54 protein-coding genes, 2 tRNA genes and 1 riboswitch (2 of these 57 cut by a window edge) are annotated in these 55867 nt (G+C 65.4%); of the genes, 32 read left to right on the top strand and 24 right to left on the bottom strand.

Translation table 11 applies throughout. The features are described 5' to 3' along the window. Positions 1 to 330, top strand: partial view of an MFS transporter gene (locus A3M7_RS0110340; protein ID WP_027543858.1) — the 3' end only. 1353 nt of this gene lie to the left of the window's left edge; the window shows 330 of its 1683 coding nt (coding positions 1354–1683); its start codon lies off the left edge, out of view; its stop codon occupies positions 328 to 330. 108 nt (positions 331 to 438) lie between these two features. On the opposite strand, the gene A3M7_RS0110335 is transcribed toward A3M7_RS0110340, so the two are convergent. Together A3M7_RS0110335 and A3M7_RS0110330 are read right to left on the bottom strand one after the other, a co-directional pair. Then, the gene (locus tag A3M7_RS0110335) at positions 439 to 654 is read right to left on the bottom strand and encodes a hypothetical protein (protein WP_027543857.1); all 216 of its coding nucleotides are present in this window, start codon (positions 652 to 654) and stop codon (positions 439 to 441) included. A gap of 167 nt (positions 655 to 821) precedes the next feature. After that, positions 822 to 1145 (bottom strand): hypothetical protein, encoded by a 324-nt coding sequence (locus A3M7_RS0110330; protein WP_027543856.1) that lies wholly within the window; start codon positions 1143 to 1145, stop codon positions 822 to 824. Positions 1146 to 1398: 253 nt separating this feature from the next. On the opposite strand from A3M7_RS0110330, the gene A3M7_RS0110325 reads away from it, so the two are divergent. Next, a complete protein-coding gene (locus tag A3M7_RS0110325; RefSeq protein WP_027543855.1) occupies positions 1399 to 2454 on the top strand; it encodes a polysaccharide deacetylase family protein in 1056 nt (351 codons plus the stop codon). An 84-nt stretch (positions 2455 to 2538) separates the two neighbouring features. Here the strand turns inward: A3M7_RS0110325 and A3M7_RS0110320 are convergent, their stop codons facing one another. The 5 genes from A3M7_RS0110320 to A3M7_RS0110300 form a co-directional block, all read right to left on the bottom strand. Further along, positions 2539 to 2925, bottom strand: a complete 387-nt coding sequence (locus tag A3M7_RS0110320) for a hypothetical protein (RefSeq protein WP_027543854.1) — start codon at positions 2923 to 2925, stop codon at positions 2539 to 2541. A 169-nt stretch (positions 2926 to 3094) separates the two neighbouring features. Then, a tRNA-Thr gene (locus tag A3M7_RS0110315) sits at positions 3095 to 3170 on the bottom strand. A 100-nt stretch (positions 3171 to 3270) separates the two neighbouring features. Continuing rightward, positions 3271 to 5025 (bottom strand): heme biosynthesis protein HemY, encoded by a 1755-nt coding sequence (locus tag A3M7_RS0110310; RefSeq protein ID WP_027543853.1) that lies wholly within the window; start codon positions 5023 to 5025, stop codon positions 3271 to 3273. Between the two features lie 36 nt (positions 5026 to 5061). Next, the gene (locus tag A3M7_RS0110305; RefSeq protein WP_027543852.1) at positions 5062 to 6273 is read right to left on the bottom strand and encodes a COG4223 family protein; all 1212 of its coding nucleotides are present in this window, start codon (positions 6271 to 6273) and stop codon (positions 5062 to 5064) included. A gap of 95 nt (positions 6274 to 6368) precedes the next feature. Continuing rightward, entirely contained in the window at positions 6369 to 7115 is a 747-nt protein-coding gene (locus A3M7_RS0110300; RefSeq protein WP_027543851.1) for a uroporphyrinogen-III synthase, read from the bottom strand. A 151-nt stretch (positions 7116 to 7266) separates the two neighbouring features. On the opposite strand from A3M7_RS0110300, the gene tsaD reads away from it, so the two are divergent. The 3 genes from tsaD to A3M7_RS0110285 all read left to right on the top strand — a co-directional run bounded on the left by tsaD (position 7267) and on the right by A3M7_RS0110285 (position 10073). Further along, entirely contained in the window at positions 7267 to 8340 is a 1074-nt protein-coding gene (tsaD, locus tag A3M7_RS0110295; RefSeq protein WP_027543850.1) for a tRNA (adenosine(37)-N6)-threonylcarbamoyltransferase complex transferase subunit TsaD, read from the top strand. Between the two features lie 187 nt (positions 8341 to 8527). After that, positions 8528 to 9508, top strand: coding sequence for an NAD(P)H-dependent glycerol-3-phosphate dehydrogenase (locus A3M7_RS0110290; RefSeq protein WP_027543849.1), 981 nt, complete (start codon positions 8528 to 8530; stop codon positions 9506 to 9508). Between the two features lie 151 nt (positions 9509 to 9659). Next, the gene (locus A3M7_RS0110285) at positions 9660 to 10073 is read left to right on the top strand and encodes an EVE domain-containing protein (RefSeq protein ID WP_027543848.1); all 414 of its coding nucleotides are present in this window, start codon (positions 9660 to 9662) and stop codon (positions 10071 to 10073) included. Positions 10074 to 10164: 91 nt separating this feature from the next. Here A3M7_RS0110285 and A3M7_RS0110280 read toward each other — a convergent pair whose 3' ends face one another. Continuing rightward, positions 10165 to 11244 (bottom strand): adenylate/guanylate cyclase domain-containing protein, encoded by a 1080-nt coding sequence (locus A3M7_RS0110280; protein WP_027543847.1) that lies wholly within the window; start codon positions 11242 to 11244, stop codon positions 10165 to 10167. Positions 11245 to 11346: 102 nt separating this feature from the next. On the opposite strand from A3M7_RS0110280, the gene A3M7_RS0110275 reads away from it, so the two are divergent. Further along, positions 11347 to 11802 carry an SRPBCC domain-containing protein gene (locus tag A3M7_RS0110275; RefSeq protein ID WP_027543846.1) on the top strand — a complete coding sequence of 152 codons (456 nt, stop codon included), beginning with the start codon at positions 11347 to 11349 and terminating at the stop codon, positions 11800 to 11802. Between the two features lie 115 nt (positions 11803 to 11917). Here the strand turns inward: A3M7_RS0110275 and A3M7_RS0110270 are convergent, their stop codons facing one another. Continuing rightward, positions 11918 to 13087 (bottom strand): DNA topoisomerase IB, encoded by a 1170-nt coding sequence (locus A3M7_RS0110270; RefSeq protein WP_027543845.1) that lies wholly within the window; start codon positions 13085 to 13087, stop codon positions 11918 to 11920. A 401-nt stretch (positions 13088 to 13488) separates the two neighbouring features. On the opposite strand from A3M7_RS0110270, the gene acs reads away from it, so the two are divergent. Both acs and A3M7_RS0110260 read left to right on the top strand, forming a co-directional pair. Continuing rightward, entirely contained in the window at positions 13489 to 15435 is a 1947-nt protein-coding gene (gene acs / locus A3M7_RS0110265; protein ID WP_027543844.1) for an acetate--CoA ligase, read from the top strand. A 439-nt stretch (positions 15436 to 15874) separates the two neighbouring features. Next, entirely contained in the window at positions 15875 to 16390 is a 516-nt protein-coding gene (locus A3M7_RS0110260) for a L,D-transpeptidase (RefSeq protein ID WP_027543843.1), read from the top strand. 55 nt (positions 16391 to 16445) lie between these two features. Here A3M7_RS0110260 and A3M7_RS0110255 read toward each other — a convergent pair whose 3' ends face one another. Then, positions 16446 to 17033, bottom strand: coding sequence for a thermonuclease family protein (locus tag A3M7_RS0110255; RefSeq protein ID WP_027543842.1), 588 nt, complete (start codon positions 17031 to 17033; stop codon positions 16446 to 16448). 56 nt (positions 17034 to 17089) lie between these two features. Beyond that, positions 17090 to 17287 carry a DUF1674 domain-containing protein gene (locus A3M7_RS0110250; protein WP_027543841.1) on the bottom strand — a complete coding sequence of 66 codons (198 nt, stop codon included), beginning with the start codon at positions 17285 to 17287 and terminating at the stop codon, positions 17090 to 17092. A 188-nt stretch (positions 17288 to 17475) separates the two neighbouring features. On the opposite strand from A3M7_RS0110250, the gene A3M7_RS0110245 reads away from it, so the two are divergent. The 3 genes from A3M7_RS0110245 to purH all read left to right on the top strand — a co-directional run bounded on the left by A3M7_RS0110245 (position 17476) and on the right by purH (position 22460). Further along, positions 17476 to 18822, top strand: coding sequence for an RsmB/NOP family class I SAM-dependent RNA methyltransferase (locus tag A3M7_RS0110245; RefSeq protein WP_027543840.1), 1347 nt, complete (start codon positions 17476 to 17478; stop codon positions 18820 to 18822). Between the two features lie 159 nt (positions 18823 to 18981). Then, positions 18982 to 20700, top strand: coding sequence for a heparinase II/III family protein (locus A3M7_RS0110240; protein WP_027543839.1), 1719 nt, complete (start codon positions 18982 to 18984; stop codon positions 20698 to 20700). A gap of 59 nt (positions 20701 to 20759) precedes the next feature. Next, a riboswitch (ZMP/ZTP riboswitch) is annotated at positions 20760 to 20842 on the top strand. A gap of 25 nt (positions 20843 to 20867) precedes the next feature. Further along, entirely contained in the window at positions 20868 to 22460 is a 1593-nt protein-coding gene (gene purH, locus A3M7_RS0110235; protein ID WP_027543838.1) for a bifunctional phosphoribosylaminoimidazolecarboxamide formyltransferase/IMP cyclohydrolase, read from the top strand. A 155-nt stretch (positions 22461 to 22615) separates the two neighbouring features. On the opposite strand, the gene A3M7_RS0110230 is transcribed toward purH, so the two are convergent. Continuing rightward, entirely contained in the window at positions 22616 to 24004 is a 1389-nt protein-coding gene (locus A3M7_RS0110230) for an MFS transporter (RefSeq protein ID WP_027543837.1), read from the bottom strand. Positions 24005 to 24103: 99 nt separating this feature from the next. On the opposite strand from A3M7_RS0110230, the gene ggt reads away from it, so the two are divergent. Together ggt and A3M7_RS0110220 are read left to right on the top strand one after the other, a co-directional pair. Next, complete coding sequence (ggt, locus tag A3M7_RS0110225) at positions 24104 to 25855, top strand: gamma-glutamyltransferase (protein WP_084301950.1); 1752 nt, start codon at positions 24104 to 24106, stop codon at positions 25853 to 25855. Between the two features lie 85 nt (positions 25856 to 25940). Beyond that, on the top strand, positions 25941 to 27236 hold the full coding sequence (locus A3M7_RS0110220) for an MFS transporter (RefSeq protein ID WP_027543835.1): 1296 nt from the start codon (positions 25941 to 25943) through the stop codon (positions 27234 to 27236). A 96-nt stretch (positions 27237 to 27332) separates the two neighbouring features. On the opposite strand, the gene A3M7_RS0110215 is transcribed toward A3M7_RS0110220, so the two are convergent. Beyond that, complete coding sequence (locus A3M7_RS0110215; RefSeq protein ID WP_027543834.1) at positions 27333 to 27998, bottom strand: glutathione S-transferase family protein; 666 nt, start codon at positions 27996 to 27998, stop codon at positions 27333 to 27335. 162 nt (positions 27999 to 28160) lie between these two features. Here A3M7_RS0110215 and A3M7_RS0110210 point away from each other — a divergent pair, with 162 nt between their 5' ends. The 4 genes from A3M7_RS0110210 (at position 28161) to panE (ending at position 32006) form a co-directional block, all read left to right on the top strand. Further along, positions 28161 to 28742, top strand: coding sequence for a DUF2239 family protein (locus A3M7_RS0110210; RefSeq protein WP_049823317.1), 582 nt, complete (start codon positions 28161 to 28163; stop codon positions 28740 to 28742). A 90-nt stretch (positions 28743 to 28832) separates the two neighbouring features. After that, positions 28833 to 30182 (top strand): MATE family efflux transporter, encoded by a 1350-nt coding sequence (locus A3M7_RS0110205; protein ID WP_027543832.1) that lies wholly within the window; start codon positions 28833 to 28835, stop codon positions 30180 to 30182. A 107-nt stretch (positions 30183 to 30289) separates the two neighbouring features. Further along, positions 30290 to 30898: a 2-hydroxychromene-2-carboxylate isomerase gene (locus A3M7_RS0110200; protein ID WP_027543831.1), complete on the top strand. Its 609-nt coding sequence runs from the start codon at positions 30290 to 30292 to the stop codon at positions 30896 to 30898. A 184-nt stretch (positions 30899 to 31082) separates the two neighbouring features. Continuing rightward, positions 31083 to 32006 carry a 2-dehydropantoate 2-reductase gene (panE, locus tag A3M7_RS0110195; protein WP_027543830.1) on the top strand — a complete coding sequence of 308 codons (924 nt, stop codon included), beginning with the start codon at positions 31083 to 31085 and terminating at the stop codon, positions 32004 to 32006. A gap of 178 nt (positions 32007 to 32184) precedes the next feature. Here panE and A3M7_RS0110190 read toward each other — a convergent pair whose 3' ends face one another. The 4 genes from A3M7_RS0110190 to A3M7_RS0110175 form a co-directional block, all read right to left on the bottom strand. Continuing rightward, a complete protein-coding gene (locus A3M7_RS0110190) occupies positions 32185 to 32778 on the bottom strand; it encodes a c-type cytochrome (protein ID WP_027543829.1) in 594 nt (197 codons plus the stop codon). Between the two features lie 198 nt (positions 32779 to 32976). Then, positions 32977 to 34251: a sorbosone dehydrogenase family protein gene (locus A3M7_RS0110185; protein ID WP_027543828.1), complete on the bottom strand. Its 1275-nt coding sequence runs from the start codon at positions 34249 to 34251 to the stop codon at positions 32977 to 32979. Positions 34252 to 34632: 381 nt separating this feature from the next. After that, positions 34633 to 35619 carry an NAD(P)-dependent oxidoreductase gene (locus A3M7_RS0110180; protein ID WP_027543827.1) on the bottom strand — a complete coding sequence of 329 codons (987 nt, stop codon included), beginning with the start codon at positions 35617 to 35619 and terminating at the stop codon, positions 34633 to 34635. 76 nt (positions 35620 to 35695) lie between these two features. Further along, positions 35696 to 35770 (bottom strand) — tRNA-Gly (locus tag A3M7_RS0110175). A 272-nt stretch (positions 35771 to 36042) separates the two neighbouring features. Between A3M7_RS0110175 and trxA the strand changes: the two genes are divergently transcribed. Both trxA and A3M7_RS0110160 read left to right on the top strand, forming a co-directional pair. Further along, entirely contained in the window at positions 36043 to 36966 is a 924-nt protein-coding gene (gene trxA, locus A3M7_RS0110165) for a thioredoxin (protein WP_027543826.1), read from the top strand. A gap of 113 nt (positions 36967 to 37079) precedes the next feature. Beyond that, complete coding sequence (locus A3M7_RS0110160; protein WP_027543825.1) at positions 37080 to 37757, top strand: LON peptidase substrate-binding domain-containing protein; 678 nt, start codon at positions 37080 to 37082, stop codon at positions 37755 to 37757. Between the two features lie 12 nt (positions 37758 to 37769). Here A3M7_RS0110160 and A3M7_RS0110155 read toward each other — a convergent pair whose 3' ends face one another. The 5 genes from A3M7_RS0110155 to A3M7_RS0110135 all read right to left on the bottom strand — a co-directional run bounded on the left by A3M7_RS0110155 (position 37770) and on the right by A3M7_RS0110135 (position 42846). Then, positions 37770 to 40271, bottom strand: a complete 2502-nt coding sequence (locus A3M7_RS0110155; RefSeq protein ID WP_027543824.1) for an EAL domain-containing protein — start codon at positions 40269 to 40271, stop codon at positions 37770 to 37772. Between the two features lie 189 nt (positions 40272 to 40460). Continuing rightward, positions 40461 to 41054 (bottom strand): cytochrome b/b6 domain-containing protein, encoded by a 594-nt coding sequence (locus A3M7_RS0110150; RefSeq protein ID WP_027543823.1) that lies wholly within the window; start codon positions 41052 to 41054, stop codon positions 40461 to 40463. A gap of 62 nt (positions 41055 to 41116) precedes the next feature. Further along, positions 41117 to 41395 carry a PepSY domain-containing protein gene (locus A3M7_RS0110145; RefSeq protein ID WP_027543822.1) on the bottom strand — a complete coding sequence of 93 codons (279 nt, stop codon included), beginning with the start codon at positions 41393 to 41395 and terminating at the stop codon, positions 41117 to 41119. Positions 41396 to 41612: 217 nt separating this feature from the next. Further along, positions 41613 to 42431, bottom strand: coding sequence for an SDR family oxidoreductase (locus A3M7_RS43950; RefSeq protein WP_049823315.1), 819 nt, complete (start codon positions 42429 to 42431; stop codon positions 41613 to 41615). Positions 42432 to 42495: 64 nt separating this feature from the next. Further along, positions 42496 to 42846 carry a hypothetical protein gene (locus A3M7_RS0110135; protein ID WP_027543821.1) on the bottom strand — a complete coding sequence of 117 codons (351 nt, stop codon included), beginning with the start codon at positions 42844 to 42846 and terminating at the stop codon, positions 42496 to 42498. A 90-nt stretch (positions 42847 to 42936) separates the two neighbouring features. On the opposite strand from A3M7_RS0110135, the gene A3M7_RS0110130 reads away from it, so the two are divergent. After that, positions 42937 to 43470, top strand: a complete 534-nt coding sequence (locus tag A3M7_RS0110130) for a TetR/AcrR family transcriptional regulator (protein ID WP_027543820.1) — start codon at positions 42937 to 42939, stop codon at positions 43468 to 43470. A 97-nt stretch (positions 43471 to 43567) separates the two neighbouring features. Next, on the top strand, positions 43568 to 43765 hold the full coding sequence (locus A3M7_RS0110125) for a Trm112 family protein (RefSeq protein ID WP_027543819.1): 198 nt from the start codon (positions 43568 to 43570) through the stop codon (positions 43763 to 43765). A 233-nt stretch (positions 43766 to 43998) separates the two neighbouring features. On the opposite strand, the gene A3M7_RS0110120 is transcribed toward A3M7_RS0110125, so the two are convergent. Next, positions 43999 to 45219 (bottom strand): ubiquinone biosynthesis hydroxylase, encoded by a 1221-nt coding sequence (locus A3M7_RS0110120; RefSeq protein WP_027543818.1) that lies wholly within the window; start codon positions 45217 to 45219, stop codon positions 43999 to 44001. A gap of 204 nt (positions 45220 to 45423) precedes the next feature. Here A3M7_RS0110120 and tesB point away from each other — a divergent pair, with 204 nt between their 5' ends. Then, positions 45424 to 46284: an acyl-CoA thioesterase II gene (gene tesB / locus A3M7_RS0110115; RefSeq protein ID WP_027543817.1), complete on the top strand. Its 861-nt coding sequence runs from the start codon at positions 45424 to 45426 to the stop codon at positions 46282 to 46284. Positions 46285 to 46287: 3 nt separating this feature from the next. Here tesB and A3M7_RS0110110 read toward each other — a convergent pair whose 3' ends face one another. Next, positions 46288 to 47151, bottom strand: a complete 864-nt coding sequence (locus A3M7_RS0110110; RefSeq protein WP_027543816.1) for a DUF4339 domain-containing protein — start codon at positions 47149 to 47151, stop codon at positions 46288 to 46290. Positions 47152 to 47389: 238 nt separating this feature from the next. Here A3M7_RS0110110 and A3M7_RS0110105 point away from each other — a divergent pair, with 238 nt between their 5' ends. The 10 genes from A3M7_RS0110105 to A3M7_RS0110055 all read left to right on the top strand — a co-directional run. After that, complete coding sequence (locus A3M7_RS0110105; protein ID WP_008142802.1) at positions 47390 to 47728, top strand: P-II family nitrogen regulator; 339 nt, start codon at positions 47390 to 47392, stop codon at positions 47726 to 47728. Between the two features lie 75 nt (positions 47729 to 47803). Beyond that, entirely contained in the window at positions 47804 to 49105 is a 1302-nt protein-coding gene (locus A3M7_RS0110100) for an ammonium transporter (RefSeq protein WP_027543815.1), read from the top strand. An 85-nt stretch (positions 49106 to 49190) separates the two neighbouring features. Continuing rightward, positions 49191 to 49505, top strand: a complete 315-nt coding sequence (locus tag A3M7_RS0110095; protein ID WP_027543814.1) for a helix-turn-helix transcriptional regulator — start codon at positions 49191 to 49193, stop codon at positions 49503 to 49505. A gap of 28 nt (positions 49506 to 49533) precedes the next feature. Then, on the top strand, positions 49534 to 49887 hold the full coding sequence (locus A3M7_RS0110090; RefSeq protein ID WP_027543813.1) for an SRPBCC domain-containing protein: 354 nt from the start codon (positions 49534 to 49536) through the stop codon (positions 49885 to 49887). A gap of 40 nt (positions 49888 to 49927) precedes the next feature. Further along, positions 49928 to 50530 carry an ATP-dependent Clp protease proteolytic subunit gene (locus A3M7_RS0110085; RefSeq protein WP_027543812.1) on the top strand — a complete coding sequence of 201 codons (603 nt, stop codon included), beginning with the start codon at positions 49928 to 49930 and terminating at the stop codon, positions 50528 to 50530. Between the two features lie 447 nt (positions 50531 to 50977). Continuing rightward, a complete protein-coding gene (locus A3M7_RS0110080; protein ID WP_008142813.1) occupies positions 50978 to 51316 on the top strand; it encodes a P-II family nitrogen regulator in 339 nt (112 codons plus the stop codon). A gap of 37 nt (positions 51317 to 51353) precedes the next feature. After that, positions 51354 to 52802, top strand: a complete 1449-nt coding sequence (locus A3M7_RS0110075) for an ammonium transporter (RefSeq protein WP_027543811.1) — start codon at positions 51354 to 51356, stop codon at positions 52800 to 52802. A gap of 208 nt (positions 52803 to 53010) precedes the next feature. Continuing rightward, on the top strand, positions 53011 to 53415 hold the full coding sequence (locus tag A3M7_RS0110065; RefSeq protein WP_027543809.1) for a GFA family protein: 405 nt from the start codon (positions 53011 to 53013) through the stop codon (positions 53413 to 53415). A 262-nt stretch (positions 53416 to 53677) separates the two neighbouring features. Then, positions 53678 to 54892: an aminotransferase class I/II-fold pyridoxal phosphate-dependent enzyme gene (locus tag A3M7_RS0110060; protein WP_027543808.1), complete on the top strand. Its 1215-nt coding sequence runs from the start codon at positions 53678 to 53680 to the stop codon at positions 54890 to 54892. Between the two features lie 9 nt (positions 54893 to 54901). Then, a protein-coding gene (locus tag A3M7_RS0110055; RefSeq protein ID WP_027543807.1) for a DNA translocase FtsK crosses the window boundary here: on the top strand, positions 54902 to 55867 show its 5' portion. The gene runs 1503 nt beyond the window's last position; 966 of the gene's 2469 nt are visible here — the first part of the coding sequence; it begins with the start codon at positions 54902 to 54904; the stop codon falls past the right edge of the window.

Raw genomic sequence — 55867 nt, 5'->3', positions numbered from 1 at the left:
TTCCACAATGTGATGCAGGACGTGCAGCTCTCGAGGCAGCGCAACGGCGCCTATGGCTGGTCGATCGCGCGCGACATCGCCGATCCCGAATTGTGGACCGAGCGCTATCACTGCCCGACCTGGTTCGACTATCTACGCCAGCGCAACCGCTCGACCCTATCCGAACGCGCGCTGCATCAGCAGGCGATCGATTTCCACGTCGGCCCCGAGCCGGTGCGCGTCCGCCGCATGCTGGAGCGTCCGTTCGGCTCGGTGCGCTGGAAGGAAGAGACGCCGGACCAGGGTGCAAGCGAGGTGCTGCCCGTGGTCGCGGCGGGGAGCAGCACGTAGGTTTTGTAAGTCCGTAGCCCGGATGGAGCGTAGCGTAATCCGGGACGGTCTTTCCGTATGCGCGAATCCCGGATTTCGCTTTGCTCCATCCGGGCTACGACGACGTCACTACTGCCCGTGATCCGTCAGCACCTTGTCGCAGCCTTTACTCAGCCGCGTGCGATTCTGCTTGAGGCAGGCGAGCACAGCCTGGTCGCCATTGTTCATCACGGCGCGGCAGAAGCGCGTGACGTCGCGCGCGCAGGCGTCGTGTCCGGGCTGCTGTTGCGCTGATGCGCCAGATGCGCACAGGAGAAAAGGAACGATCAAAAGAAATCTGGTCATCGCGTAATGCCTCTTACCCGGAAGAAAGTGCGGGCGAAGCTAGTGCGACGATCCCGGAGCCGCAACGGCTTTATTGGCAGGACCGTATTCGTCGTCGCGTGGCCCCGGCTTGACGCCGGGGCACTGCGCGAAGGGAGCTAACCGACGCAATGATCGTTGTGTTGCTCTTACTGCTTGTCCTGGGCGTCAGCGACCTTGCGTGAGGCGCCCTTGGCGAGGTCCTTGTCCATCACCGCGCGGCAGCCGGCGCTCAAGTCCGAGCGATGCTTCATCATGCATGCGGTGATCTTCGGGATGTTGGGGATTTCCGACGAGCACAGGCGGAAGGCATCGCCGGTGCACATCTGCTGCGCTTCGGACGAGAAGGCGAAGCTCGACGTCGTCGAAACGATCGAGACGATGGCGGCGAAGCCCAGAGCGAGGCTGGTGTCGCGGATCTTGCTACTCAAGGACTTGCTACTCAAGGACTTGGCGGTAAACGACGTGATCATTTGAAGCTCCCAATGGCACCGCAGGAAGCGGGCCTGTTGTTGATGGGAACTACGATGCTCCAGCAAAACAGTTTCCACTGTGATGATGGTCACGGGGCGGGCCCCAACTGTGACTTCGGTCACATTGGCGCACCTCACTGAAAATCCGGCGCAAACGCCGTCGTGTTGGTGTCACGTTAACTGTTCCTTCGCATTAATGGCTCGTCGCGCGGGAAATTCCGCAGGTTTGGTTGCGTAATTGGAAAGAGTAGCGATGCGTAATGCGTTGGGCCTGATGCTGGCCAGTGTAGTTGCGGCGGTCGTGATTGCCGCCGGAGGTTGGTTTTATTATTCCTCGCGCACCGATCAGGGCGCCCCCAAGACAGTTGCCGCCCGTGCCGCCGACCCGTTGCCGGCACAGGCGAAAATCGCCACCAAGGACGACGTCGCGACCACCGCGGCGATCGCGGCGAAGCCGACGGCCGTTGCCCAGGCATCGGCGCCTGCGCCCGCCCCGGTCGCGCCAGTTCAGCCGAAGCAGGCCTGCGCCAATCCGAACGCGCTGGGCGTCGCCCGCGTGGTCGAGATCGACACGACTGGCGGTCCCGGCTTCGGCTTCGAGCACTTCAAGCAGTTCGATTTCCTCACCGACAAGGAGGTCGTGCTGACCTTCGACGACGGTCCGTGGCCGGTCAACACGCCCGCGGTGCTGAAGGCGCTCGCGGATGAATGCACCAAGGGCCTGTTCTTCTCGGTCGGCAAGCACGCGACCTACCACCCGGAGATCCTGCGCCAGGTTCTGGCCCAGGGCCACACGGTCGGCACGCACACCTGGTCGCATGTCAACCTGAACAGCAAAAAGATGACGGAGCAACAGGTCAAGGACGAGGTCGAGAAGGGCTTTAGCGCAGTGAGGTTCGCGCTCGGCACCAACCCGGCGCCGTTCTTCCGCTTCCCGCAGCTTCAGCACAATCCGGCGATGGTGACCTATTTCGGCACCCGCAACGTCGCGATGTTCTCGACCGACATCGATTCCTTCGACTTCAGGAAGGGCGCCACGCCGGAGAAGATCGTCGAGACCGTGATGGGCAGGCTCGACAAGCTCGGCAAGGGCATCATCCTGATGCACGACTTCCAGAAGCACACCGGCGAAGCCATGCCGGCGCTGCTCGCGCGGCTCAAGGCCGGCGGCTACAAAATCGTGCAGATGAAGGCCAAGACGACCTTCCAGACGCTGCCGGAATATGACGAAGCGCTGCTGAAGGACCTGAAGGTGCCGACCTCGAGCGCGCGTCCGATCGGAAGCGTGGTGCAGACGGTTTCGCAGTAAGCTCGGATCAAATCGCTGTCTCAATACGCGTCATGGCCGGGCTCTTGCCCGGCCATTGGCGTTTCGGGGAAGGCAAGTCGCCGCTTACCAGTAGATGCCGTGGCGATGCAGCTCGCTGATGATACGGCGTTCGGTCCAGCTATGCTTGTGCTTCGGCATGTTGGCTTTCGCGGTGGTCTTCGGCGCAGGCTGAGTTGTGGTCGCGGCCGGTGCCGAAGTCGTCGTGGTTGCGGCGGGAGCCGGTGCCGCGGCAGGCGCAGGAGCCGGGATCGCCGGCGGACGGTCGACATATTTCGGAGCTTCAGTGACGGGTGCGACTTCGCTCACTTGTGTGGCCGTGGTTGTCGCTGTCGTCGTCAGCGGCGCCGAGGCCTGTTCGCTCGCCGTGGCCAGCGAGAGGCTGCGTGGGCCGTCCGCCTGGGCAGATGCGGAAGCCAGGACCATGGCGGCAACCAGAATGATCTTGCGCATGTGAAATCTCCCCGTGTTGGCGTGACGGGGACGCTACGCGAGAGACGCGCGACACGATGTGATCGCAATCACGCAAGCGACCGGACAATCTTGAACCCGCGCACGCTCACGCCAGCTGGATGCGTCGGTTAGGACGCTTGTCTGCGACGATCGGATGAATTCGGGGCGCTGGTGCCGCAAGAGGGATTCGAACCCCCGACCCCGTCATTACGAATGACGTGCTCTACCGACTGAGCTATTGCGGCGAACCCTGCCGGGGCCCGGGCGATGCCGGCCCCGATACGCGCGCTCCTGATATCGGGCATGGCCCGAATTGGCAAGAACAAGCGGGGCGCGAAATGCGGCTTAGGCGCCCCAACGGGACCAGAATCCGCGCCAGCCGCCGGCCTGGGCCTTGGGCGTGCCGATTTGTTCCGTAAATTCATCGCTTGGGCCCTCGTCATCGATGCCGGGATCGTCCGGGGCACGGACGATCGGGATGACAGCGGGAATCGGAGCAGGTGCGGGCTTGCCGAGGTCGGCGCGGGTCCGGAACACGGGCGTTTCCGCCACCGGCGCTGATTCGGCCGGCGCGGGGGCCGGTTCAACCGGCTCGGTGGGCGTGACGACGGGCTCTGCCTTTGGTTCTTCCTTTGGCTCTTCCTTGGCCGCCGGAGGTGAATTGTCCTGCTCGGCCGGGGTCGATGCAGCCGGAGCCGGTTCCATCGGGGTGTCATTCGCAGGCGCCGTGACCCGTTTCGGCGGCGGGGCCGCCAGCATGGCTTCCTCGAAGGCTGAGGACTCGATCAAGTCGCCCTTGTCGGAAGGAAGGTTCGCGACCGGCGTCTGCCACTGGAAGGCGTCGAGGCGGCCGGTGACCGGGGAGACCGGGCGCCAGCGATCACTGACATAGCCGTCGGCGGTCCAGGCCGGATCGTGGCGGGCACGCACCGCGCGCAAGGTCCAGGCGCGGGCGCGGCCGCCGTCGCCGTGCTCGGTGCGCTCGATCTCGGCCATCAGCAGGGCGACGCGCTGGGTCGGATCGTTGACATAGGGCGCCAGCACCGCACGCGCGCGGGCGAACTCGGAGGCATCGATCGCGGCACGTGCGAGCGCGAGCTGGCCTTCAATATGGCCGGCTCTATCGGCAGGCGTCTTGGCCGCAAGCGTCTCGACCCGCTGCAAGCGCTGCCGTGCGGAATCGCCGAGCCTCACATGTGCATAGGCCTCGGCCAGATCGGGATGCGGATTGGCGAGCCAGGCGACCTCGACCAGCTTCATGGCGCGGCGCACCTGATGCGCCTCGCTCTCGAACTTTGCGGCGAGCACCGCGGCCGGCACCAGGGTCGGTGCGAGCTTGATCGCCTCCATCACGCTCTCGCGTGCGACGTCGCGGTCCATCGTCTCCAATTCCAGCGCGCGTGCGGTGAGCAGCACGCCGCGCTGGCGGCGATACGCCGGCTTGTCGATCAGGCCCGCGGACAGGTTCGAATCGAGGATCGCGAGCGCGCCGCTCCAGTCGCCGCGCGCGCAGCGGAAGCCGAGCACGGCATGCGAGGCCCAGGTCGAGGACGGCGACAGCTTGATCGCTTCCTCCGCGATCATGACGGCGCCGACCGCATCGTCGGCGCGCTGCGCCTCGATGAACAGGCCGCGCAGGCCGAGCAGTCGCGTATCCTCGCGCTCGGCCATGGCGCGGAAGGCGCGCTGCGCCTGGTCGCGATTGCCTTCGAGCTGCGCCGACTGGGCGTGCAGCAGCAGCGCGAGCGGATCGTTCGGCGCATGCCGTCGCGCCGTCTCGGCGTGACGGCGGGCGAGCGCGGTATCGCCATGACCGATCGCGAGCAGGCCGTGGGTGATGGCGTGGCGGCCGCGGGCGTGGCGCTTTTCATGGCGGCGGCGGCGCAAACGCCCCGGCGTCCGCCAGATCGTCGTCAGGATGCTCCAGACGAGCACGACGGCCGCGGCAAAGAGGCCCAGCAGGAACACGAACCTCGGCAACGTCGTTGAGGCGCGGAAACCACCCGCGGTCAGGACGAGATCGCCGGGCTGATCGGCAACCCAGGCCGCGCCGGCCGCTGCCAGAGCGATCAAGACGAGGAAAAGGACGATGCGAAGCATGGCGATCCCTATACGCGCTGATTATTGCGCGAAGCTTTATTGAGCAGGCTTGACGAGATCCGCCATGGCATCGTCGGCGAACTTGCGGGACGCGGCGAGCGCGGCATCGCGGGCATTGGCCTTGTCGAGCCAGGCCTGCGCCGGCGCGCGATCGGCATCGGGCAGCGTCTTCAACTCGCGCCGCGCCTCGACGAAATCATTGCGGAGCGCAGCAGCCGTCACCCGCGCCACGATGGCGCCGCGGTCGTTGCCGACCCCGTCGGTCCGCTCGATGCGGACGAGCTTTGACGCTCCCGCCTGGAGACGCTCGACGATGCCGGTGCCGCTGGACTGGGCATCCGCCGGCGGCGACAGCTTTGGCACGATGTTGAGGAGTTCGCGGCTCAGCGCAACCGGTGTCGGGATGCCCGACGATGCAAAGGTGTCGAGTGGCTTCAGCATGTCGGGCTTGGCCGCCAGCGACCGCGCCGCGGCGAGCTGCGCCTCATAGGGATCGCCATGGCGCACGGCGACGTCGAGCAGGGCCGCCGCCACCACATGGCGCAGCGGCTTGTCGTCCATCGTCTTGGCGTCGGCAATCTTCTCGCCCTGCTGCGCGAGCTCGGCCCGCTCCGTTTTGCTGGCGCGCTCGAGCTGCGCGATGCGGTCGTTGAGAGCGGCAAGATCAGGCGAAGCGGCGCCCGGCGCAGATTTCGCATCGTTCAGAGCGCTCGCGGTCTTGTCGGACTGGGCGCGCAGATTGGCGATGTCGCTGCGCAGGCTGCCTGCGGATTTTTCCAGCGCATCGATCCGCGCCACCATGGCCGGATCGGCAGCGGGCTTGCCAGCCTTGGCTTCGACCGCGGCAACGCGACCGTTCAGGGCGTCGACCGTCGCGCTTGTCACCTGTGGTGCGGCTGGCGGGGCCTGCACGGCGGGCCAGCCCAGCATCCAGCCGACCCCGATCACGACGGCCGCCGCCACCGCACCGGAGAGCGGTGCAATGACCCAGGGCGAAACCGGGGGCGACGCGGGAGCGGCCGCAGCCGCGGCCTGCGCCTCGGCGCGCTCCGGCTCGGCCTCGGCCTGCTCGGATTTTGCCGGCTCGGGCTCGGTGTGCTCGCTCGCCGGCGGAGCCTCGGGCTCGCCTGCCACCGCCTGCGGCTGGGTCGAGACTTCGGTCGCCTCGAGGTCGATGGTGGTCGGGGTGCGCTTGGCACGACCGGACTCGGGGGCCAATCCTGCGTCTTCAGGCTTGTCGTCGGCCATCGTGACGGTTCCTCACACTTCCATACCTTGCGCGGCAAAGGTCCTTGGCAAAAATCCTTGGACGGACCCGATCGCGTCGGATTCGGCCCGACCTCTTACGCCAAACGGGTGCGCAAAGCACGCTCCAAGGTGTCAAATAAGGCATTTTCGTCCGGCTTCGCGGCCACCAGAACCTGCGACGCACCGGCATCGCGCAGCACGCTGGCGACCGTCTCGGACAGGCAGCATTGCGGTATAGCCAGCGCCGAGATTTCGACGCCTTCGTCCCGCGCTGCATCCAGGAACGCCCGCGCGCTGCGCCGGGAATAATGCAGCACAGCCTCGATCCCATGCGCGGCGAAGCCCTCGCAGACATCGCGCGGGAGAATCTTGACCGGCGCCATGCGATAGGTGGTCTGCGTAACCACGTTGAAGCCTTCGGTGCCGAGTTCGCCGCCGAGATCGCGCGACAGATCCGCGCCGGCGAGATAAAGCAGCGTGCTTTTCTTCTTCAACACCTTGTCGCGCGCACTTTGTATGACCTTGTCGCGCAGGGCTGCGGAATCGCCGCCGGCGACGATCACCTCGGCAAAGCCGGCGTCGCGCGCGGCAGTCGCGGTGTGCTCGCCGACCGCGAACAGCGGCAGCTTCAACAGGCCGAGATCCTGCAGTTGCGGCGCGACGGCACGGATCGCATTGGCCGATGTGACAATGATGGCGCTATAGTTCGCCTCGCTCTCGTCGTGGAAAGCGACCGGCTCGAACTTGAGCACGGGCGCGAGCAGCACCACATGACCCCGCGCGCGTAAATTGTCCGCCGTCGCCTCATTTTCGGGATGCGGCCGTGTGACAAGAATGGACATCGCTTGTGTTCCCGAACCGCGTGACGGTGACGCATTCGCAAGGACGGCTGCGCGTGATGATTGCGCAAGCCGACCCCGGAATGCTACCGGACGTACCAGAACTCTGCTTTCCGGATGAGCGCAAGGGCGCAAATTGGATAACAATTCGCCAATGCTGGTATTGGGCATCGAAACCACCTGCGACGAGACCGCCGCGGCCGTGATCGAACGCGCGCCTGACGGCAGCGGCAAGATCCTGTCCAACATCGTGCGGTCGCAGGTCGAGGAGCATGCCCGTTTCGGCGGCGTGGTGCCGGAGATTGCCGCCCGCGCGCATGTCGACCTGCTCGACAGCATCATCGACCGCGCCATGCACGAGGCCGGCATCGACTTCGCCCAGCTCAATGGCGTCGCGGCGGCCGCGGGACCGGGCCTGATCGGCGGCGTCATCGTCGGGCTCACCACCGCGAAGGCGATCGCGTTGGTGCACGACACGCCGCTGGTCGCGGTGAATCATCTGGAGGCGCACGCGCTGACGCCGCGCCTCACCGACGGAATTGAATTTCCGTACTGCCTGTTCCTCGCCTCCGGCGGCCATACCCAGATCGTCGCGGTCACCGGCGTCGGCCAATATGTGCGGCTCGGTACCACCGTCGACGACGCCATCGGCGAAGCCTTCGACAAGGTCGCGAAGATGCTGGGCCTGCCCTATCCCGGCGGCCCGCAGGTCGAGCGCGCGGCGGCAAGCGGCGAGGCCGCGCGCTTTGCCTTTCCGCGGCCGATGCAGGGCAGGCCGGATGCCAACTTCTCCCTGTCGGGATTGAAGACCGCGGTGCGCAACGAAGCAAGCCGGATCGCCGAGATCACGCCGCAGGACATCAGCGATCTCTGTGCAAGCTTCCAGGCCGCCGTGCTGGATTCGACGGCCGACCGGCTGAGTGTCGGCTTGAGACTTTTCCGCGAACAGTTCGGCGCACCGCGTGCGCTCGTGGCCGCCGGTGGCGTCGCCGCCAATCAGGCGATCCGCGGCGCGCTGCACGACGTCGCGCGGCAGGCCGGGACGCAACTGATCATGCCGCCGCCCGCGCTCTGCACCGACAACGGCGCGATGATCGCCTGGGCCGGCGCCGAGCGCCTCGCGCTGGGGATGACCGACACGATGGAAGCCCAGCCCCGCGCACGCTGGCTGCTCGACGCGAATGCGACAGCGCCCGCGGGCTACGGCAAGACGCGAGCGGGATTCTAATGCACATGCGTTGCCACGAGCTCTCTTTCACCTCGCCCCGCTTGCGGGGAGAGGTCGGATTGCATCGAAGATGCAATCCGGGTGAGGGGGACTCTCCGCGAGTCTCTCTCTCACCGTCCGTGCGGAGACTCCCCCTCACCCCGACCCTCTCCCCGCAAGCGGGGCGAGGGAGTAGAGGGATCGAGCGATGACCGCGTTCCAGTCCGTTGCGGTGATCGGAGCGGGCGCCTGGGGTACGGCGCTGGCGATGGTGGCAGCACGGGCCGGGCGAAGCGTCACGCTCTGGGCCCGCAACGCCGAGCATGCGGCGCGGATTGCATCGACCCGCGACAATCCACGGCTGCCCGGCGTGCGGCTCGCGCAGGAAATTGTCGTGACGAACGAGCTGGCGCTCGCCGCGCGCGCAGACATGCTTCTGATCGCAACGCCGGCGCAGCATCTGCGCGGCGCCGTCAACATGCTGGCCTCGCATCTGACGACGCAGACGCCTGTCGTCGCCTGCGCCAAGGGCATCGAGCACGGCACCCACAAATTCATGACCGACGTGATCGCCGAAGCCGCGCTGCACGCGCAGCCGGCGATCCTGTCGGGCCCGAGCTTTGCCGACGACGTCGCACGCGGCCTGCCGACGGCGGTGACGCTGGCGGCCAAGGAGGAAGAGCTGGCCAGCAGCCTGGTGCAGGCGCTGGGCTCGCCGACGTTCCGGCCCTATCACTCCACCGACGTCCGCGGCGTCGAGATCGGCGGCGCCGCCAAGAACGTGCTGGCGATCGCCGCCGGAATCGTAGTCGGCCGCAACCTCGGGGCCTCCGCGCTCGCCGCGCTGACCACGCGCGGCTTCAGCGAGCTGGCACGGCTCGGCCGCGCCTGCGGCGCGCGCACGGAAACGCTCTCGGGCCTCTCCGGCCTCGGCGATCTGCTGCTGAGCTGTTCGACCGCGCAATCGCGCAATTTCGCGCTCGGCATCGCGCTCGGCCGCGGCGAGGCGGCGCCGGCGGGCAAGCTTGCGGAAGGCGCATTCACCGCGCCGGTGCTGGTCGAGTTCGCGGCCGCACGGAACGTCGACATGCCGGTCTCGCAAGCGGTCGCCGCGATTCTCGACAACAGATTGACGATCGACGCCGCGATCGAAGGGCTGCTGACGCGGCCGTTCAAGGCAGAGGAATGACATTTTCCGTCATGCCCGCGCTTGTCGCGGGCATCCACGTCTTGATATTGAACACGGAAGCAGAGACGTGGATGGCCGGGCATAGGCGAGCGGAAGCGACGCCGTCCTTCGGACGGCTATGCCCGGCCACAACGAACGGATAGGGCGCGCGATGAACTACTGGCTGGTGAAATCCGAACCGTCGGTGTGGTCCTGGGATCAGCAGGTGGCGAAGGGTGCCAAGGGCGAAGCCTGGACGGGGGTGCGCAATTACACCGCGCGCCAGAACCTCGTCGCCATGAAGAAGGGCGACAAGGCGTTCTTCTATCATTCCAACGAGGGCAAGGAGATCGTCGGCATCGCGGAGGTCATCAAGGAGGCCTATCCCGATCCGACCGACAAGACCGCAAAATTCGTCTGCGTCGACATCAAGGCGGACAAGCCGCTGAAGACGCCGGTGACGATGGTCGCGATCAAGGCCGAGAAGAAGCTCGCCGACATGGCGCTGGTGAAATATTCGCGCCTGTCGGTGCAGCCGGTGACGGCGGAGGAGTGGAAGCTCGTCTGCAAGATGGGCGGGATGTAGTCGAAGCTGCCGTAGCCCGGATGAGTGCAGCGACATCCGGGATGGCCCGGTCCCGCATGTCGCTACGCTCATGCGGGCTACGCTATCCGACTCACGTCTCCGGCAGCGCGAAGACCTCGCATGGCGCGGCAATGCCGCGCAGCGGATGCGATCCCCGCGCAACGAGCGCCATGTCCGTCTCCGCGGCGAGCGCGCCCGACACCAGCACGGTCTCGCGAAGCGGCTTGCACAATCCCTCGAGCCGGCTGGCGAGATTGACGGCGGGACCGATCGCCGTGAAATCGAGCCGGTTGGCGGCGCCGATATTGCCCCACAGCATCTCGCCAAGATGGAGCGCGGCGCCGAACGACAGCGGCGGCAGGCCCTGGTTGCGGCGCTCATTGTTGAGATAGGCCATCCCGGCCCTGGCCGCGCTAGCGGCGCGCAAGGCCGCATCGCACGCCCGGCGCGGTGATGCCTCGACCACCGGAAAGATCGCGAGCACGCCGTCGCCGATGAATTTCAGCACCTCGCCGCCAAAGGCGTGGACGGCACCGGCGATGCGGTCGAACCAGGCGTCGAGCGCCGCGATGACCTGGGCCGGCGGTGTGGTTTCCGACAGGATCGTGAAGTCGCGCAGGTCCGCATAGAGCAGCGCGGCCTGAATGGTTTCGCCGAGGTCGCGCCGCAGCGGTGCCGCCAGCACCCGCGCGGCGCTGCGCTTGCCAAGATAGGCATCCAGCGTCGCCCGCAACGTGTCGCGCGCAGCGAGCACGGCAAGGGGCGTCGCGGCAAAACGCGCAGCCTGGCGCAGTTGCTCGATTTCAGCCGCGGTGAACGGACGCGGTCCGATCCAGCCGAGCAATGGCCCATCGGACCGCCCGACGACATCTTCGTGCACGGCACCGTCCGCAATGCCGCGGAGCCAGCGGCGACCGGCATCGTTGGGCGGGTCGGGCGCCAATCCGCCCGGTGCAAAGCCGAGCGCTTCGATCACCGTGCCGTTCTCGGCTCGCCACAGCCAGGTCCGCTTCGCGATCAGCGGGTGTGGCACCTCCAGCGTCAGGCTGCCTGCCGCAAGCGGCACGCCGTCGGCGACCAGGTGCGCGCCGAGTTCCGCAAGCAGCCGGTCGGCCCCGGGACTATCCGAGGCGGCATCGACGAGCCAGGCGAGGGTCGGAGCGAGGTGCATGGCCCGATCATGGCGAAGGCAGGCCGTCTTTGTCACGAGGCAATCCTTGACGTACCGCTCGGCCGCCGCCATGTGCCAATGTCAGCCCAGGGATGATCGCCGATGCCCGAACCGTTCATAGTGCGACGCGAGACCCAGATCGCAGCCCCGCGTGCCACCGTCTTCGCCTATTTGACCGATCCCGAGAAGATTTTGAGCTGGATGGGCTCCGACGCGACCACGGAGCTGCATCCCGGCGGGCTCTATCTGCTCAAGGGCGTCGGCCCACGCGGCGGCGCCGCCCGCGGCGCCTTCCGCGAGGTCGTGCCGGTGCATCGTCTGGCCTACACGTTTGGCTGGGAGGGCGGCCAGGAAGTGCCGCCCGGCTCGAGCCTGATCGAGATCGACCTGATCGAGCGCGACGGCGGCACGCTGCTGCGCATGACCCATAGCGGGCTGCCGACCGAGGAACAGGCAGCCGCACACGCGAAGGGTTGGGCGCACTATCTGGAGCGACTCACGATTTCGGCTGCGGGCAGGGATCCCGGTCCCGACAAGGGTGTTTCAGACAAAATGTAGGCGTAGGGTGGGCAAAGCGAAGCGTGCCCACGCTGCCTGTCATCGATTTCGTGAAGACTGGTGGGCACGGCGCAAGCGCGCCTTTGCCCACCCTACGACCACGGCATCGTGACCGTTACACCGCCGCGGTCGCGACCACCTGCGCCAGAAGCTGCTCGCGCCTTGCCTGCGAGCGCTGGCCCTTCATGGTCGCGGCGAAGCGCTCGAGGATGCCATCCTCGAAGGCGGTGACGATGGTGTCGTGGACATAGCTCTTGCGGCAGATCGCCGCCGTGTTGGAGAGCTTGTCGGCCGCGGCACGGATCGCGTCCAGCACCTGCTTCTTGCGGCCGCGCTGGCTGGTCGCGGGCGTGATCCGCGACAGCGATTCCACCACGACGGCTGAGGCCATCAGCGTGCGAAAATCCTTCAGCGAAATCTTGATGCCGGCGATCTCGCGCAAGAACGCGTTCACCTGCGTGGTGTTGACCGCGCGCACGATGCCGTAGGCATCGCGATACTGGAACATGCGCTTGCCGGGAACGCCGCGCAGGATGCCGATGGCGCGCACCAGCTTGGCCGCGTCGCATTCCTTGCGCACTGCCTTGCCGCCCTTCGCCTTGAAGGTCAGCACGAAGCAATCGTCTTCCAGCGTCACGTTCGACTTCAGCAGCGTGGTCGCACCGCGGGTGCCGTTGAGGCGGGCATAGGATTCGTTGCCGGGACGGATCGCGGTGCGCGCGATCAATTCGATCACCGCGGAGAGCGCGAACTCGCGCGTCGGCTCGTCGCCCGACAGGAACGCCGAGACCTTGCGCCGGATCTTTGGCAGCGCGCCGACGAGCTTTTCCAGGCGATGCGCCTTGCGGTGCTCGCGGACCTTCTCCCAGTCGGCGTGATAGCGATATTGCAGCCGGCCCGCGGCATCGCGTCCCACGGCCTGGAGATGCGTGCTTGGATCGGCCGAGTAGCGCACCTCGCGATAGGCCGGTGGCACCGCCATGGCGTGCAGCCGGCGGATGGTGCGGGCGTCGCGGATATGGGCGCCGTTGGGGCGGACGAAGGAATAGCCCTTGCCGCGCTTGATGCGGCGGATGGTCAGCTCGTTCTGGTCGCCGAGCCGCAGGCCCAGCTCCCTGGCCAGCGCCTCGACCGTCGCCGCGGGCGCCGCGTCGAAGACCTTTTTCGGGCTGAGACGCGCCGATGCGGCCGGTTTCGGCCATTGTCCGAGGGCTTTGGCCAGCGCAATAGCGGCAGGATCGGCTGAAGCGGGCCGCATCGTCCCGAGATTCCGCTGATCCATCATAGTGTTACGCCTTAGCCCTGCCTGTTACCGGTCAATGCCGCTGTTCTGATGTTTGTTCCTGGGGGTCTCTTTGGACCCGGGTTGGCCATTTAGGGTGTTCCGAACCGTATTGCGAGTCCCGAATCGTGAGAGACGGTTCCTAAATACCTCCGCACGCTGCATGGGGGCTCTGCGCCGGTCCGTTCCGGAGATTTCGGTAAAGAGCCGAAAGGCGCCGTCCGGCCTGTTTCAGATTTGCGACAGCCGACCTGCGCACCTTGATCCTCCGCATGGCCGGCCGCTCGCCGAAGGTCCAGCTTGTGCACCTTGTCGGGTCCGGTTAGCCCGACGCATAATCGGTTTAACGATCAAGTCGGCTCGCCGGTCGCTTGTGTTCGGCTTGCCGCATCTGGAGGGAAACAATGTCCGAGAAGATTTACGACGTCCCGGCGGAGTGGGCGAAGCGCGCCTGGGTCGACCAGGCCAAGTACAAGGAAATGTACGCCCGCTCGATCTCGGACCCGAACGGTTTCTGGGCCGAACAGGCCAAGCGCCTCGACTGGATGAAGGCGCCGACGAAAATCGAGAACGTCTCGTTCGCACCGGGCAACGTCTCGATCAAATGGTTCGAGGACGGCGTCCTCAACGTCGCCCATAACTGCATCGACCGTCATCTGCACAAGCGCGCCAACCAGACCGCGATCATCTGGGAAGGCGACGATCCCTCGCAGTCCCGCCACATCACCTACAAGGAGCTGCACGACGAGGTCTGCCGGATGGCCAACATCCTGCGCACCCGCAACGTCAAGAAGGGCGATCGCGTCACCATCTACCTGCCGATGATTCCGGAAGCGGCCTATGCGATGCTGGCCTGCGCGCGGATCGGCGCGATCCACTCCGTGGTGTTCGCGGGCTTCTCGCCCGACAGCCTCGCCCAGCGTATCAACGACTGCCAATCCAAGGTCATCATCACGGCCGACGAAGGCCTGCGCGGCGGCAAGAAGGTGCCGCTGAAGGCCAATGTCGACGCCGCGCTCACTAAAGCCGATGGCGTCGACTGGGTCGTCGTCGTCAAGCGCACCGGTGGCAGTGTCGAGATGAATCCGTCGCGCGACCTCTGGTACCACGACGCGGCCAAGATGGTGACGACCGAGTGCCCGGCCGAGCACATGCACGCCGAGGATCCGCTGTTCATCCTCTATACCTCAGGCTCGACCGGCCAGCCCAAGGGCGTACTGCACACCTCGGCTGGCTATCTCGTCTATGCCGCGATGACGCATCAATACGTCTTCGACTATCACGACGGCGACATCTACTGGTGCACCGCCGACGTCGGCTGGGTCACCGGCCACAGCTACATTCTCTACGGTCCGCTGGCCAATGGTGCGACCACGCTGATGTTCGAGGGCGTGCCGAATTATCCGGATAATTCGCGCTTCTGGAACGTCATCGACAAGCACAAGGTCAACATCTTCTACACCGCGCCGACGGCCATCCGCGCCCTCATGCAGAGCGGTGACGAGCCGGTGAAGAAGACCTCGCGCGCTTCGCTCCGCCTGCTCGGCTCGGTCGGCGAGCCCATCAATCCGGAGGCGTGGGAGTGGTATCACCGCGTCGTCGGCGACGACCGCTGCCCGATCGTCGATACCTGGTGGCAGACCGAGACCGGCGGCATCCTGATCACGCCGCTGCCGGGCGCAACCAAGCTGAAGCCGGGCTCGGCGACGCAGCCCTTCTTCGGCGTGGTGCCTGAAATCGTCGATGCCGACGGCAAGGTTCTGGAAGGCGAGACCACCGGCAATCTCTGTCTCACCCGGTCATGGCCGGGCATGATGCGCACGGTCTATGGCGACCACGCGCGCTTCGAGCAGACCTATTTCTCGACCTACAAGGGCAAATACTTCACCGGCGACGGCTGCCGGCGCGACGCCGACGGCTATTACTGGATCACCGGCCGCGTCGACGACGTCATCAACGTCTCCGGCCACCGCATGGGCACCGCGGAGGTCGAGAGCGCGCTCGTTGCGCATGAGAAGGTGTCCGAAGCTGCCGTGGTCGGCTTCCCGCACGACATCAAGGGCCAGGGCATCTACGCCTATGTCACCCTGATGGCTGGCGTCCAGCCGACCGACGATCTGCGCAAGGAGCTCGTGACCTGGGTGCGCAAGGAGATCGGCCCGATCGCCTCGCCCGACCAGATCCAGTTCGCGCCGGGCCTGCCCAAGACCCGCTCCGGCAAGATCATGCGCCGCATCCTGCGCAAGATCGCCGAGGACGAGCCGGGCAGCCTGGGCGACACGTCGACCCTGGCCGATCCCGCCGTGGTCGACGACCTCGTCAAGAACCGGCAGAACAAGAAGTCGGCGTAGCAGCTCTCGTGCCCCGGACGCAGCGCAGCGCTTCCCTGGCGATGCGGAGCATCGTCCAGTAGCGATGCGCTGCCGAGCCGGGGCCGCTGCCGCTTGCTGGGTCCCGGCTCTGCGTCGCGTCACTTTGTGCCGCGCCGCGTCCGGGACACGACGCCACTTCCGGGTTGTATCCACGCCCCCGAAACAACAGCCGTTCACACCCTCACGCTCTTGTCAGGGCGCGTGCCGGCATGGCCGTATCTTTCCCGCCAAGTGTTGTTTTCAGGTCATTTACTTTATTTCGAACATTTCCTTTGTTCCCGTGCTGGCTGGCCCTCGGCGGCCGCGCGTGGAAACCATCCGGTTAACGGGCGCGGTTAATACTGTGTGGGCGAGCGGGCAATTGCCGGGTTTGCGTAGATTTGGACAACCCGTTCGGGGCAACGGAAGGCGAGCATCGATGTCGATGAGGATTGCGGTGGCGTTGGCGGCCACCATCGGGGCGGGGATATTGATGTCAACGGCGGCAGAGGCGCGGCCGGAAATGGTGGGGGCGCACCTGGCCGACTATTCGCCGGGCACCATCGTGGTCAAGACCAACGAGCGGCGGCTCTATCTCATTCTCGATAACGGCCACGCCGTGCGCTATCCGGTCGGCGTCGGCAAGTCCGGCAAGCAGTGGGCCGGCACGACCCGTATCGACGGCAAATATCGCAATCCGGCCTGGTCGCCGCCCGCCGAGGTGAAGCGCGACAAGCCGCAGCTTCCCGACGTCATTCCCGGCGGCTCGCCGCGCAACCCGATGGGCGTTGCGGCGATGACGCTCGCCGGCGGCGAATATGCGATCCACGGCACCAACGTGCCGGGCTCCGTCGGAGGCTTCGTCTCCTACGGCTGCATCCGCATGCTCAACGACGACATCACCGATCTCTACAGCCGCGTCTCCGTCGGCACGACGGTGGTCGTGACGCGCTGATCGAAGGATCAGGACAAGACAGCGAAAGCCGCGTCATTCGACGCGGCTTTTTTTGTTACCAGAAGCGCCAGCTGCGCGCGCACCAGCCGTCGCGATGGCCGCCATTGTAACTGCGCGCATAGCCACCCGCGAGCAGCACGGCCGAGACGTTGGCAGTGTGTTTGGTCGCGACGTCGGCGAGAACACGCCCATACTTGTCGGGGCCGAGATTGGTGATCGTGACGCCGCCCTGGCCGAGCAGATTGCGCAGCACGTCCGTGGCGGCTTCGGCCTTGTCCAGTTCCTCCCGGCAGGACGCCTTCATCTCGGGCGCGTCGATGCCGCGCAGGCGAACGCGCGCGACGAGAACGCGTCCGTCACGCTGGTGCACGCGAGCGAGAAAGGTATCACCGTCGATGGTGCGAATGACGTCGACCGGCTGACGGATGTCCGGATTGGCCTGCTGCAAAATGATCTCGGCATCTCGCGATTGACCGTCGGTCGCATGCGGGAAGGGCCAGTTCATCCCGTGCCGGAACGTAAGCACGACGGCTACCACGATTCCGACCACGAACATCCACGGCAACAGCCCCGAAAAGTGACGGCCGAACGGCGAGCCACTGAATGAGGGCCGGTATGGATGGCTGGGATCGAAACGCGGCATCCGTGCACGCTAGGGCTGAGTCGGGCGATCCGGCAAGACAGCCTAAAAAGACAGCCTCAAAAGTCCGAGGCGATACCCTTGCGCTCCCAATCGCCGTAGCGGGTGGGCTCAGGGCCCTTCGGTCCCTGCAATTCCTTCGGCGCCGCCTCGGCGTGGGCAGCAGCAGCCTGCCGGCGCGCTTCCGCCTCGGCCAGCGCACGCTGGGCGGCCGGCGTGAGCTGCTTGCGATAGGAAACGGAGGGCTGGTCACTCATCGTCGAGGTTCCTAGCGCAGGATCACGGGGCGTGCGACGCCCAATAACGCATTGCTGAAATGGCCATGACGGCCTGTAAACGCGAGAGGCCATTCTTACATTTGGCATATTCGCGTGCCAGAGATAGCTTTCTCAAGGCATGCGCCCATATCGGCGGAACTGCCGCTTGCTCAGAACCTTACTTCCGCATGCCATCTCAACGTTTCGCCCCACCATCCGAAGTGCCTGGTCTTGCGGCGCGGCGGATTGCCGCCGACATCGTCGACGGAGTCCTGCACAAGCACCGCACGCTTGACGACCAGCTCGACGGCGGCGGCGCCCATCCCGGACTGAAGACGCTGGCCGACCGCGACCGCGCGCTGATGCGCCGCCTGGTCGCGACCGTGCTGCGCCGGCTCGGCACGCTCGGCCATGTGCTGTCCCGCCTGCTCGACAAGGGCATTCCCTCCGACGCACCGCGCGCGCAGAGCGCGCTGCTGATCGGCGCCGCCCAGATCCTCTGGATGGACGTGCCCGATCATGCCGCCGTCGATCTCTCCGTCCGCCTCGTGCAATCCGACCGGCGCGCTGCGCGCTATGCCGGCCTCGTCAACGCCGTGCTGCGCCGCTGTGCGCGCGAGGGCCAGGCGCTGGTCGAGGAAGTTGCCACGCAATCGCTGGACCTGCCGCCATGGCTGCTGGCGCGCTGGAGCGCACATTATAGCGAGGCGACCGCAAGGAACATGGCACTGGCACTCGGCCATGAGCCGTCGCTCGATCTGACCGTGAAGTCGGACACCGACCAATGGGCGAGCCGCCTGCATGGCGAGACGCTGCCGACGGGGACGGTGCGGATGCTGCTGCATGGCTCGGTGACCATGCTGCCCGGCTTCGCCGAAGGACAATGGTGGGTGCAGGATGCCGCCGCCGCGTTGCCGGCCCGGCTGTTCGGCGACATCAAGGGCAAGTCCATTGCCGATCTTTGCGCCGCCCCCGGCGGCAAGACCGCGCAACTGGCGCACGCGGGCGCGCATGTCACGGCGGTCGACCGCTCGCCTGCCCGGGTGGCACGGCTGCGCGAGAATCTGGCGCGGCTGTCGCTCCAGGCCGAGACCGTCGTCGCTGACGCCGCGGAATGGGCCGGCCCTGCGGAAGGTTTTGACGGTATCCTGATCGACGCGCCCTGCACCTCAACCGGCACGATCCGCCGTCATCCCGACGTGGCCTGGCTGCGACAGGAGTCCGACATCGCCGCCCTGACCGCGCTCCAGCAGCGGCTGCTGCGAAAATCGGTCGCGCTGCTCAAGCCGGGTGGGACGCTGGTCTACTGCACCTGTTCGCTGGAACCCGAGGAGGGCGAGCACGCCATCGCCGCGCTGCTGGCCGCCGAGCCTGCGCTTCGCCGCCTCCCGATCGAGGCATCGGAGGTCTCGGGGCTGTCCGAGATCATCACCGCCGAGGGTGACCTGCGCACCCTGCCCAGCCATCTGCCGAACGCCGATCCCAAGCTCGGCGGGCTCGACGGATTCTTCGCCGCCCGGCTCGTTAAATCCTGATTTTGCACTGGTTTTTACAAACTCGACGTTGATTCCCGCCGTTCAAGGTGGTGTCAGACGGCCGATTTTGGGATTAATAAGGATTCGTCGGAATCCTCCTCTCCCCCTTCAAGGCAAGGCGTGTCGGTCGCTCAACGCAGACGTATCTCGACGCTGGTGATGAACCGCTTCGCGCGGAACATGCTCGCGCGCGCGAGCGGCGGTTCTGTTGCGCTGTCGCGGGTCTGGCCCGGCCGCACCGACCGCCTGATCATCGCGCCGCACGATTTGCGCACGGCGGACGCCACCCGCGCCGCCGAGATCTATGCCGGCCGTTTCGTCTTCGCCGGCAAGATCGTCAATTGCCAAGGCCGTTCGATCTTCGATCTCGAGCCGCCGTCGGAGGATTGGGAGGTTGCGCTGCTCGGCTTCGGCTGGCTGCGTCATCTGCGCGCCGCCGACACCGCGCTGACGCGCGCCAATGCGCGCGCGCTGGTCGAGGACTGGATCGCCAACCCCGCCAACAAGCGCCGCCCCGTCGCGCGACGCGCCGACGTGCTGGCGCGGCGCGTGATCTCGCTGTTGTCGCAGGCGCCCCTGGTGCTCAACGACACCGACAACAAATTCTACCGCCGCTATCTGCGCGCGCTGGCCCGCGAGATCCGCTTCCTGCGCTACACCATGGTGAACATCCCGGACGGGGTGCCGAAGCTCCAGGTGCTGATCGCGCTGTGCTACACGACGCTCTGCCTCGCCAACCAGGCGCGGCACATCCGCAGCGCCTCGAAAAAACTTTCGGACGAGTTGCAGCGGCAGATCCTGCCCGACGGCGGACACATCTCCCGCAATCCGGGCGCGCTGATCGAACTCCTGATCGACCTCTTGCCGCTGCGGCAGACCTTCGCCGCGCGCAACATCGCGCCGCCGCCGGCGCTGCTCAACGCGATCGACCGCATGATGCCGATGCTGCGCTTCTTCCGGCACGGCGACGGCAATTTCGCGCTGTTCAACGGCATGAGCGCGACGCCCTCGGACCTGCTCGCGACGCTGCTTGCCTATGACGACACCCACGGCGCGCCGATGTCGAACATGCCGCATACCGGCTTCCAGCGCCTCGATGCCGGCCAGACCACGCTGATCATCGACACCGGCCCGCCGCCGCCGGCCGGCGTCAGCCACGACGCCCATGCCGGCTGCCTGTCGTTCGAATTGTCCTCCGGCATCAGCCGCATCGTCACCAATTGCGGCATGCCGACCACGGGGCGCGACAATTGGCGGCCGTTCGCGCGCGGCACGGCGGCGCATTCGACGCTGACCTATCACGACACCTCCTCATGCCAGTTCGTGGAGATGTCGGCGATGAAGCGGCTGTTGCATGGTGCGCCTGTCACCAGCGGCCCCGTCGAGGTCGAGAGCTATCGCGAAATCGTGCAGAACGGCACGCTGCTCACGACGTCGCATGACGGCTATCTCGCCAAGTTCGGCGCGATCCATCGCCGCGTCCTGATGATCGCCAATGACGGGGCGCGCATCGACGGCGAGGACACGCTGTCGCCGCCGCAAGGCGGACGTTTCAAGGGCGCCGATGCCGATTTCGCGGTCCGCTTCCATCTGCATCCGGCGGTGAAGGCAAGCCGGCTGTCGGATGCCCGCGGCGTCATGCTGGTGCTGCCGAACCGCGACGTCTGGACCTTCGAGGCGCTCGACGACAAGGTCGATCTCGAGGACAGCGTATTCCTGGCCGGCAATGACGGCCCCCGCCGCACCGCGCAGATCGTGATCCGGCAGGATGCCCGCCAGGCGCCCTCGATCCGCTGGAGTTTTGTCCGCTCCACCGCTTCGCCCGCGGTCACCAATGCCCGCCGCAACGCCCGGCGCGAGCCGGAACTTCCGCTGTAGAAGCGCACGATTCGGCCCCATCTCATCGTTGTGAAAACGGCCGAAAGCTGCTATCGAGCGCTCGCTCGCGCGACTGGCGACCTTGGATGGAGCACCATCGGGAAGCGCGGGACTTAAGACGCCGCGCGCCTGGGCATAGACACTCCTTAAGACAGAGGATCTTGCTCATGACTGACCATCCCCGCCGCGTTACCCGCGCCCTGCTTTCCGTCTCCGACAAGACCGGCCTGATCGAATTCGCCAAGGCGCTTGCCGCCCATGACGTCGAACTGGTTTCGACCGGCGGCACCGCCAAGGCGATCGCCGCGGCCGGCCTCAAGGTGAAAGACGTCTCCGAGCTGACCGGCTTTCCTGAAATGATGGACGGCCGCGTCAAGACGCTGCATCCGAAGGTGCATGGCGGCCTGCTCGCGATCCGCGACAACAAGGAACATGCGGACGCGATGAAGGCGCACGGCATCGCGCCGATCGATCTCCTCGTCGTCAATCTGTATCCGTTCGAGGCAACCGTCGAGAAAGGCGCGGGCTTCGAGGATTGCATCGAGAACATCGACATCGGCGGCCCCGCGATGATCCGCGCCGCCGCCAAGAACCATGACGACGTCGCAGTGGTGGTCGAGGCCGAGGACTACAAGGCGGTGCTCGACGAGCTCGCCGCCAACAACGGTGCGACCACGCTGAAACTGCGCCGGCGGCTTGCTGCAAAGGCCTATGCGCGCACCGCGGCCTACGACGCTGCGATCTCGAACTGGTTCAACCGGCAGCTCGAGATCGACGCTCCCGATTTCCGCGCCTTCGGCGGCAGGCTGATCCAGTCGCTGCGCTATGGCGAGAACCCGCACCAGACCGCGGCGTTCTATGCGACCCCCGACAAGCGCCCGGGCGTCTCGACCGCGCGGCAGCTCCAGGGCAAGGAGCTCTCCTACAACAACATCAACGACACCGATGCGGCCTATGAGTGCATCGGCGAGTTCGACACCAAGCGCACCGCGGCCTGCGTCATCGTCAAGCACGCCAACCCCTGCGGCGTCGCTGAAGGCTCCGACCTCGTCAGCGCCTATCGCAAGGCGCTCGCCTGCGATTCCACCTCGGCGTTCGGCGGCATCATCGCGATGAACCGCGCGCTCGACGCCGACACCGCGCGCGAGATCACGAAGATCTTCACCGAGGTGATCATCGCGCCCGACGCCAGCGAGGAAGCCATCGCCATCATCGGCGCGCGCAAGAATTTGCGCCTGCTGCTCGCAGGCAGCCTGCCCGATCCGCGCGCGCCGGGCCTGACCGCGAAGACGGTCGCCGGCGGCCTCCTGGTGCAGAGCCGCGACAACGCCGTGGTCGACGACATGACGTTCAAGGTCGTGACCAAGCGTGCGCCTGATGAAGCCGAGATGCGCGACCTCAAGTTTGCGTTCCGCGTCGCCAAGCACGTCAAGTCCAACACCATCATCTACGCCAAGGATCTCGCCACCGTCGGCATCGGCGCGGGCCAGATGAGCCGGGTCGATTCAGCCCGCATCGCGGCGCGCAAGGCGCAGGATGCGGCGGCTGAGCTGAAGCTCGCCGAGCCGCTCACCAAGGGCTCGGTGGTGGCATCGGACGCGTTCTTCCCGTTCGCCGACGGCATGCTCGCCTGCATCGAAGCCGGCGCCACCGCCGTGGTGCAGCCCGGCGGCTCCATGCGCGACGACGAGGTGATCAAGGCCGCCGACGACAACGGCATCGCCATGGTGTTCACGGGCACGCGGCACTTCAGGCACTGAGCACCAAACTCTCCACGGGTCGTCCCGGCCTAGTGCGCAATTGCGCACGGGGGCCGGGACCCATAACCCCAGGGAGTAGTTTGGTCCGCGGTACTAGCCGCGTCGCGCCAACGATAGATCACGCGGTATGGGTCCCGGCCTTCGCCGGGACGACGTTACTTTTCCCGCACCCGCATCAACAGCCCCAGTCCCGCGACGAAGAACACCACCAGCACGGCCATGCCGGCCTTCTGGCTCGCCGTCGCCGCGGTGATGATGCCGATCAACAGCGGGCCGATGAAGGACGTCACTTTCCCGGTCAGCGCGAACAGGCCGAAATACTGCGCGATGCGATCCTTTGGTGCGAGGCGGATCAGGAGCGTGCGCGAGGCGGCCTGAAGTGGTCCGCCGGCAGCGCCGATTAGGCAGCCCAGCACGAGATAGGCGCGCTCCGCGGCGCTCGAGAACAGGGGCGCGCCCGGCTGGGGGGCTGCGACCTTGACGAACAGCACGCTGTCCTTGTCGACCAGAAGGATCGCCGCCACCGACAGCAGCAGGATCAGCAAGCTGCCGGCAATGACGCGCTTCGGCCCGAGTCGATCGTCGAGCTTGCCGCCAAGCCATGCGCCAAGGGCGCCGGCAATCGCGAGCATGATGCCGAAAGTGCCGATCTGGATCGTGTGCCAGCCGAAGGTGCCCGCGGCATAGATGCCGCCGAAGGCGAACAGCGACACCAGGCCGTCGGTGTAGATCATGTTGGCGAGCAGGAACGCTGCGAGCGATTTCTGCTGCGGCAAACTCCTGATCGATTGCTTCAGCTCCGACAGGCCTTCGCGCAGCGCCTCGCGCACCGGGCGCTTCGCCGGATAGTCCGGCGTGAACAGGAACATCGGCGTCACGAAGATGATGAACCACAACCCGGTCAGCGGTCCGGCGGCGCGATCTCCCTGATGACTGGCGGGATCAAGCCCGAACAGCGGCGTGAGACCGAGCAGCGTGCGTCCGGTCCCGGGATTCGCCGCGAGCAAGCCGAGCACGATGATCAGGCTGACGATGCCGCCGATGTAACCCGTGGCCCAGCCGGTGCCGGAGAGCCGGCCGATCCGCTCCGGCGGCACCAGGGTCGGCATCATAGCGTTGTTGAAGAGGGTGGCGAATTCCGCGCCGACGCTGGCGAGCGCGACCGCGGTGAGGAGGGGCGGAATGACCGAGGGATCGCCGGGCTTGCCGATCCACAGCGTGCAGGACGCCAGCACCAGCAGCGCGCCGAACCCCGCGATCCATGGCTTCCTGCGGCCCGAGGCATCTGCGATGGCCCCCAACACAGGCGACATCAGCGCGATGGCGAGGCCCGCAGCCGCCATCGCAAAGCCCCACAACGATTGGCCGGTGGCAGGATCTGGCGCAATGCTGGTGGCGAAATAAGGCGCGAACACGAAGGTCGTGATCAGCGTGAAATAAGGCTGCGCGGCCCAGTCGAAAAAGATCCAGCTGACGACGGCGGCGCGCGGCGGATAGGTCCGCTGGGCGCTGGCCATGCGCGCATCCGAGGCGATCGTCGTCATCACGCAGTCCTCATCACGAACAGTTTTGCCTGTCTTGGGGCAACCGTATAGCATTGCAGCGGTAGGTGTGAACCGTCCCGCGGACCCGGCGGAAATTTGATGATGTCGTCATTTTCGACACGGCGGACATTTTTGGCCTTCCTTGCCGCTCTGGCGCTTGGAGTGGCGTCTGCGACCGCGCAGGATGCGCGGCGCGCCTATGTCCCGCCCGCGCTCGACACTGTGCATGCCGTTGCAGCCGAGCACGGCATGGTGGTGGCGCAGGAAAAGATATCGGCGCAGGTCGGCGCCGATATCCTGCGACGCGGCGGCAATGCCGTCGATGCCGCGGTCGCGACCGGCTTTGCGATGGCCGTGACCTATCCACGCGCCGGCAATATCGGCGGCGGCGGCTTCATGGTGATCCATTCCGCTGAGCGCAACGAGGACATCGCGATCGACTATCGCGAGACCGCGCCGGCAGCGACCACGCCGCAGATCTTCCTCGGTCCCGACGGCAAGCCCGACACCGCGAAGTCGCGCGATTCCGCACTCGGCATCGGCGTGCCCGGCACTGTCGCGGGCCTCGCGCTGGCGCTGGAGAAATACGGCTCGGGCCGGTTCACGCTGGCGCAATTGCTCGAGCCCGCGATCGCGCTCGCCCGCGACGGATTCATCGTCAGCGACGATATCGCCGATAGCCTGCCGGGTTGGCACCGGCGCCTCGTGCGCTGGCCTTCTTCGGCCAGGATTTTTTCGCGGCCTGATGGCACCTCACTCGGTGAAGGGGATCGACTGATACAGAGTGATCTCGCCGAGACGCTCTCGACCATCGCCGCGCAGGGTCCGCGCGGCTTTTATGAGGGCCCGGTTGCGGAAAAGCTCGCCAAGGCCCTGTCCGACGCCGGGGGCATCATGACGGCTGCCGACCTGAAGGCCTATCAGGCAATCGTCCGCGCGCCGGTGCGCGGCACCTATCGCGGCTACGACATCGTGTCGATGCCGCTGCCTTCCTCCGGTGGCGTGGTGCTGGTGGAGACGCTCAACATCCTCGAAGGCTTTCAGCTCGCGGAGCTGAAGCAGGGCTCGCCGGGCTCGCTGCATCTCCTGATCGAGGCCATGAAGCGCGCCTATGCGGACCGCGCGCGCTATCTCGGCGATCCGGCCTTCGTCAACGCACCGATCGAGACCCTCACGGCAAAGGACTACGCCGCCAAGCTGCGCACCGGCATCTCCGCCGATCGCGCCACGCCGTCGAAGGAGCTCGTGTCTGCCGCCACCTCACCCCGCGAGGGCAGCAACACCACGCATTTCTCCGTCGTGGACGGCCGCGGCAACGCCGTCAGCAACACTTACACGCTGAACTTCAGCTATGGCGTCGGCCTCGTCGCTGATGGCACCGGCGTGCTGCTCAACAACGAGCTCGATGATTTCACCGCGGCGGTCGGCGCCTCCAACGCCTATGGCCTCGTCGGCTTCGAGGCTAATTTGCCAGGTCCCGGCAAGCGGCCGCTCTCCTCGATGTCGCCGACCATCGTGCTGAAGGACGGCAAGCCTGTGCTGGTGACGGGCTCGCCCGGCGGCAGCCGGATCATCTCCACCGTGCTCCAGGTGATCGTGAATGTGCTCGATTACAAAATGGATGTGGCCGCCGCCGTTGCCGCACCGCGGCTGCACCATCAATGGCTGCCGGACGAGGTGCGCATCGAGCGAGGTTTTCCGGAGGATGTCCTGTTCGCGCTGAAGGCGATGGACCATCTCATCGTCGAGCCGATGGGACAGACCTCCGCCAATTCGATCGCGGTGACACCGAACGGTCCCCTCGGCGCACCTGATCCGCGCACGCGCGGCGCGGAAGCAGCGGGCCAGTAACTCGTCCGCTGCATGGGCGCCGGCTTGCGCCCGCTGCCACGCGTGCTACCACCGCGCAGCTTCAGAAACTGCCGGGGAAACGCACATGACCACAGCCGATCCGAACCAGCGCATCGAACGCGCCGAGATCGAGGATACCAGCCTTCTCGCCTTCTATCGCGACATGAACGCGCCCGAGCGCCGGACGTTCTGGGCCTGCGCGGCGGGCTGGGCGCTCGACGGCATGGACTTCATGATCTATCCGCTGGTGATCGGCACCATCATCGCGCTGTGGAAGGTCGACGCGGCCTCGGCAGGTCTCGCCGGCACGGTGACGCTGCTGGCCTCTGCCATCGGCGGCTGGCTTGGCGGCTACCTCTCCGACCATATCGGACGGGTCAGGACGCTCCAGATCACCATCATCTGGTTCTCGTTCTTCTCGCTGGTCTGCGCCGTCGTGCAGAATTTCGACCAGCTCCTGATTGCACGCGCCGTGCTCGGCCTCGGCTTCGGCGGCGAGTGGGCGGCGGGCGCCGTGCTGATGGGCGAGGCGATCCGGCCGCAATATCGCGGGCGCGCCGTCGGCTCGGTGCAATCGGGCTGGGCGGTCGGCTGGGGTCTCGCCGTGCTGTCGCAGGCGATCCTGTTCTCGGTCTTGCCGGCCGAGTCGGCATGGCGCTGGATGTTCGTGATCGGCGCGCTGCCGGCGCTGCTGGTGTTCTACATCCGCCGCTCCGTCACCGAGCCCGAGATCGCGGCTGAAGCCCGCGCCAAGCAGGCCGCGAGCGGCGATCGTCCGGCGCTCTGGGAAATCTTCTCCGGCCCGATCCTGAAGACCACGATCCTGGCCTCGCTGATGGCGACGGGCTGCCAGGGCGGCTATTACGCCGTCACCTTCTGGGTGCCGCAGTTCCTGACCAAGGAGCGGCACCTGTCGATCGTCGGTTCGACCGGCTATCTCTCGACGCTGATCATCGGCTCCTTCATCGGCTACCTCGTCGGCGCATGGCTCGCGGACCGGATCGGACGGCGCAATCTGTTCCTGATCTTCTCGCTCGGGGCCATGGCGGTGGTGCTGCTTTACACGCAGCTGCCGCTGACCAACGAGATCCTGTGGGTACTCGGCTTCCCGCTGGGCTTCTTTGCCTCGGGCTATTTCTCAGGGATCGGCGCGTTCCTGACCGAGCTCTATCCGACGCGGCTGCGCGGCTCCGGCCAGGGCTTTTGCTACAATTTCGGCCGCGGCATCGGCGCGCTGTTTCCGTTCCTCGTCGGCGCGCTGTCGGCAACGACGTCGCTCGCGAACGCAATCGCGATGTTTGCTGTGGTGGCCTACGCGCTGTTCTTCATCGCCGCCTTCGCGCTGCCGGAGACGCGCGGTCGCGTGCTGCACGCGGACTAGGGGAAGGCTGTCATTCCGGGGCACGCGAAGCGTGAACCCGGAATCTCGAGATTCCGGGTCTGGTGCTTCGCACCATCCCGGAATGACAGAAACTAACTACCGCCCGACCTGGTACGGCCCGCCTTTTTCCAGCGCTCTGGCGTAGGCCGGCCGCGCATGGATGCGCTCCAGGAACGCCATCGCCTTGGGATGGCCCTGCTCCAGCCCGCCGCGCGCTTGCGCGGCTTCGAGCGGGAAGCTCATCTGGATGTCGGCTGCGGTGAACTCGTTGCCGGCGAACCACTCGCTCTTGGCCAGCTCGCCTTCCCAGTAATCCATGTGCTGCTTGAGCTGCGGATTGACCAGCGCGGTGAGCGCCTGGTTCGAGACCTTGCGCACCAGCGGACGAAGCAGGGCCGGCGCACGCTTCGGCATCAGCGTGAACAGCAGCTTGAGCAGCAGCGGCTGCATCGCCGAGCCTTCCGCGTAGTGCAGCCAGTAGGTGAAGCGCAGGCGCTCGGGCGTGTTCGGCGGCGGAATCAGCCGGCCGTTGCCGTAGGTGGCGACGAGATATTCGATGATCGCGCCTGACTCGGCGATGGTGTTGCCGTTGTCGGTGATGACGGGCGACTTGCCGAGCGGATGGATGGCGCGCAGCTCCTTCGGCGCGCGCATGTCCGGCTGGCGCTGATAGCGCACGATCTCGTAAGGCACGCCCAACTCCTCGAGCAGCCACAGCACGCGCTGCGAGCGGGAGTTGTTGAGGTGATGGACGGTCAGCATCGGTGAGTCCCCAGGCTAGGCGTGGTCGGTTGGCCGCGTTCGTGCCAGCCCGGGAACGCAATGTCGAGCCATCCGGACGGATATTTTCACCCGGGTATATTGACGTAGGCAATTTACCCGGGTATTAAAGAGCCAACGTCATCAATTATGGCAATGATTCCAATGCAAAGGACTTTCACAGCTTTCCAGGGCCAGCGCCGCCTGGCGTCCGGGCCGGCAGGAGAGGTCGCGCTGGTCGTCAAGCGGATCGCGCCACCGCCGGACGAGCCCATCATCATCTTCGAGGACTCGACGGGCCGATCGATCGACTTCGATCTGCGCGGCGGGGACCGCGAGGTGCTGGCGCGGGTGACGAAGCTCGTCCCGCCTCCGGTGGAGGAAACCCCACCGCCGGCCGAACCGCGCGGGCGCGGCAGGCCGAAGCTCGGCGTGGTCGCGCGCGAGGTGACGCTGCTTCCGCGGCACTGGGAGTGGCTCAACGCGCAGCCGGGCGGCGCTTCGGTCGCGCTGCGCAAACTCGTCGACGAGGCACGGCGTGCCAGCGGCGACAAGGATCGCGAGCGGCAGGCGCGCGATGCGGCCTATCACTTCATGTCGACCATGGCGGGCAACCTGCCGCAGTTCGAGGAAGCCTCACGGGCATTGTTCGCCGATGACCGGCGGCGCTTCACCGGGCTGATCGCGGACTGGCCGACTGACATCCGCGACCACATCGTCAAGCTCGCCTACAGCGACCGCGCGTAAACCGCGCGGCGCTTTCTCTCAACCCTATCGACGGCCGAAGCCGCGCCTCGCGCGGCAACGGCTTCGCATGCCCTGATGAAAGGCCAATCCATGTCCGCCGCCAAGCCGCTCTGGACAACATTCCTCCGCTTCCTCGCGCCCCTGATGCTGAGCAACGCACTGCAATCGTTGTTCGGCACCGTCAGCAACGTCTATCTCGGCCAGATGATCAGCGTCGACGCGCTCGCGGCGGTCTCGGCGTTCTTCCCGGTGATGTTCTTCCTGTTCGCCTTCGTCATGGGCCTGAGCACCGGCGCCACCGTGCTGATCGGCCAGGCGTTCGGCGCCGGTGAACATGGCAGGATCAAAATCGTTGTCGGCACGACGCTCGCGGTCGGCCTGCTGCTCTCGATCTCGATTGCGCTGGTCGGCGGCCTGTTCAGCCGGCCATTGATGATGGCGCTCGCGACGCCCTCGGACATTCTCGATCAGGCCTCCGCTTATGCGCGCATCATGCTGCTGACGATGCCGCTCGGCTTCGTCTTCCTGCTGATGACGGCGATGATCCGCGGTGTCGGCGATGGGCTCACGCCTCTGCTGGCGCTGGCGTTGTCGACCGCGATCGGCCTGATCCTGACGCCGATGCTGATCCGCGGCGCGTTCGGATTGCCGGCGGCCGGCATCGCCAGCCCGGCATGGGCGGCCGCGATCGCCAACGCGCTGACGCTGATTGCGCTCGCCGTCTATCTGCGGCGAAGGCAACATGCGCTTGCTCCCGATGCCGCGCTGCTGCGTCATCTGCGGCTCAACGGATCCGTGCTCGGCAAGATTCTCGGCATCGGATTGCCGAGCGCGATCGGCATGGTGGTGATGGCGATCGCCGAGCTCGTGCTGCTCGGCCTCGTCAACGGCTTTGGCTCCGACGCCACCGCCGCCTATGGCGCCGTCAACCAGGTGATGGGCTATACGCAGTTCACGGCGATGTCGATCTCGATCGCGGTCTCGATCCTCGGCGCGCAGGCCGTCGGCGGCGGCGACAGAGGCCGGCTCGACGGCATCGTGCGTACCGGCCTCGCGTTCAACCTCGTCCTGACCGGCGGCCTCGTGGCGTTGATCTATCTCGCGCCACGCGCCGTGCTCGGCATCTTCATCACCGACGGCGCCGTGCTCGATCTCGCCAAGGAACTGCTCACCATTGCCTTGTGGAGCTCGGTGCCGTTCGGCCTGGCAACGGTGTTTTCCGGAGCCATGCGCGCCGGCGGCGTGGCGCTGACGCCGATGCTGCTTTCGATCTTCGCGATTCTCGCGATCGAGCTGCCGGCTGCGGTCATCCTGAGCCGCACGATCGGCCTGAAGGGCGTATGGGCCGCCTATCCGATCGTGTTCTGCGCCATGTTCATTTTGCAGATGGGCTATTACCTCCTGGTGTGGCGTAGGCGGGCGATCCGGCGTCTGATCTGACCGGATCATCAAGGTATTATGACCATCATTAAACGGTGGACCCGTGGCGCGCGCTGCGCCACAATGGATGAAAAGCCAGAGCAAAAGTCAGGTCAGGGAGAACGAATTTGACCCGCACCGCCCCGCAATTCCTGTTCGATTTCGGCAGCCCGAACGCCTATCTCAGCCATCTGGCGATCCCGGCGATCGAGCAGCGCATCGGCGTCAAATTCGAATATGTGCCGATCCTGCTCGGCGGCATCTTCAAGTCGACCAACAACAGGTCGCCGGCCGAGACGCTCGCCGGCGTCAAGAACAAGCGCGAATTCCAGGCGGTCGAGACCGAGCGCTTCATCAAGCGCTTCAAGGTCCAGCCTTACGTCTTCAACCCGCACTTCCCCGTCAACACGCTGAACCTGATGCGCACCGCCATCGCAGCGCAGCTCGAGGGCGTGTTCGAGACATATGTCGAGGCCGCCTTCCACCACATGTGGCGCGAGCCGAAGAAGATGGACGACCCTGAAATCGCGGCGAAGGCGCTGGCGTCCTCCGGCCTCGATGCGCAAAAGCTGTTCGCGCGCGCCCAGGAGCCCGAGGTGAAGGGCAAGCTGATCAAGAACACCGAAGAGGCGGTCGCGCGCGGCGCGTTCGGCTCGCCGACCTTCTTCGTCGGCAACGAGATGTTTTTTGGCAAGGAGCAGCTGCGCGAGGTCGAGGAGATGGTATCGGGAAAGTGATTCCCCGATCGTGCGCGGAACGAGCAATCTCCTCACCGTCGTCCTGGCGGAAGCCAGGACATGTGACGGGCTGTAGCTCCAACTTGTCCGACAACATGCAGTCGGGGTAATGGGTCCTGGCTCCCGTGCGAAATTGCGCACTAGGCCAGGACGACGGCAAAGAAGAAACAACAAGGACAATCCCATGCGTATCCTCGTGGTCGGCGCCGGCGCCATTGGCGGCTATTTTGGTGGCAGGCTGTTGCAGGCCGGCCGCGACGTCACCTTCCTGGTCCGGCCGCGCCGCGCCGCCGAGCTGGCGAGCGCCGGCCTCGTCATCAAGAGCCCGAACGGCGACGTGACGCTGAAGGCTCCGCCGACGGTCGAGGCCGACAAGCTCAAGGACAAGTTCGACGTCGTGCTCCTGAGCTGCAAGGCGTTCGATCTCGACGATGCCATCAAGTCGTTCGCAGCGGCGGTCGGGCCTGATACCGCGATCATTCCGATGCTGAACGGCATGAAGCATCTCGACACGCTCGATGCCAGGTTCGGCAAGGAGCGCGTGCTCGGCGGGCTCTGCGCCATCGCCGCAACCTTGAACGAGAAGCGCGAGGTGGTGCAGCTCCAGCCGATGCAGGCGATCAGCTACGGCGAGCGCGACGGCAAGCCGTCCGACCGGGTCAAGGCGATCGACGAAGCCTTCAAGAGCGGCATCGTTGGGGCCACGGCCAGCCAGAACATCATGCAGGACATGTGGGAGAAGTGGGTGTTCCTCTCCTCGCTTGCGGCCTCCACCAGCCTGATGCGCACCTCCGTCGGCAACATTCTCGCCGCGCCCGGCGGCCGGGACTTCTTGCTGGGCATGCTGGATGAGACCAGCGCGATCGCCACCGCGTCAGGGTATCCGCCGGGTGGCCCGTTCTTCGAGCGGGTGAAGGGCAACCTCACCACCGAGGGCTCGCCGATGACGGCGTCGATGTTCCGCGACATCAAGGCCGGCCTGCCGGTCGAGGCCGATCACGTCATCGGCGATCTCATCGCACGCGGCGATGCCGCCAAGGTGCCGGTGCCGAAGCTGCGCATCGCGTATACGCATTTGAAGGCGTATGAGAAGCAGCGGGCGGGGTAGCCAGTTCGCTCCACACTCCGCCGTCGTCCCGGCGAAGGCCGGGACCCATACCGCGGAATCTATCCGTCGTGGATGGTGGTAGTCCCATCACGACGAATCTTCGCCAAACTACTCCCTGTGGTTATGGGTCCCGGCCTTCGCCGGGACGACAGCGGAGTTTACCGCGACACTTCCCGCACTAGTGCAAATGCGCCAGATAATGCGCGACGGCCGTAATCTCTTCTTCGCTCATGGCATAGGCGACATCGGCCATCGCGGCGACGCCGCCGCCGACGCGCTGGCCGGCCTTGTAGTCGAAGAGCGCCTTCACGAGATATTCCTCGCGCTGACCGGCGAGGCGCGCGACGGCTTTGGTGCCCGCGTAGGTGTCCGTGTGGCATGAGGCACAGCGGCGGCCGGCGGCGACTTGTGCGCCTTTCTTCGACAGATCGGGGTCCTTGTCCTCCGGACCCTTCGGCGGCGCGAGCTGCGAAAAGTAAGCCCCCAGGCTGCGAATGTCGTCGTTGCCGATCTCCTCGACGATCGGCTGCATCTGGTCGTTCTTGCGCGAGCCGGCGCGGAAGAACACGAGCTGCCATTGCAGGAATTGATCGGGCTGGCCTGCGAGCGAAGGAATGTTCTCGGTTTGCGAGATGCCGTTGTCGCCGTGACAGCCGGCGCAGACGGCGGCCTTCTCCTTGATCGCCGCATTGTCGGCGGCGCTTGCGGAGAGGGCGCCGAGCGCGATGAGCGCAACCGTGCTGATTGCGTGCGAGATAAACTGCCGGCGCATGGTAGGGATTCCGATCTATCGAAGTCGTCATTCCGGGGCGCGCCGCTTGGCGCGAGTCCGAAATCCATAACCACGAATCGGGGTTATGGGTTCCGGACTTGCGCGCAAGCGACGCGCAATCCGGAACGACAGCATTGGACTTTGAAAATGAACGAGGCTGCGGCCGTCACCCGGTCGCAGCCCCGTTATCGTGTCGCGCTACTTCTTGCTGTAGCTGATGCGATAGATCGCGCCGGCCCAATCGTCGGCGACGAGGATCGAACCGTCCTTGGCGAGGATGATGTCGTTGGGACGGCCGAGATAGCCCTGGTCGCCCTCGATCCAGCCGGAGGCGAACACCTCCTGCTTGGCGTTCTTGCCGTCGGGCCCGACGATCACGCGCATGATGCGGCCGCCCTGGTACTTGTGACGATTCCAGGAGCCGTGCTCGGCGATCAGGATGTTGTTCTTGTACTCGGCGGGGAATTGATCGCCGGTGTAGAACTTCATGCCGAGCGGAGCGACATGCGCGCCGAGATTCAGCACGGGCGGCGTGAACTCGGAGCACTTGTGACCCATCGCGAATTTCGGATCGGGCAGGTCACCCTGGTGGCAATAGGGATAGCCGAAATGCTCGCCCATCTTCGAGATCATGTTCAGCTTGTCGCTGGGCAGATCGTCGCTGACCCAGTCGCGCGCGTTCTCGGTGAACCAGAATTTGCCGGTACGCGGATCGACGTCGCCGCCGACCGAGTTGCGAACGCCGAGCGCGTAGATTTCGGCGTTGCCGGTCTTGGGATCGACGCGCCGGATCTGCGAGACGCTGGTCGGGGGCACGCCGACGTTGAACGGCGGGCCGAACGGCAGGTAGAACCAGCCTTCCTTGTCGACCGCGATGTACTTCCAGCCATGCGCGGCATAGGAGGGCATGTCGTCATAGACGACCTTGCCGTCGCCGAGCTTGTCCAGATTGGCCTCTGCGTTGTCGTAACGGATCAGCTTGTCGACCGCGATGACGTAGAGCGCGCCGTCCTTGAAGGCGAGACCGGTGGGCATGTTCAGCCCCTTCAGGATGGTCTTGACCTCTTTCTTGCCGTTGTTGTCCTTGATGGCATAGACGTTGCCGAGGCCGAACGAGCCGACGAACAGCGTGCCCTTGTCACCCCAGGCCATCTGCCGCGCGGCGAGCACGCCGGGCGCATAGACCTCGATCTTGAAGCCCGCCGGCAGCTTGATCTTCTTCATCATCGCCGCGAGCTCGGCCTCCGATGCGCCTGTCGGCGGGCCCGACGGCGGCGCCAGGCCCTTCTGCGCCTCGGTCTCGTCGCCCAGGAACCAGTCGTCCGGCGGATGGGTCCAGAATTCCTTGGTGCCGGATTCGTATTTCTTCAGCTGCCGGTTCTTGTCCTGTTGCTGCGCATTGACAACGCTGGTCCCGGCAAGAAGGGCAACCGCTGCAAGCGCCAACACGGATCGATGGAACATCGATGTCATCGCGTCACTCCCCTAAGGCAGCCGTCAGGGCTGCACGTTATTTTGTTATGGCTAGTCGAGAGGCGAAGTTTTGAGTCCGCCTGGGAGGCAGACGCAAAAAGGTTAGCACATCTGCGAGCGGTGAGAAGCGCGTGGCGCGCACTGCGGTTGCGCTCAATAAGAATTGAGACGGATTGTCTTCGGACGCTGGCACAGCAGCCGCAATGATCTCGCTGCAACGCGGAATCAAGATCGCGCGCGGCTGATTTTCAGGCAGCCGAAGGGGCGGTCACACAAAAAACGCGAAAACAACCCCATGCACAGTAGAACGGCAAAGATCATGTTGCGCCGGTGACGGCACGCAGACATTTGATGCGTCGAGCAAAACAGCAACTTCGGCGCTTACGAGGCGACGGGGTAAGGTCCGTCGTCGAACACCGTGTCGTGATAGCCCTTCGACCCGATCTCGCGCGCCAGCGTGCTGCGAAAATCCCGCCCCGCGACGAGGCTTTGCAGCACATGCGCGAAGTCGAATTCGGGCCGCCAGCCCAATTCGCGCCGCGCACGATCGTTGACGTAGACGCGGTCGATCTGCGGAAACAGGCGCCAGCTGTGCGCCGCATAGACCTGCGCGCAATCCGGATAGAGCTCGCGCACGACACCCGCCGCGTCGCGCGCGATCGCCGCGAGATGGTGCGGCTCGAACGGACTCGTGGCCGACACGATGTAGCGGGCGAAGCCGATGTCGGGCGCGCGTTCGACGGCGAGCAGATGGGCGCTCACAGCGTCCGCTATATCCAGCCGGCGATAGAGCAGCTCATTGGCCTGTGCGTTCTCCAGCGTGTAGGCCGTGCGCATCGCCGGATCGTCGTCGTCTTCCGGAAAGAAGCGCGAGGTTCGCAAGATGAGGACGGGCAGGCCGCGCTCGCGAAAGAACAGCTCGCACAAGCTCTCCGCCATCAGCTTGGTCGTGCCGTAGATGTTCTTCGGCACCGGCGGCAGATCCTCGGTGACCCACACCGCGGCCTGACCGGCCTCAGGGCGAAGCTGCGAGCCGAACGCGCTGGTGGTGCTGGTGAAGACAAAGCTGCGCACGCCGGCGGCCACGGCCGCCTCGAGCAGATTGAGCGTGCCGGTGACGTTGGTGTCGACGAAATCCTGCCTGCCGTGGGTCGCCACATGCGGCTTGTGCAGCGTCGCGGTGTGGATCACGACGGTGACGCCGTCCAGCTGGCGCCGTACGAAATCGGGATCGACGATGGAGCCGACGGCATCGGTGAAGGGCGACGGCTTCAGATCGACCCCGCGCACAGCTGACCCGCGCCCGCGGAGCGTGCGGAGAAGAGCCTCCCCGAGATGGCCCGCGCTGCCGGTGACCAGAATTGTCATTGCAGACCCAATACAGCCGCCAGCGGCGTGGAAGACCACGGCCCGACCCGGTTTGGCTGGATGCTCTGGGAAAAATTGGAGCGGGCGAAGGGGCTCGAACCCTCGACCCCGACCTTGGCAAGGTCGTGCTCTACCACTGAGCTACACCCGCATCCTGTGTCGGTCGCATGACGCGCCGGCAACGGCTGTCGTATGCCAAAAGCGGGAGGGGAATGCAACAGCTACCGGCGGCATAGATTCGCAATCCGGGCCCTATATGGGCCCCGAATGCGACCAAATCGCCCGAAAACGCTCCGGAACCGCCGAATCGCTCCTGATGGATTGAAATTCGGCCGTCCCGGCCCAATTTAGGAGCCGACAACGAAGCATATGCATTGGCGACGTGCTAAAGACCCGCCATTCCAGACATGACGAGGGGATCCCGTGACGATCATCGACCAGGGTAACGGAGCGGCGGGCCCGGCTGCGGCCGATCTGATCAAGGACACCACCACCCAGACCTTCGTGAAGGACGTCATCGAGGAATCGAAGCGCCAGCCGGTGCTGATCGATTTCTGGGCGGAGTGGTGCGGGCCCTGCAAGCAGCTCACCCCCGTGCTGGAAAAGGCGGTCAAGGCGGCCAAGGGCAAGGTCAAGCTGGTCAAGATGAACATCGACCAGCACCCGGCGATCCCGGGCCAGATGGGCATCCAGTCGATCCCGGCCGTGATCGCCTTTGTCAACGGCCAGCCGGCCGACGGCTTCATGGGCGCGGTGCCGGAGAGCCAGCTCAACGCCTTCATCGAAAAGCTGACCAAGGGCGTGACGGCGCCGGGCGAGCCCAATATCGCCGAGATCCTGCAAGAGGCCGAGGCGGTGCTCGCCGAGGGCGACGCCGCCGCCGCGGCGCAGATCTATGCCGAGGTGCTGCAGCACGATTCGACCAACATCGCGGCGCTCGCGGGCCTCGCCAAGTGCTACGCCGTCTCCGGCGCGATGGAGCAGGCCAAGCAGACGCTGGCCATGGTGCCGGAATCCAAGCGCAACGACCCCGCCGTGAAGGCGGTGCAGACCGCGATCGATCTCGCCGAGCAGGCGGAGCAGCTGGGGCCGGTGGCGGAGCTGGAACAGAAAGTCGCCGCAAACCCGCTCGATCATCAGGCACGCTTCGACCTTGCGACCGCGCTCAACGCGCAAGGCAACCGGGCGGCCGCGACCGAGCAGCTGCTCGCGATCATCAAGCGCGACCGCAAATGGAATGACGACGGCGCCCGCAAGCAGCTCGTGCAGTTCTTCGAGGCCTGGGGCGGCACCGATGATGCGACGATCGAGGGACGCAAGCGCTTGTCGACGATCCTGTTTTCGTGAGGGCCGCTATTTTTTGAGCATGATCTTGTCGGAAAACCGCTTCGCACTTTGCGCTAACGCGGCCTCCCGGCTCCGGATCATGCTCTAGCGCTAACACCGGCAGCGGGGACCAGATGCCGATCAACATCGAATATCGCGGGCCCGCCGACCTTCCGGAGATCATTCCGGTATTTCCATTGCCGGGCGCGCTCTTGCTGCCGCGCGGCCAGATGCCGCTCAACATCTTCGAGCCGCGCTACCTCGCGATGGTCGATGATTCCTTCCGCGACGGCCATCGCCTGATCGGCATGATCCAGCCCGATGTGGCGCATTCGCCGAAGAATTCCGACAAGCCGGCGCTGTTCCGCGTCGGCTGCGTCGGCCGCATCACCCAGCTCGCCGAATCCGGCGACGGCCGCTACATCCTGGAGCTCACCGGCGTCTCGCGCTTCAAGATCGTCGAGGAGCTCGAGGTGCTCACCGCCTACCGGCAGTGCAAGGTGGATTTCTTCACCTATGTCGACGACTTCACCGCGCGGATCGGCGAGGACGAGGTCGATCGCGAGGCGCTGCTGTCGGTGCTGGCGGACTTCCTGAAGGCCAACAATCTCAAGGTCGACTGGGAGGGTGTCGAGAGCGCGCCCAACGAGGCGCTGGTCAACGCGCTGGCGATGATGTCGCCCTATGGCCCGGCGGAAAAGCAGGCCATGCTGGAGGCGCCTGACTTGAAGACCCGCGCCGAGATCCTAATCGCGGTGACCGAGATGGATCTCGCCAAGAAGCGCACCAGCGGCGATCCGCCGCTGCAGTGAGGGCCTGAATGCTCAGGCAGCGCGTACGGCTGCTCCGGCACCCCGCCGCAGCATCCTGGCGATGTCGGATGCAGGCACCGGACGGCTGAAATAGTAGCCTTGCGTTTCGACGCACCCCTCTTCACGGAGAATATCCAGCTGCTCCTTCGTTTCGACGCCTTCGGCGGTCGTCGTCTTGCCGAGGCTGACCGCGAAACGAACCACCGCCCGCGCGAGATGATGCGCCTCTGCCCTCGCGCTGGACAGTTCGTTGACGAAACTGCGGTCGATCTTGATCTTGTCGAACGGGAACTTTTGCAGAAAGCTCAGCGATGAATAACCGGTGCCGAAATCGTCGAGGGCGATTCGCACACCGAGATCGCGCAATTGGCCGAGGACAGCGAAAACAGCCTCGCTGTCGTGCATGATCACCGTCTCGGTGACCTCGAGCTCGAGCCTGTGCGGCGCAACTCCCGAACTCGCCAGCGCGCCGACAATGACCTGAACAAGCTCCTTGCTCCTGAATTGAGCGGGAGACAGGTTGACCGCGATCCTGACATCCGCCGGCCATTTGGCGGCTTCCGCACAGGCGGTTCTCAAGACCCATTCTCCCAGCGGCACGATCAAGCCGGTCTCCTCCGCAAGGGGGATGAATTGGCCCGGCATGACCAGACCTTGCTGCGGGTGATGCCAGCGTAGCAAGGCCTCGAAGCCATTGACCTTGCCGGTCGCGGGGCTGACGAACGGCTGGTAGTGGAGCTCGAATTGACGGCCGGCAATCGCAACCCGCATGTCGCGCTCCAGATTGCGTCGCGCATGCATGAGCTCGTCGAGCTCCGGCTCGAAGAAACGGAATGCACCACGTCCACCACTCTTGGCCGAGTAGAGGGCGAGATCCGCGCTCTTCATGATCACGTCGGAATCGTTGCCATCGCGCGGCGCGATGGCGATGCCGATGCTGGTGCCTACCGTGACCCGGTGATCACCGAGATCGAACGGCTCGCAAAGCGCCTTTCTGATGTTCTCGGCAAGGGCGGCGGCTTCCACGGCCGGGTTCGTCACGTAATCGATCACGGCGAACTCGTCGCCGCCCAGTCGGGCAATCAATGCGGTTTCCGTGGTGCATTCGCGCAAACGCGCAGCGACGGCGCGCAACAGGGAATCACCCGTCGGATGTCCCAGCGTGTCGTTGACTTCCTTGAAGCGGTCGAGGTCGAGCATGAGCACGGCCAGATCGAGACCGCCATTGCGCGTAACTGCAATGGCATGCTCCATCCGCTCCCTGAGCAGCACGCGATTTGGCAAATCGGTCAACGCATCGTGTTGTGCCATATGAGCGATCTTGGCCTCGGACCGGCGTTGCTCGGTGACGTCAAGATGCGTGGCCACCCACCCGCCGCCGACCATTGGCTGTCGCGTCACGCAGATCAACCGGCCATCCGCGAACTCGTCGATTCTGCTCGAGACTGCATCGTACGGCAACGCGGCCAATTTCGAGAGGAATTGCTCGGCAGCGCCTTCGCTGGTGTCGCTCTTGAGGATGCCGGTCGCGACGCGATGCCTGATGATGTCGGCGTGCGGTGTCCCGGTCTTCAGCAGTTCCGGCGGCAGCCGATAGAGTCGGGCATAACGCTCGTTGCAGACGACGAGCCGCTTCTCGGCATCGAACATGCACAGGGCCTCGACCATGTTGTTGATGGCTGTATCGAGCCTGAGTTTCTGGTCCTGGATTGCCTGTTGCGAATCTTCCACCTGTTGCCTGGCGAGCGAGAGCTCACTGATGATTTGCTCGAATCGGCTGGTTCTGGTCGCAAGGCGGCGATCCGCCAGCACGCCGACGAAGCTCATCCCGAGCACCGACAGGGCCACGCCCGCAATTGCCACGGCGAGGAAGGTCGGAGAAAGCGACAACGTATCGCTTGCCAGCGTGGGGTCTGGAACGATCTGCACGGCCCCCATCGCCGTGAAATGATGCGACACGATGGCGAGCGTCAGCAGCAGCGCCGCAGCAAAGGTCCCCCGCTTGTCCTTGCGGCCCAGGGCAACCGCGAGTGCAGCGTAGCCCAGGACCATGCCGAGGACGATCGAGATCAATACCAGCCCCGGCGACCAGGTCACACGACCCGGTACCTCGAGGGCCCACATGCCGATATAGTGCATGCTTGCAATGCCGGCGCCGATAATGCCGCCACCGGCAGCTGCGCGCCACCGGCCGGAATTGTTGACGGCAACGCCAAAACCGCCTGAGGTCAGGATCATCGCCGCGGCGAGCGACAGCGCTGTAAGGACGAGGCCGTAATTGGTCGAGACGCCGGGCTCGTAGGCGAGCATCGCGACAAAATGCGTTGCCCAGATTCCGTAGCCGATGGCGGCGCCGGCAATCGCAATCCAGATCACCCGCGCCCAGGCCCGCGAGGCCACCGCACGATGAAAGATGCTGACCGCAACGATACTTGCGACGAAGCAGACCAAGCCGGCAAGCAGGACGAGCCGCCAATCGTGCTCGACCGTAAGGCAGGAATAAACACGGAACATCCAATACCGCTCCCCTCGTCCATATCGCGATGGTGGATCGGCTAAACGCTGTTCGCGTTAATTTTGTGCAACGCCTGATTGCGTGCTTACCAGCGGGTTAACGCTACCCGTGGAATTTACGGAAATTTGCGTTTGAGGTGTCGCGCCGTCGACGGCAGGCGGACGTGCGCAGTGTTCGGCAACGAACGTCTAGAGGTGAGTGCGGATGCGCTTGCGTCCGGTGATCATCGCGCGGATCAGGTTCTCGCGCTGGAGAATCCCCATCAGCACCACGCCCACGACGTGCAGCACGACCAGGACGATGACCGCGTCCGATGAATAATGGTGGGTGTCTTCGACCCACCAGACGCCGAAGAATGTGGCGGTCACCGACATCGCTCCCGTGATCGTCGAGACGGCGAGCGAGGCCAGCAGCACCACCAGCATCAACGTGCCGGCGGGATTGAGGCCGATATAGCGGCCGGTCATGCCGCGGCGCAGGTTCCAGAGATAGCCTGGCGCCGCGCGAAGCCTGACGCCGACCATGCGGAAGCGCGAATAGCGGCTTCCCCAAAAGCCCCAGACCAGGCGGAAGGCCAGCAGCCCAAGCACCGTATAGCCGACGATGCGGTGCAGGCGATCATAGACGGTGGGGGTGAACCACGCGGCCAGAACACAGATCGCCAGGGCCCAGTGCCAGAGGCGCAACGGGAGGTCCCAGACCGCGATCGTCCGCGGAGCAGTTTTATCCGCGGGGGTCCTGTCGGACGCCCCGCGCGCTTCTGGCACCGCTTCTTCGATCAAGCGAACACCACCCTCAAGCGTTACTTTGCGCAGATCACTTCGCGCAGGTTACTTCGCGAAAATTATTTCGCGACCGTGTGCTTCAGGCTGAGGTCTTCAGGGCTGTAGAACAGCTCGTAGAGCTTGCCTTCCTTGACGCCATAGACCTCATAGCACGAGCCTTCGATCTTGGAGCGCCGCACTTCGTAACCGAGCGCCTTGGCCTTGGCTTCGGCTTCGCTCGCCGGCTTCCACGACGCCTTGTCGAGCTTGGTGCAGTCCTTGAAACCGTCGGCCATGGCCGTCGATCCCGCGCCAATCCCGATCGTCAGTGCCATGGCAACAACACGAATGACCTTCACGAACCTCTCCTCCTTTGTCGTGGGCGCTGCGCGGGAAGCCGCGGAGCGAGACCGAAGGAAGCGAAGGAGGAGGTGAAGTCAATCCGGTTCGGGCATGGATTGCTTTAGATAAGTTCTAACGTCGGCCAAAAGCTGAGTGCTCTCCGTACGCAGTGTGCTTTTGGCGGGCCTCTGCGGCCTTACGTCTCACGGTCCGCAGGCGCGCCGGTTAGGCCGGTCATCGCTGGGTCGCGCTTCGCGCAACAGGATCGTTGCGTTGCAGCCAATCCGTCCAGGAGAGCCGACCGCGAACGCCGTGGCTGACGACGAAGCCCATGCCGCGCGCCTTCGTGTCCGAAAGGTTCATCGGCAGGATTTTTCGATGCAGTCGCCTCGCGTCCTGATACCGGCGGGCCAGCGAGACCAGCTCGAGGTCTTCGGGACCGCCAATCTCTGCGCGCTCCCCACGCATCCCGTCGAAGGCGCAGGCCACGACGTGGTCGGCGACATCCGAGGTATCGACGGGATTGAACAGGGTCGTCGGCACCGGCCACACCGGAAGCCAGGCGAGGCCCGAGAGCAGCCTGTCGAGCAGATAGTAGAACGGCATCGCGCGGACCAGCGACCAGGACAACGCCGACGCACGCACCAGCCGTTCGCCGGCAAGCTTGACCCGCGCGTAGGGCAGGGTTGCCGCATCGAGGCCGACGATCGAGACGTGGAGGAAGTGCCGCACCCCGGCTTCCCCACAGGACGACAGCAACCGCCCGGTGCCCTCGACGTCCACGGCGGAGGGCGACGTGAAGAAGTCTGTCGGGCGAATGCCGCCGCGCCGCGCGATCGGCGAATAGGTCGCCGCATTGATGACCGTATCGACATCATGCAGCGCTTCCCGCAACCCTGCGCCTGTAGCGAGATCGCCGGTCGCCCATTCGACATCCGATCGCGTGCCCGGCGATCGCGCAAACACCCGGACGTGACGTCCATCGCGAACGAGGCGATCGACGATATCCCGGCCAAGATGGCCTGTGCCTCCGGTGACGAGTGTCAGAGCCATGCTTGAAGCTCCATCTGTAACGGCTCGCCGTTCGCCGTGGCGAGAAGGCGATCATTCGCGGGGCTCAATAGCCGGCAACGGCCATGGCAACGACCGCGCTGAGCGCCATCCAGCCGAAATGCCGGCCGCGCGTGGCCCATGCGTTGGCGCAGGCGGAGAAACCGAACACGCAGGCCATGGTGATGACGATCCAGTGGCGCGCCGGCGCCGAATCCATCCAGGGCGCCGCGATCAGGAGCACGCCACCGCCGATCCAGGCGACGGTCGATGCCTGCCAGACCAGGCGGATCAGGGTGCGCAGCCGTTCCGGCTCGATGCTCGCGCGAGGAAAGACCTTGGTCTCGCCGAGGATGCCATGGATGAAGGCGACGACGATGGTCAGGACGCCGGCGCACTGAAGCAAGAGATCACGCATCGATATCTCCATACATAACTGTACGGAGACATAGGGACTGGCCTGCCGACTGTCAATACAGTACTGTATGGTCCGATTCCGGAACCCGACATGACCGAACAGCTCTCCGCCGACGACTGGACCCGCCAGGGCCTGAAGGCCCTCGCGAAAAGCGGTTTCACCGCGCTGAAGGCCGATCCGCTCGCGAAGGCTATCGGCGTCTCGCGCGGCAGCTTCTATTGGCATTTCGCCGATCTCGGCGCGTTCCATGCCGCCGTGTTGAAGCGCTGGCGCGAGATCGCGGCCGAGCAGATCATCGCCGATGTCGAAGCCGCCAGCGACGAGCCGCTGAAGGCGCTGCTGCGCAGGTCCTTCGGCGCGCGGCTCGATCTCGAACGGGCGGTCCGCAACTGGGCGGCATTCGATGCCGCCGCGCAAGCCGCGGTGCGCGCGATCGACCGCCGCAGGATCGACTATATCGAGCAGCTCCTCGACAAGCGCGGGCTCGACCCGGCGACGGCGCAGGCTCGCGCGCAGATCCTTTATTGGACGTTTCTCGGCTTCGCCCTGTCGGGCCCACCGGTGCCGGCGGCACGGCTCCCGGGCCTGCTCGACGAGCTGCTGCGGATGATCTCCGCCGATTGACGCTAACCGGTACCCACTTCGCTCGAAAACGTTCTGGCCGGCGCGATGGGCGGACGCGAATTTCTGTGCTAGAGGCAGCCAATCGCCGGAGACCCCAATGAACGCAACCACCGAACGCCCCGAAACCAGCGTCGATCCCAAATTGCTGGAGATCCTGGTCTGCCCGCTGACCAAGGGCCCGCTCGAATTCGATTCCGCAAAGCAGGAGCTGATCTCGCGCAGCGCCAAGCTCGCTTATCCGATCCGCGACGGCATCCCGATCATGCTGCCGGAAGAGGCGCGCAAGATCGATTGATCAGGGATGGCGTCGCGTGAAATTGCGCGACGGCCGCACCACCAACTCGGTGTCGTCCTGGCGAAGGCCAGGACCCATAACCCCAGGGAGGGGTTGTAGCGCGAGACGCGTAACCACGAGTCTTCGCAAAACTATTGCTGCGGAGTATGGGTCCCGGATCTGCGCGCGCTTTTAGGCGCGCTTGTCCGGGACGACGGAGGGAGTGAGGCGCGAGCGCTCTCTAAACGTACGCCTTACAACGCCTCGCCCTTCAACAACCTTGGCACCTCGCCGGTCAGCCCCGCGGCCTGGCGGATGAAGAGATTCTTCAGCGGCGGAGCGCGGTCGACGAGGCCGAGGCCGATGTCGCGCACGGTGCGCAGCAGCGTCGACTGGTTGGAGAACAGGAAATTCAGCGAGTTTGTGGCAAGGCCCATCGCCATGGTGTCGAAACGGCGCCAGCGCTGGTAGCGCTCGAGCACGTCGGCCGCGCCGAGATCCATGCCGAGCCGCGCCGCATCGACCACGACCTCGGCCAGCGCCGCGACATCCTTCAGCCCCATGTTGAGGCCCTGGCCCGCGATCGGGTGGATGACATGGGCGGCATCGCCGACCAGCGCGAGGCGCTCGGCGATGAAGGAGCGCGCCACGAAATAGGACAGCGGAAACGCGCGCGGCTTGTCGAGCGCCTTCACCTCACCGAGATGCAGGCCGAAGCGCTGCTCGAGCTCGCCGTGAAATTCCTCGTCGCTGAGCGCAATGATGCGCGCAGCCTCGGCCCGGCGCTCGGTCCACACCAGCGAGGAGCGCTTTCCGGATAGCGGCAGGATCGCGAAGGGACCTGCGGGCAAGAAGTGCTCTTCAGCGCGGCCTTCGTGATCGCGCTCATGGCCGACGGTGACGACGATGCCGGACTGGTCATACTCCCAGCCATGGGTGGCGATGCCGGCGCGCTCGCGCAGCTTCGACCTCGCACCATCGGCGGCGACCAGCAGGCTGGCCGCAATCACGCTGCCGTCGCCCAGTGTCACGTCGATGCCGTCGGAACGCGCGTCGTAGGAGGCAACCGTGGTGGCGCGCAGATCGATGCCCTCGGCCTCGGCACGCACCACCAGCGCGTCGATCAGGCGGCGGTTCTCGACCATGTGCGCAAAGGGCTCGCCCGGCGCGACGTCGCCGGCGAAGTTCAGGAACACCGGTCGCGTGGCGTCTTCGAGCTTGGAATCGGTGACGACCATGTCGAGGATCGGCTGCGCCTCGCCCCTGACGTCGTCCCAGGCGCCGATCGCCTCGAACAGGCGGCGGCAGGCGGCCACGATCGCGGTCGCACGCGGATCGCGGCTCGGACGCGTGCTGAGGGCCGGGTCGGCGACGATGACGGGAATCTCCGGCCCGAGCCCCTGACGCACCGCGAGCGCCAGCGCCAGGCCCGCAAACGCGCCGCCGCCAATGACAATGCTACCCTGTACCGACATACCCGAATTCCCGGCTAACTCTTGGTCTTGCTAGCAGACTTGAGCTGGGCGAAACAGTGCGGTGAAACAAGGGCGGAACGGCCCAATTCCGTCATTCCGGGGCGGGCGGAAGCGCGAGCCCGGAATCCAGAGGTTATCGCTCGGGATTCCGGGTTCGTCGCTGGCGCGATGCCACGGAATGACGAGGCATTTGAAAGCACGACCATGTCCAAGAGCCTGATCGACCTCATTTCGATCCTCGACCTCGAACAGCTCGAGGTGAACCTGTTCCGCGGCAACAGTCCGAAGACGAGCTGGCAGCGGGTGTTCGGCGGTCAGGTGATCGGGCAGGCGATGGTTGCGGCCTGCCGTACCGTCGAAGGGCGCCTGCCGCATTCGCTGCACTGCTATTTCATCCTGCCGGGCGATCCGCAGATCCCGATCATCTACCAGGTCGAGCGCCTGCGCGACGGCAAGAGCTACTCGACCCGCCGCGTCACCGCGATCCAGCACGGCAACGCGATCTTCTCGATCATGGTGTCGTTCCATGCCGAGGAGGAGAGCGCGTTCGATCACCAGGACAAGATGCCGGATGTGCCGCCGCCGGAAAAGCTGACGGCGGAGGAGGTGGCGAAGCAGCCGCTGTTCAAGGAGATGCCGGAGTTCATTCGCCGCTACTACGAATCCGACCGTCCGATCGAGCTGCGCCCCGTCGAGCTCGGCCGCTATTTCGGCCAGAAGATCGAGGACGGCCGCATCCATGTCTGGATCAAGACCGCGGCGAAGCTGCCCGATGATCCGGCGCTGCACATGTGCGCGCTGGCCTACGCATCGGACTTTTCGCTGCTCGATGCGATCATGGCGCGCTACGGCCGCACGCTGTTCGACAAGCGCATGATGCCGGCGAGCCTTGACCACGCGATGTGGTTTCACCGCCCGTTCCGCGCCGACGAATGGCTGCTCTACGCCCAGGATTCGCCGAACGCGCGCGGCGGCCGCGGGTTGACCCGCGGCTCGATCTTCAAGCCCGACGGCACGCTCGTCGCCTCCGTCGCGCAGGAAGGCTCCGTGCGCGAGCGGAGATAGCGCTCAATAGGCGCGAGCTGCCGCGCCGCGGTCGACCAGCGCGAATTGCGACACGAACCAGCGGCCGTACCAGCGCAGCATCCACGGAATCGGGATGAGGAGGCTGCACGCCAGCGAGAACACCACCGATCGCCACAGGATCTGCCAGCCGCTGCCGTTGAATACGACCTCGCGCCGCGTGCCCTCGATGTTCCGGCAATTCCAGCGCATCCAGAACGCGATCACCCAGGCCCAGCCGATGATGGTGATGGTCGAGATCATCATCAGCAGGTACCAGCCGACATAGCCGATCGCGCTGCCCTGGAAGGAGAGCGGCAGGCGCTCGCCGTTCGAGGTGAGGTTGGCGACGATCCAGCGCAGGATCACCCAGGCGAGAAACGCATTGGCGATCACTGCAAGGAGCGGCGCGAACGATATGCCGGTCGCGCCGGCGTAAGTCAGGAGCGCGTTGGCCATCAAGGCCCACCAGATGTCCATCGGCTGGCCGGCAAAGCCGAAATTCGGGCGGCCCGGAACCTGGATGTGCGACGTGATGTATTTGTAGAACCAGACGGTGACCCAGGGTGCGGGGATCACCAGCAGGATGCCGATCACGAACACGATGCTGCGGCCGAGAAGGCCGAACGCGCTGAAATCAGCCGTCAGCGATCCCCCGGCAGCACCGCCATAGCCACCGCCGCCCATCATCGGCGGTGCGCCGCCGCCGGCCAGGCCGGGGATCTCGGCGGCCTTCTGCCAGCCGGCCATGCCCTCGGTCCACACCAGCGTGTCCGGGCGCACGACGCCCTGGGCGATCAGATCGCGGAATTGCCCGTCCGGAAAGGGCCCCTGCTGCTTGCCCTCGGATGCGTAGAACCAGCTCGCCATGAAGCGTCCCCCTTAAACATACTTATGTACCGGCTGGGACGCTTCGGTTCACCGCATCCATGCCAAAAATGCATTGTGAAGGATGAACGGCTGCCCTGTACAGAGGCGGCCGTTCACAACGCCAAACGTTTTTCCGCTTCAATCTGCAACTTTTTTATGCCATTTGCCCGGAAAGATGCCAGATTGACGCTGCGCCGGGGACATACGGCGCGGCGCATCCCGGGGAATAGGCCTGACCATGAAACTCGTCGTCGCGATCATCAAACCCTTCAAGCTCGATGAGGTCCGCCAGGCCCTGACGGCGATCGGCGTCCACGGCATGACCGTGACCGAGGTCAAGGGTTATGGCCGCCAGAAGGGCCACACCGAGATCTATCGCGGCGCGGAATATGTCGTGAACTTCCTGCCGAAGCTGCGCATCGAGATCGCGGTCGCCTCCGATGTCGCCGACAAGGCGGTCGCCGTGATCACCGCGACCGCGCGCACCGGGCAGATCGGCGACGGCAAGATCTTCGTCACGCCGATCGACCACGCGCTGCGCATCCGCACCGGCGAAACCGACAGCGACGCGCTCTAAAAAAGACTTCTTCTTCGATCGCACCGGGCAACGACGCCACAGCGTGCGACGTCATCACTGTGCTGGGGGAACGACATGGCGGGATTGTTGCGCCGCGCGGCCGCTATGGCCGCGCCGATCGGGTTTGCGTCGGTCATCGCGTCGCCGGCGCACGCTGCAGGCTCCGAGATCAACACCGCCGATACCGCCTGGATGATCGTCGCCACCGCGCTGGTGCTGATGATGACGATCCCCGGCCTTGCGCTGTTCTATTCCGGCATGGTGCGCAAGAAGAACGTGCTGGCGACGATGGCGCAGAGCCTTTCCGCGGTGACGCTGATCTCGATTCTCTGGGTCGCGTTCGGCTATTCGCTCTGCTTCGTCGGCGACGGCCCATGGATTGGCACGCTCGATCGCTGGTTCCTGGCGGGCATGACGCTCGATAGCGTCAACCCGGCGGCGAAGACGATCCCGGAATCGCTGTTCATGCTGTACCAGATGACGTTTGCGATCATCACGGTGGCGCTGGTCGCGGGCTCGGTTGCCGACCGGATGCGGTTCTCCGCCTATCTGCTGTTCTCCGTCGCCTGGTTCATCTTCGTCTACATTCCACTCGCGCATTGGGTCTGGGGCGGCGGCTTCCTCGCCAGCATGGGCGTGCTGGATTTCGCCGGCGGCCTCGTCGTGCATCTGTCGGCCGGCACCGGCGGCCTCGTCGCCGCGAAGGTGATGGGACGCCGTCACGGCTACGGCACCGAGAATCTCTCGCCGTTCGACCTCTCGCTCGCGGTGATGGGCACCGGCCTGTTGTGGGTCGGCTGGTTCGGCTTCAACGGCGGCTCGGCGCTCGCGGCCAATTCGCGCGCGGTGATGGCGATCATCGCGACGCATCTGGCTGCCTGCGCCGGCGCGCTGACCTGGGGCGCGATCGAATGGTCGACGCGGCGCAAGCCCTCGGTGCTCGGCATGATCTCCGGCGCGGTGGCAGGCCTCGGCACCATCACGCCGGCCTCGGGCTTCGTCGCGCCGTGGCATGGCATCGTCATCGGCGTGATCGCCGGCGTCGTCTGCTACTGGGCCTGCACCTGGCTGAAGCACCGCTTCGACTATGACGATTCGCTCGACGTGTTCGGCGTCCACGGCATCGGCGGGCTGACCGGCACCCTGCTCGCCGGCGTGTTCGCAACCAGCGCCATCGGCGGCACCGCCGGCCTGATCGAGGGCCATCCGCAGCAACTTCTGATCCAGCTTTATGGGGTCGCCGTCACCTTCGTCTGGTCGGCGGGGGTGAGCTTCATCCTGCTCAAGCTGGTCGGCCTGTTCGTGCCATTGCGCGTATCCCGTGAGCACGAGCTCGAGGGACTGGATATTTCGCAGCACGGCGAGGCGTTGCAGTAGGCCGCGGGCAGCCGGTTCGCAGCACGGAGCCACCTGGGCTCACTCGGGCCTTGCGCAACACATAAGCGTGTGCTTATGTGTCGTCATGATCGAAGCCGACATCTTCAAGGCGCTGGCCGACCCGACGCGCCGAAAGGTCTTTGAGAGGCTCGCTGGCGGAAGCCTGAATGCGAGCGCCTTGCGCGACGGGCTGGAGATCAGCCAACCGGCGATGTCGCAGCATCTTTCGGTGCTGCGCGCGGCAGGCTTGGTGCGTGAACAGCGGCAGGGCCGCTTTGTGAACTACGAAGTCGACCCGGACGGAATCGTCGCCATCGGGTCTTGGCTTGCGCGCTACCGCGCCTACTGGCCGCAGCGCATGGAAGCACTCGCCGATCTCCTCAAGGACATGGATCAATAAGGACCTGGACCAATAAGGACTTGGACCGATGAGCGACGCCGCGAAGCCTGATCGTCCCGACGAAGCCCTGGTGCTTGAATATGATTTCGATGCGCCGCCAGCAAAGGTCTGGCGCGCCGTGACCATTCCGGCCTTGCGCGAGCGCTGGTTGCCGGATTGCGACCTTGCGGGCGCCGAGCCGGAATCGACGATCGCAGGCGAAGAGGTGCGCTACCGGCTTCGCGATTCGGAGCCGCCATTTCGCGAGAGCCACGTCATCTTCCGGATCGAGCCGAATGAGGATGGCGGCACCCGCTTCCGCATCATCCAGCAAGCCTGCGACGACCTCACGAAACTGCCGCAGCCGGCCAACACCAATTGCTGCCTGATGATGGCGGCCTAACAGCAAAAGACTTCATCACCTGCAAACATGGAGGTCGCCAATGCGCGACATGCTTCAGCTCGTCCCTATGGTGGTCGAACAATCCACCCGCGGCGAGCGATCCTTCGACATCTATTCGCGGCTCTTGCGCGAGCGCATCATCTTCCTCAACGGCGAGGTCAATGATGCGATGTCCGGACTGGTCTGCGCGCAACTCCTGTTCCTGGAGGCGGAGAACCCGAACAAGCCGATCAATCTCTACATCAATTCCTATGGCGGCGTGATCACCAGTGGACTGGCGATGTACGACACCATGCAGTTCATCAGGGCGCCGGTCCATACGCTATGCATGGGCACCGCACGCTCCATGGGTTCGTTCCTGCTGATGGCCGGCGAACCCGGTCACCGCGCCGCCCTGCCCAATGCCAGCCTTCACGTGCATCAGCCACTCGGCGGCTTTCAAGGCCAGGCGTCTGACATCCTGATCCATGCCACCGAAATGCAGGACACCAAGCGGCGCATCATCCGGCTCTATGCGCAACATTGCAGGCGTCCCGTGGAGGAGGTGGAACGGACCCTGGATCGCGACCACTTCATGACCGCACAGCAGGGGGTCGAGTGGGGATTGATCGACAGGGTTTTCGCGGAGCGCGACGTCGCCTGATGGTCCGACGCGGCCCTCAGCCGGATACCCCGTCCGGCAAGCTTCGCCTGCGCATGCTGGTCGGTCTGTTGCGCGTATCCCGTGGGCACGAGCTCGAGGGACGGGATATTTCGCAGCACGACGACGCCCTTCAGTGAGCTTCCCCTGTAACAAAATACCTTTCGGCTGCCCGACACATGAGCAACATTGTGTCGGCAGCCTGTCGTGCATTTATTTTGAGCAGACGTGACCAGCTTTTGAGCGCGACGTAATAGCGCACTGCACTGCAGCACGCGTCAAACGCGAAAACCCCCGCTTTCATAGTCCGTTAGGCAACATGCCCGTTCTGGCACGGCATTTGATTCTAGGGGTCCGGCTGTGCCCGCGTAGTGAAACTTCTCCCTCGTGGCGAACCAGTCGAGAAACGCCCGGCCACGTCCGGACCGGGCCCAAGCGGGGATAGGACCCATGAAAATTGTTATGGCGATTATCAAGCCATTCAAGCTGGAAGAAGTCCGTGACGCCCTGACCGCCATCGGCGTTCACGGTCTCACGGTGACGGAAGTCAAGGGATATGGCCGGCAGAAGGGCCATACGGAAATCTATCGCGGCGCTGAATATGCCGTGAGTTTCCTGCCCAAGATCAAGATCGAGGTCGCTGTCGCCTCCGACCAGGTCGACAAGACCATCGACGCCATCACGTCCGCTGCGAAAACCGGACAGATCGGCGACGGCAAGATCTTCGTCATCAACCTCGACCATGCGGTTCGTATCCGCACCGGCGAGGCCGATGCCGCGGCCCTCTGATTTCGCGCTCAACCTTATCCAATCAGGAGTAAATAATATGACGTTTAAGCGTCCCTATGGCGCGGGATTGGCGGCTCTCGCAGTCGGCCTGTTCGCTGCGACCGCAGCCTATGCCGAGCCAACGGTCAACAAGGGAGACAACGCCTGGATGCTGACATCGACAGTCCTCGTGCTGTTGATGACGATCCCGGGTCTTGCGCTGTTCTACGGCGGTCTCGTCCGTTCCAAGAACATGCTCTCGGTCTTGATGCAGGTCTTCTACACCGTCTGCGTCGTCACCGTGATCTGGGCCGTGTACGGCTACAGCCTCGCCTTCACCGGCGGTTCCGACTTCATCGGCGGCTTCTCCAAGGCCTTCATGATGGGCATCACCACCGACTCGAAGGCCGCGACCTTCTCGGTCGACGCCAACATCTCGGAGCTCGTCTATGTCTGCTTCCAGATGACCTTCGCGGCGATCACGCCCGCCCTCATCGTCGGTGCCTTTGCTGAACGCATGAAGTTCTCGGCGATCGCTCTCTTCATCCCGCTCTGGGTCACCCTGATCTACTTCCCGATCGCGCACATGGTCTGGTACTGGCCCGGCCCGGACATGATCCAGGACGCTGCCAAGGCTCTGGCTGCGGCGACTGATGCGGCGGCGAAGACCGCGGCGCAGGCCAAGCTCGACGAGATCAACGCCGACGCCGGCTGGATCTTCAAGAAGGGCGCGATCGACTTCGCGGGCGGCACCGTGGTGCACATCAACGCCGGCATCGCAGGTCTCGTCGGCGCTCTCTTGATCGGCAAGCGCACCGGCTACGGCAAGGAGCTGATGGCTCCGCACTCGCTGACCATGTCGATGATCGGCGCCTCGCTGCTCTGGGTCGGCTGGTTCGGCTTCAACGCCGGCTCCAACCTCGAAGCCAACGGCGGCGCTGCCCTCGCCATGACCAACTCCTTCGTCGCCACCGCGGCCGCCGCGCTGTCGTGGATGTTCGCGGAGTGGATCGTGAAGGGTCACCCGTCGGTGCTCGGCGTCATCTCCGGCGCTGTCGCGGGCCTCGTGGCCGTCACGCCTGCCGCCGGCTTCGCCGGTGTGATGGGTGCGATCGTCCTCGGTCTCGTGGTCGGCGTGGTCTGCCTGTTCTTCTGCACCGTCGTGAAGAACGCGATCGGCTACGATGACTCCCTCGACGTGTTCGGCGTGCACTGCATCGGCGGCATCGTCGGTGCTCTCGGTACCGGCATCCTGGTGAACCCCGCTCTCGGCGGCGCCGGCATCATCGACTACACGGCGATCCCGCCGAAGGTTGCCGATTACGACTTCGCGGCGCAGATGGTGTCCCAGCTCTGGGGCGTCTGCACCACGCTGGTGTGGTCGGGCGTCGGTTCGGCGATCCTTTACAAGGTCGTCGATGTGATCGTTGGCCTCCGCGCCAATGTCGAGACCGAGCGTGAAGGCCTCGACATCACCGAGCACACCGAGCGCGCCTACAACATGTAACTCTCCTCCCGGGGCGCGGTCTCCTCGGAGGCCGCGTCCACAACTACGGTTTGGGGCACATACCCGGCAATGCCCCGACCGTTGAGGGGCTCCAGCGCAAGTTGGAGCCCCTTTCTTTTTGCCTGATCCCGGCGAAGAAAAAGATTGCCATTCCGGACAACCGGCGCAGAAATATCGACCACAACGAACAACAAACAGGGAGGTCGTCATGCGTTTGGAAGGTGGATGCTATTGCGGCGAGGTGCGCTATGTAGCCGAAGGCGACCCGATGATGCAGGCGCAGTGTCATTGCCGCGAGTGCCAGTACATCTCGGGCGGCGCGCCCAACACCTTCATCGCGATGCCGGTGGCCGGCTTCAGCTACGTCATCGGGCAGCCCAAGCAATTCACCCGCAAGGACCTCGAGCGCGCCGTGACGCGCGAGTTCTGCGCCGAATGCGGCACCCATCTTGTGACCAAGGTTCCGGGCCTTCCCGCCGCGATCCTGAAGGTCGGCACGCTGGACGAGCCGGAGCAGTTCCATCCGCAGATGGCGATCTACACCTGCGACAAGCAGGAATTCCACGCGATCCCCGCCGGCATGGCGACGTTCGAGAAGCTGCCGGGACACTGAACGCCTATACCGCGAAACTCGTCATGCCCGGGACAGGCCCGGCCATGACGTCGCCGAAATATTCACGTCGCGACAGGAGTATGATCCGCCTCGAACCGGCGCCATGCATCCCGTTGTTATCCGGCCCCAAAATTCCCGCTCTGGACGGGGGCGGCGACCGATGGTTAATCGCGTCTTAACCTCGCCCTATCTATGGTGAACTGAACCGCTTCCCGCCGGCGCCTTGGTGCGACCGGCTGTTCCAAGAGTGCTGGCGTCCAGAATGGCTATGATCGCTTCATCCCGTGCGCCCCTGGAAGCTGGAAGCTCCGACAGCGAACGCTCGCCCTTCGTCCGGCTGAACGAGCTGCTGGCACCCCATCAGCCCGGCAAGCCCTTGATTACGCTTGCAGTCGGCGAGCCCCAGCATCCCGTGCCTGATTTCGTCGGCCCGGTGCTGGCCAAGCACATCGCCGATTTCGGCCGTTACCCGATGAACCAGGGCACCGAACCGTTCCGGAAAGCGGCGAGCGCCTGGTTGTCGTCGCGCTTCAAGCTGCCGCGGCCGCTCGACCCCGCGGGCGAGATTCTCGTCCTCAATGGCAGCCGCGAGGGGCTGTTCCTCGCCGCGATCACGGCCGCGCGCTATGTCGGCCCGCGCCCCGGCAAGCCCGCCATCCTGATGCCGAACCCGTTCTATCCGGTCTACGGCGCCGGCGCCCGCGCCGCGGCCTGCGAGCCGGTCTATCTGCCGACCACCGTCGAGAACGGCTTCCTGCCTGATCTCGACGCCATCGACGAGGCGACGCTGGCGCGCACGGTCGCGTTCTACCTCGCCTCGCCCGCCAACCCGCAGGGCTCGGTCGCCACGCCCGATTATTTCAGGCGGTTGAAGCAGCTCGCCGACCGCTACGGCTTCGTCATTCTCAGCGACGAGTGCTATTCGGAGATCTACACCCGCGAGGCGCCGGGCAGCGCGCTCGAATGTGCCGGCCCCGATTTCACCCGCGTGGTTGCGTTCCAGTCGCTGTCGAAGCGCTCCAACCTGCCGGGCCTGCGCGTCGGCTTCGCCGCCGGCGACAAGAAATTCATCGGCATGTTCCTCGAGCTGCGCAACATCGCAGCGCCGCAGGTGCCGGTGGCGCTCCAGCATGTCGCAACCGTCGCCTATGGCGACGAAGCGCATGTCGAGGAGAACCGCAGGCTCTACCGGATCAAGTTCGACCTCGCCGATCAGATCATCGGCAATCGCTACGGCTATCGCCGGCCCGACGGCGGCTTCTGCGTCTGGCTCAACACGTCCGAGCTCGGCGACGACGTATCCATCACGCTCAGGCTCTTCAGGGAAGCCGGCGTGCGCGTGGTGCCCGGCAGCTATCTGGCGCGGCTCCAGCCCGACGGCTTCAATCCCGGCGCAGGCTACATCCGCCTCGCGCTGGTGCAGGATGGCGAGACCACGGCACAGGCGCTGCACCGCCTGGTCGAGACTCTGGGTTAGGCGGGGCCCGTGAGCATGTCGGCAATCGAACGTGTCATTCCACTGGTCGGCCATCTGCCGCCGTCGATCCGCGAGGCGCTGACGCGGCGCGTGCGCGAACTCGCCGGCCTCGGCCTGATCTCGCTGTCGGGGCTCGCCTCGGCCGCGCTCATGACCTGGTCGGTGCAGGATGCAAGCCTCAGCCACGCGACCTCGCGGCCGATCCGCAACATCCTCGGCTATGCCGGCGCAATCGGCGCGGACCTTGCGATGCAGATCCTCGGGCTCGGCGCGATCATGCTGGTCCTGACGGTCGCGGTCTGGGGCTGGCGCATGATGACCCATCGCCCGTTCGACCGCGAGGCGCTGCGGCTCGGCTCCTGGATTCTCTGCACCGTGATCGCCGCGGGCTTTGTCAGCTGCTGGCCGCACGGCGGCGCATGGCCGCTGCCGACCGGACTCGGCGGCGTGGTCGGCGATGCCCTGGTGCGCGCGCCCGCGGTGATTTTCGGGCCGCCCGGCACGATCTATCGCACGGTGCTCGGTGTGATCCTGTTCGCGGCGATGGCCGCGACTTTCCTGATCGCCTGCGGTCTTGGCGCGCGCGAGCATGACGACGAGCTCGCCGAGATCGAGGATGACGACAAGCCGCTCGATGAAGACGAGGAGGGCGATCGCGGTTCGGTGTCGCTGGGCTGGCTGTTCCATGCGCTGATGAGCACCAAGGCACGCCTGATCTGGCTGTGTGGTGCCGCTTACCGCTCGCTGGTCTCGAGCGGGCCGAAGACCAAGGCCGCTGCGTTCAGCCGCCAGGAGCCGAATCTCGGCGGCCGCGCCGCGCCCCCGATCTCGCCGCAGTCCGAAGACGAGGACTACGAGCACGAGGAAGAGGAAGACGAGGAGGAAGAGGAGGAGCCTGCCGCGCGCGCGCCGCGCAAGAAGGCTGCTCCGAAGGCTGCGGCCAGGAAATCCTCCGACAAGTTCGAGCTTCCGTCC

The organism is Bradyrhizobium sp. WSM2254 (assembly GCF_000472645.1).
Lineage (GTDB): Bacteria > Pseudomonadota > Alphaproteobacteria > Rhizobiales > Xanthobacteraceae > Bradyrhizobium > Bradyrhizobium niftali.
Note: the sequence above shows the minus strand (reverse complement) of the source record. Positions and strands in the feature narration are given on the sequence as shown.

Bases quoted from the DNA above. Each gene is read 5' to 3' on its own strand.
- acs (WP_027543844.1), top strand. From the start codon at position 13,489: ATGTCCGAGAAGATTTACGACGTCCCGGCGGAGTGGGCGAAGCGCGCC.
- tesB (WP_027543817.1), top strand. From the start codon at position 45,424: ATGTCCAAGAGCCTGATCGACCTCATTTCGATCCTCGACCTCGAACAG.
- A3M7_RS0110110 (WP_027543816.1), bottom strand. From the start codon at position 47,151: ATGGCGAGCTGGTTCTACGCATCCGAGGGCAAGCAGCAGGGGCCCTTT.
- purH (WP_027543838.1), top strand. From the start codon at position 20,868: ATGACTGACCATCCCCGCCGCGTTACCCGCGCCCTGCTTTCCGTCTCC.
- A3M7_RS0110215 (WP_027543834.1), bottom strand. From the start codon at position 27,998: ATGCTGACCGTCCATCACCTCAACAACTCCCGCTCGCAGCGCGTGCTG.
- A3M7_RS0110085 (WP_027543812.1), top strand. From the start codon at position 49,928: ATGCGCGACATGCTTCAGCTCGTCCCTATGGTGGTCGAACAATCCACC.
- A3M7_RS0110090 (WP_027543813.1), top strand. From the start codon at position 49,534: ATGAGCGACGCCGCGAAGCCTGATCGTCCCGACGAAGCCCTGGTGCTT.
- A3M7_RS0110230 (WP_027543837.1), bottom strand. From the start codon at position 24,004: ATGACGACGATCGCCTCGGATGCGCGCATGGCCAGCGCCCAGCGGACC.
- A3M7_RS0110240 (WP_027543839.1), top strand. From the start codon at position 18,982: ATGAACCGCTTCGCGCGGAACATGCTCGCGCGCGCGAGCGGCGGTTCT.
- A3M7_RS0110190 (WP_027543829.1), bottom strand. From the start codon at position 32,778: ATGCGCCGGCAGTTTATCTCGCACGCAATCAGCACGGTTGCGCTCATC.
- A3M7_RS0110220 (WP_027543835.1), top strand. From the start codon at position 25,941: ATGACCACAGCCGATCCGAACCAGCGCATCGAACGCGCCGAGATCGAG.
- A3M7_RS0110095 (WP_027543814.1), top strand. From the start codon at position 49,191: ATGATCGAAGCCGACATCTTCAAGGCGCTGGCCGACCCGACGCGCCGA.
- A3M7_RS0110155 (WP_027543824.1), bottom strand. From the start codon at position 40,271: ATGTTCCGTGTTTATTCCTGCCTTACGGTCGAGCACGATTGGCGGCTC.
- A3M7_RS0110105 (WP_008142802.1), top strand. From the start codon at position 47,390: ATGAAACTCGTCGTCGCGATCATCAAACCCTTCAAGCTCGATGAGGTC.
- A3M7_RS0110280 (WP_027543847.1), bottom strand. From the start codon at position 11,244: ATGCACCTCGCTCCGACCCTCGCCTGGCTCGTCGATGCCGCCTCGGAT.
- A3M7_RS0110080 (WP_008142813.1), top strand. From the start codon at position 50,978: ATGAAAATTGTTATGGCGATTATCAAGCCATTCAAGCTGGAAGAAGTC.
- A3M7_RS0110260 (WP_027543843.1), top strand. From the start codon at position 15,875: ATGTCGATGAGGATTGCGGTGGCGTTGGCGGCCACCATCGGGGCGGGG.
- A3M7_RS0110205 (WP_027543832.1), top strand. From the start codon at position 28,833: ATGTCCGCCGCCAAGCCGCTCTGGACAACATTCCTCCGCTTCCTCGCG.
- A3M7_RS0110185 (WP_027543828.1), bottom strand. From the start codon at position 34,251: ATGACATCGATGTTCCATCGATCCGTGTTGGCGCTTGCAGCGGTTGCC.
- A3M7_RS0110250 (WP_027543841.1), bottom strand. From the start codon at position 17,287: ATGAGTGACCAGCCCTCCGTTTCCTATCGCAAGCAGCTCACGCCGGCC.
- A3M7_RS0110275 (WP_027543846.1), top strand. From the start codon at position 11,347: ATGCCCGAACCGTTCATAGTGCGACGCGAGACCCAGATCGCAGCCCCG.
- A3M7_RS0110245 (WP_027543840.1), top strand. From the start codon at position 17,476: ATGCCATCTCAACGTTTCGCCCCACCATCCGAAGTGCCTGGTCTTGCG.
- A3M7_RS0110120 (WP_027543818.1), bottom strand. From the start codon at position 45,219: ATGTCGGTACAGGGTAGCATTGTCATTGGCGGCGGCGCGTTTGCGGGC.
- A3M7_RS0110310 (WP_027543853.1), bottom strand. From the start codon at position 5,025: ATGCTTCGCATCGTCCTTTTCCTCGTCTTGATCGCTCTGGCAGCGGCC.
- A3M7_RS0110130 (WP_027543820.1), top strand. From the start codon at position 42,937: ATGACCGAACAGCTCTCCGCCGACGACTGGACCCGCCAGGGCCTGAAG.
- A3M7_RS0110065 (WP_027543809.1), top strand. From the start codon at position 53,011: ATGCGTTTGGAAGGTGGATGCTATTGCGGCGAGGTGCGCTATGTAGCC.
- A3M7_RS0110300 (WP_027543851.1), bottom strand. From the start codon at position 7,115: ATGTCCATTCTTGTCACACGGCCGCATCCCGAAAATGAGGCGACGGCG.
- A3M7_RS0110290 (WP_027543849.1), top strand. From the start codon at position 8,528: ATGACCGCGTTCCAGTCCGTTGCGGTGATCGGAGCGGGCGCCTGGGGT.
- A3M7_RS43950 (WP_049823315.1), bottom strand. From the start codon at position 42,431: ATGGCTCTGACACTCGTCACCGGAGGCACAGGCCATCTTGGCCGGGAT.
- A3M7_RS0110160 (WP_027543825.1), top strand. From the start codon at position 37,080: ATGCCGATCAACATCGAATATCGCGGGCCCGCCGACCTTCCGGAGATC.
- A3M7_RS0110285 (WP_027543848.1), top strand. From the start codon at position 9,660: ATGAACTACTGGCTGGTGAAATCCGAACCGTCGGTGTGGTCCTGGGAT.
- A3M7_RS0110325 (WP_027543855.1), top strand. From the start codon at position 1,399: ATGCGTAATGCGTTGGGCCTGATGCTGGCCAGTGTAGTTGCGGCGGTC.
- A3M7_RS0110125 (WP_027543819.1), top strand. From the start codon at position 43,568: ATGAACGCAACCACCGAACGCCCCGAAACCAGCGTCGATCCCAAATTG.
- A3M7_RS0110180 (WP_027543827.1), bottom strand. From the start codon at position 35,619: ATGACAATTCTGGTCACCGGCAGCGCGGGCCATCTCGGGGAGGCTCTT.
- A3M7_RS0110100 (WP_027543815.1), top strand. From the start codon at position 47,804: ATGGCGGGATTGTTGCGCCGCGCGGCCGCTATGGCCGCGCCGATCGGG.
- panE (WP_027543830.1), top strand. From the start codon at position 31,083: ATGCGTATCCTCGTGGTCGGCGCCGGCGCCATTGGCGGCTATTTTGGT.
- A3M7_RS0110335 (WP_027543857.1), bottom strand. From the start codon at position 654: ATGACCAGATTTCTTTTGATCGTTCCTTTTCTCCTGTGCGCATCTGGC.
- A3M7_RS0110305 (WP_027543852.1), bottom strand. From the start codon at position 6,273: ATGGCCGACGACAAGCCTGAAGACGCAGGATTGGCCCCCGAGTCCGGT.
- A3M7_RS0110075 (WP_027543811.1), top strand. From the start codon at position 51,354: ATGACGTTTAAGCGTCCCTATGGCGCGGGATTGGCGGCTCTCGCAGTC.
- A3M7_RS0110330 (WP_027543856.1), bottom strand. From the start codon at position 1,145: ATGATCACGTCGTTTACCGCCAAGTCCTTGAGTAGCAAGTCCTTGAGT.
- A3M7_RS0110135 (WP_027543821.1), bottom strand. From the start codon at position 42,846: ATGCGTGATCTCTTGCTTCAGTGCGCCGGCGTCCTGACCATCGTCGTC.
- A3M7_RS0110210 (WP_049823317.1), top strand. From the start codon at position 28,161: ATGCAAAGGACTTTCACAGCTTTCCAGGGCCAGCGCCGCCTGGCGTCC.
- tsaD (WP_027543850.1), top strand. From the start codon at position 7,267: ATGCTGGTATTGGGCATCGAAACCACCTGCGACGAGACCGCCGCGGCC.
- A3M7_RS0110320 (WP_027543854.1), bottom strand. From the start codon at position 2,925: ATGCGCAAGATCATTCTGGTTGCCGCCATGGTCCTGGCTTCCGCATCT.
- A3M7_RS0110255 (WP_027543842.1), bottom strand. From the start codon at position 17,033: ATGCCGCGTTTCGATCCCAGCCATCCATACCGGCCCTCATTCAGTGGC.
- A3M7_RS0110270 (WP_027543845.1), bottom strand. From the start codon at position 13,087: ATGATGGATCAGCGGAATCTCGGGACGATGCGGCCCGCTTCAGCCGAT.
- A3M7_RS0110060 (WP_027543808.1), top strand. From the start codon at position 53,678: ATGGCTATGATCGCTTCATCCCGTGCGCCCCTGGAAGCTGGAAGCTCC.
- ggt (WP_084301950.1), top strand. From the start codon at position 24,104: ATGATGTCGTCATTTTCGACACGGCGGACATTTTTGGCCTTCCTTGCC.